The sequence below is a fragment of the Streptomyces sp. NPDC059009 genome (genome assembly GCF_042740175.1).
Classification (GTDB): domain Bacteria; phylum Actinomycetota; class Actinomycetes; order Streptomycetales; family Streptomycetaceae; genus Streptomyces.
On sequence record NZ_JBHYJB010000008.1, the window covers coordinates 183,579 to 237,312 of the forward strand.

Below are 53,734 nucleotides of genomic sequence, written 5' to 3' on the forward strand. Positions count from 1 at the left end.
GGCTGCCCGGGACGACGCCCCAACTGGTCGTCACCACCGCAGCGTTGCGCCGTCTGAAGGGGCGTCAGCTGGATGCGGTGCTCGCCCATGAGCAGGGCCACGCGCAGGCCCGGCACGACTGGCTGCTGCACTGCTCGGACGCCCTGGCCACCGGGTTCCCGCAGGTCCCGGTGTTCGCGGCGTTCCGCGACGAGATGCACCGCCTGGTCGAGCTGGCCGCCGACGACACCGCCTCGCGGCGCTACGGCCGCCTCACGGTCGCCCTCGCGCTCGTCGAACTCAACGAGGACCGGGGCACATTCGGCCCCTGCCCCACCCCCCACGCCCATGTCCCCCAGCGCGTGCACCGTCTCCTCACCGCCCACCCCCGGCTCACGGCGGGGCGCAGGCTGCGGCTGACCGCGGCCGCCGCCCTGGTGCCCGTCGTGCCGTTCCTGGTGACCTTCGTGCCGGGCCTGCGCGCCCTCGGATAGCCCGGGGCGGCACACATCGGCGAAGATCACCCCATGCACCCGATGTCGCCCATGTCGCCCGCCTCCCCGCACTCCCCGCCCCGCCCGGACTCCCGCGGCTCCCGTGTCTGGCTCGCCCTCCTGGTCCCCTCGGTCGTGCTGCTGCTCCTCGTCGCGTACGAGTGGGGCCCGCTGTTCTCCCTGGACGGCGACATCGCCCGCACCACGCACCGCTGGGCCGTCACGCACGACGGCCTCACGCACACCAGCCGCGTCCTCACCGACTGGGTGTGGGACCCCTGGACGATGCGCGCCCTGTGTGCGGTGGCGGTGGTGTGGCTCGCGGTGCGCCGGGACGGGTGGCTCGCCCTGTGGGTGGCGGGGACGTGCGCCGTGGGGACGGCGCTCCAGCAGGGGCTGAAGGCGGCGGTGGACCGGCCGCGCCCGGTCTGGCCGGACCCGGTGGACTCGGCGCACTACGCGGCCTTCCCCTCGGGGCACGCGATGACGGCCACGGTGGTGTGCGGCCTGCTGCTGTGGCTGCTCCGGCGCTACGGGGCCGGGCCGCTGCTCTGGCGCACGGCGGTGGCCCTCGCCGTGCTGAGCGTCGTCGGGGTCGGCCTGACCCGCGTCTGGCTCGGGGTGCACTGGATGTCGGACGTCGTCGAGGGCTGGCTGCTCGGCGCCCTGGTCGTGGCGGTGGCCGTGACCACGTACGCGTACGGGCCGGGAAGGCGGGAGAGCGGCCGCACTTGACCGTCCGGCGGACGCTCGCGGAGGATCGCGGGCATGGCGATCAAGGGCGTGCTCTTCGACTTCTCCGGGACCTTGCTGCGCGTCGAGTCCAGCGAGACCTGGCTGCGCGCGGTGCTCGACGACGCCGGACTCGCGCTCCCCGAGGGGGAGTTGGTCCGGCTGGCCGGGGAGCTGGAGCGCGCCGGGGCGCTGCCCGGCGGGGCCCACCCCGCCGAAGTGCCCGCGCCGCTGGCCGAGTTGTGGGACCGGCGCGACCGCAGCGCCGAGCAGCACCACGCCGCGTTCACGGGCCTGTCCCGGCAGGTCGTCCTGCCCGACCCCGCCCTGCACGACGCCCTCTACGCCCGCCATATGACCCCCGCCGCCTGGCGGCCCTACCCCGACACCGCCGAGGTCCTCGCCGCGCTCCACGACCGCGGCGTGCGCACCGCCGTGGTCAGCAACATCGGCTGGGACCTGCGGCCCGTCTTCCGCGCCCACGGCCTGGACCCGTATGTGGACGCGTACGTCCTCTCGTACGAGCACGGCATCCAGAAGCCGGACCCGCGCCTGTTCGCGCTCGCCTGCGAGGCGCTCGGTGTCGCTCCGGCGGATGCCCTGATGGTCGGCGACGACCGGCGTGCGGACGGCGGGGCGGCGGCGCTGGGCTGCGCGGTGCACTTCGTGGACCACCTGCCGGCGGACCGGCGTCCCGACGGACTCCGCCCGGTCCTCGACCGCGTCGGCGAGGAGTAGGCCCCCGGCCCCTGCCCTAGGAAGCGTCCTCGGCGCCGCACGGGCCCGAGCGGTCGCAGTACGGCTGGTGGGCGCTGGCCGCGCAGCCGCACAGCATGGCGCGGGTCTCCGGCACGGGTTCGCCGCAGTCGGCGGGGGTGATGAGCAGGTCGCCGCGGAGCACCAGCCTCCCCCGCCCGTCCCGGTGCACGGTCGTGGGTGACTCCGGGCGTTCCGTGGTGCCGTCGACGAGGACGTACTGGAGGGCGCCGGAGGGGCAGCGGCGGATCACCTCGGCGACCTCGTCGGCGGGGGCGGCGTCGGGGGTGATCCAGGGGCGGCGCGCGGTGTCGAAGACCTGGGGCAGGCCGTGCACGCACTCGGCGGCGTGCAGACAGCGCGCGGGGTCGAAGGTGACGGTGATGACGTTGCCCGGGTACGGCTTTCCCCGGGGCGCTCGCGGGGCGGACGCCGTGTCCGGATCCGCAGCGTTCGGGCTCGGACTCAGCTCCGGGTCCGCGTCCGTCATGACTCGTAGCTCTCGACCTCTGCGGCGGGCCGCACGCGCGCCTCGTCCGGGTTCTCGCCGTACTCGGCCTTGGCCCGGCGCTGGCGCAACAGGTCCCAGCACTGGTCGAGTTCGCGCTCCAGGACGCTGAGGCGCTCGCGCTCCGTGGCGACGTCGATGGCCCCGGCCGCGAGGGCCGCCCTGAGCTTCTTCTCGTCGTCGACCATCGCCGTGATGCGGGCCAGAATCTGCTGTTGGTCCATGCCGGTACGCCTCCTCGTACCCCCCGGCCTACTGTAAGGAGGCAGCCGGGGATGCGCGCGGAGAGAGGTGGGGATGCACGGGGACAGCGGTTCGCGGGCGTACGCCTGTGAGCAGGCAACACTCCCCCGCGGTGTTGCCTGCCCCAAGGCGCTTCCCCCAAGGACCAGCCCCCGGAAGGGCGTGGTCCGGCACGCGCTGAGTATATTGGCTGGGAGCCAGTCAACGCAGGAGTTACAGAATGTCGCCCCGTAGCCCATCGGTCAATGAAGAGTTGCGTCGGCGTTCGCGCGAGCGGCTCCTCCAGGCGACGGTGGACCTGGTCGGGGAGCGGGGGTACGAGGCCACGACGCTCGGCGACATCGCCGACCGCGCCGGTTCGGCCCGGGGCCTGGTCTCGTACTACTTCCCGGGCAAGCGCCAGCTTCTGCAGTCCGCGGTGCACCGGCTCATGCACCGCACGCTCTCGGCGGCCCTGGAGAGGGAACCGCTGCCCGCCGACGGCCGGGAGTACCTCGCGCGGGCCGTCGACGCGATCCTGGGGCTCACCCGGGACCAGCCCCTGCTGATGCGGACGCACATGGCGGGGATCCTGCAGGCCGAGGGGTTCGTACGCTGCCCGGAGCAGCAGCGTCTGCAGGAGCTGCTGAGCTGGTCGGTCGAGAAGTACGGCTCGCAGGACGTGGACCGGGACTACAAGCTGCTGCGCGCGCTGCTGATGGGCGCGGTGTTCGCGCTGCTCATCCCGGGCGCGCCGATGCCGGCCGCCACGCTGCGGGCGGAGCTCTTCCAACGCTTCGGTCTGGACTGGGAGTTCGGCCTCCCGCCGGACGGGGCGCCGCCCGGCGGGACGCGCGACGTCAGCGCCTGAAGTACTCGGGCTGCGTCTGGACGTTGAGCTCGCCGACGCGGACGTGCCGCGCCGGGTCGGTGCGCCGGTCGTCGATCTTCAGGACGTCGAGGCCCTTGGCGATGTCGTTCGAGTAGATGTAGCCGTTGTAGTAGTACGCCGACCAGGAGCCGCCGACGGTGATGGTGTCGGTGGACAGGGGGCCGCGCTCGAAGTAGCCGATCTCCTTCGGCTTGGCGGAGTCGGTGAAGTCCCAGACGGAGACGCCGCCCTGGTACCACGCCTGGACCATGAGGTCCTTGCCCTTGACGGGGATCAGCGAGCCGTTGTGGGCGACGCAGTTCTCGGTGTCGGCCTGGTGGCGGGGGATCTTGAAGTAGCTCTTGAAGACCAGCTTGCGGTGCTCGCCCTTGCCGGTGACGGCGTAGATGCCGTCGGCGCCGCGGTTCGGTCCGGTGGCCGCGTTGCAGGTGGCGCCGGAGCCGCCGCCCAGTTCATCGGTGAAGACGACCTTGTCGGCCTTCTGGCTGAAGGTCGCGGAGTGCCAGAACGCGAAGTTCACGTTGTCCTGGACCCGGTCGATGACCTTCGGGCGCTCGGGGTCCTTGATGGAGAAGAGGATCCCGTCGCCCATGCAGGCGCCCGCCGCGAGGTCCTTGGAGGGCAGCACGGTCAGGTCGTGGCAGCCGGTGGTCTTGGAGACGCCGGGGTTGGTGGGCCCGCCCGGGTTGCCGCCGCCGTCCGGGCCCTCGCCCGGGAAGAGCACGGGGAAGTCCACGACCGCGGCCTTCTGCGGGGCCTTGCGGGGCACCTTGATGACGGAGATCCCGTCGTGCGGCGGCCGGCAGTCGGGATACGTGGCGTTGGGCCCGTAGGAGGACACGTAGACGTACACGTCGCGCTTCTTCGGCACGAGGGTGTGCGTGTGCGAGCCGCAGGCGGTCTCGACGGCGGCGACGTACTTCGGGTTGGCCTTGTCGCTGATGTCGAAGACCTTCATGCCCTCCCAGGAGGACTTCTCGGTCGCGGGCTGCGTGGTGCTGTTGCAGGAGCTGTCGCTGCGCGAGGAGTCGGTGGAGAGGAAGAGCAGGTTCCCGGAGACCGAGACGTCGTTCTGCGAGCCGGGGCAGAGGACCTGGGAGACGGTGCGCGGCTTCTTCGGGTCGCGGATGTCGTAGATCCGGAAGCCGTCGTAGTTGCCCGCGAAGGCGTACCTGCCCTGGAAGGCCAGGTCCGTATTGAGGCCGGGCAGCGCGTCCTTGGGGATGTTGGCGAGGTGCTGGATGTTGTCGGAGTGGACGATCTCGTCCGGGGCCGGTATGTCGCCGCGCTTCACGGCCGCCCTGGTGTCGGCGGCGTCGCCCTTCGACACGCTCCTGGGGGCGGCGGGGTGGTCACCGGGGTCCGGGGTGGCGCCCGCGGGTCCCGCGGTGAGCAGCGCGGCGAGCAGTCCGGCCGCGGTGGCGGCAACACCCAGGCGTCTGCGCCGGGTTCGGGGGGTGTGCAACAGGGTCACTGCGGTCTCCCTTGGCAGCGTCGTCGCCGAGGACACCGTTCATGGGTGAACGGTGCATGGACCCCCGCAGTATCGTGCTCATCATGCACAGATCAACAGATGTCAACGTGCTTGTAACGAGGCTTTCCGATCACAGACGTTCACAGTCGTGCTAGGACGGTCCCCAACTGCCCCTCGCCGCACAGGAGGTCACCGTGGCCCATCGCCGTACGACCGGAGTGTCCGCCGTGGGCGCGCTCCTGGCCGCCGCCGTTCTGACCCTGGGCGGCTGCGACTCCGGCGCCTCGTCCGACGCGGGTTCCGGCCGTGGCGGCAAACCCTCTGACGGGCCCTCAGTGATCGTGCCGGGCAAGCCCGGTGAGGGGGCCCGGACGATGTCCGCCGAGGACGCGGCAGAGAAGCGGGCGGACGACGACCGGCCGAACGCGGCGGACTTCACGTACGCGCAGATGATGGTCGTCCATCACGCGCAGGCCCTGGAGATGACCCGACTCGCCCCGAAGCGGGCGGAGTCGGCGAAGGTGCGCGGGCTCGCCGAGCGCATCACGGCCGCGCAGCGGCCGGAGATCGACGCGATGAAGGCATGGCTCAAGCACCACGGCGGGCCGCGCAGGAACGCGTCCGGGCACCACCACGACACGATGCCGGGCATGGCGACGGACGCCCAGCTGGGGGAGTTGCGGGCCGCGCGCGGCAAGGAGTTCGACCAGCTCTTCCTGACGCTGATGACCACGCATCACCAGGGCGCGGTCACGATGGCGACGGACGCGCTCGCCCAGGGCAACAACGTCCAGATCGAGGAGATGGCCAACGAGGTCGTCGTGCAGCAGTCGGCGGAGATCGAGCGGATGCGGAAGATGGGGTGACTCATCTGCGGTTGTGGCGCGGGGCGAGGAAGCCCGCGTCGCGCGCTCCCGCGATCAGCCGGAGTGCCTTGCGGCGGCTGCGTCCCGTCGCGCACATCACCGCGAGCACGGGGTCGCGCCCCTCCTCCTGCGCGGCGCGGTACGCCTCCGCCACGATGCGCCGGCCCGCACTGCCGCGCGGCCAGGCGGGGCGGGCCCGGCGCGGCACGGCCTGGGGCTGCGGACAGCGGTCGTCCCGCCAGGGCCACGGCGCCCCCGCCCCGGTCTCGCCGAGTGCACCGCCGTCCCCGTACGCGGCGGCCGCGTGCTGATCGGCCACCACCCGGCAGGCGTCCTCGAGGGGACCCTCGATCCAGTCGGCGAGAGCCGCGAACTCGTCCAGGGAGAGCGGGGGTTGGGAGCGGAAGTCCTCGATGGAGATCTGCCCGTCGCTGACCACGGCGAGGACGTCGATGGCGCAGCCGTCGCCGAAGGTGAGCCGGACGTGGAACCAGGGGGGCAGGAAGGGGTCGCGCGCGTCGGTGCCCCACTCCCCCGCGGGCGCCGCCGACGGCCCGCCCGACGCGGTGCCGTGGCCCTGCAACTCCCAGGTGGGCCAGACGGAAACGGCCGCATTCAGTCGATAGTGATCAGTAACACCAAGAAATGAACTATCAAGCACAGCCAAAAGGTAGCCGTACAGTCACACTCGGTCGTCAACGGCGCGCACGGGGAGGCGTGCCGAGGCACCCTGTCAGCGCACGCGCCGCCTGCGCCTCGCCCGTACTGCACAGATGACTCCCCATCACCGCACCTGAGTGCGATGCTGAGGACATCTCCCAGGCGCCCTCTGGAGTCACCTCACGGAAGGAGCTCCACCGTGCTGCACATCGCCGTCGTCGGATCGGGTCCCAGCGGGGTGTACGCCGCGCAGTCCCTGGTGCAGCAGGACGAGGTGCCCGGCGTCCGGGTGGACGTCCTCGACCGGCTGCCCTGCCCCTACGGTCTGGTCCGCTACGGCGTCGCACCGGACCACGAGAAGATCAAGTCCCTGCAGAACAACCTCCGTACGGTCCTGGAGCACGAGCGCGTGCGGTTCCTCGGCGGCGTGGAGGTCGGGCCCGCCGGGCTGCCCGCCGCCCGGCTGCGCGAGCTGTACCACGCGGTCGTCTACTGCGTCGGCGCGGCCGCCGACCGCCGGCTCGGGGTGCCCGGCGAGGACCTCGCCGGGAGCCACTCCGCCACCGACTTCGTCTCCTGGTACAGCGCCCATCCGGACGCCGTGGAGAACGGCTTCGTCAACGGCGTGGAGTCGGCCGTCGTCATCGGCGTCGGCAACGTCGCGGTGGACGTCGCCCGGATGCTGGCGCGCGGCCAGGCCGAGCTGCGGCCCACCGACATGCCCCAGTCGGCGCTCGGTGTGCTCGCCGACAGCCGGGTGCGGGAGGTCCACATGGTGGGGCGGCGCGGGCCCTCGCAGGCCCGGTTCACCACGAAGGAGCTGCGCGAGCTCGGCTCGCTGCCGGACACCGAAGTGCTCGTCGACCCCGCCGAGTTGGCGCTCGACCCCGCCTACGCCGACCCCGCCGGGCTCCCCGGTCCCGTCCGCCGCAACATCGAGGTCATGCGCGGCTGGGCCGAGCGCCCGGAGCGGGGCCTGCCCCGGCGGATCAGGCTGCGGTTCTTCCTGCGGCCGGTGGAGGTGGCGGGCGCCGCGGGGCGGGTGTCGGGGGTGCGCTTCGAGCGGACGGTGCCGGACGGTCGGGGCGGGGTGACCGGGACCGGGCGGTACGAGGACCTGCCGGCCCAGCTGGTGCTGCGCTCGGTCGGCTACCGCGGGGTCCCGCTGGACGGGCTGCCGTTCGACCCGGACCGTGGCACGGTGCCCCATGTGGCGGGGCGGGTCATGCGCGGCGGCGTGGCCGTGCCCGGCGCGTACGTGGCGGGCTGGATCAAGCGCGGCCCGACCGGCGTGATCGGCACGAACCGGCCGTGCGCCAAGGAGACCGTGCGCTCCCTCCTCGACGACGCGCCCGCGCTCCGGCGCCGGACGGCGGCCGACGACCCGCTCGCCGCCCTGCGCCGGGCGGGGCTGCGCCCCGTCGAGTGGACGGGGTGGCAGGCGATCGAGCGGGCCGAGGCCGAGCTGGGGCGTTCGATGGGGCGCGGGCCGGTGAAGATCCCGGACTGGGAGGGGCTGCTCGGAGCTGCCCGGGGGACGGCGGGGGCGCGCTGACGCGTCAGCGCGGCCACGCCGCCCGGGGCCGCGCCACTCGGAGGTCCGCGGCTGCCGGACCGCCGTGTCGGGCGGCAGCTTCCCGTTGTCGAGCGGGCCGCTGGCCGCTGGAGAGCAATGGGCGGGCGGACGGCGGGAGTTCGGCCGGTGGGGACGCGGGGACGGCAGGGGCACGCTGATACACGGGCCCGGCCGCCCCACCGCGGGCCGCGCTACCCGGAGGTCCGCGACTGCCAGACCGCCGTGTCCGGCGGCAGCTTCCCCTCGTCGAGCGGGCCGCTGGAGAGCAATGGGCGGGCGGACGGCGGGAGTTCGACCGGTGCGGTGGTGAAGTTGACCGTGCAGGTGAAGCCGTCCGTGCGGGCGAAGGACAGGACTCCTTCGGGGGCGGGCAGCCAGGTCAGAGGGCCGTCGCCGAGGGCGGGGGTGGCGCGGCGGAGGTGGAGGGCCGTGCGGTAGAGCTCCAGGGTCGAGGCGGGGTCGCCGGTCTGTGCGGCCACGGTGTGGTCCTTCCAGGCCGGGGGCTGGGGCAGCCAGGGGGTGCCGTCCGTGTGGTCGGGGGTGGCGGAGGTGTCGGGGGTGGCGCGGGCTTCGGAGGTGCCGGGGGCTTCGGAGGCTTCGAGGGTGAAGGCGAAGGGGGGTTCGTCGCCTGACCAGGGCAGGGGCACGCGGCAGCCGTCGCGGCCCGGGTCCGTGCCGCCGGACTGGGTGGCGGTGGGGTCCTGGCGCAGCTGCGGCGGGATGTCCTCGACCTCCCACAGGCCCAGCTCCTCGCCCTGGTAGAGGTAGACGCTGCCGGGCAGGGCGAGGCTGAGCAGGGCGGCGGCGCGGGCCCTGCGGGTGCCGAGGGCGAGGTCGACGGGGAGGCCGTGCCGCCGCTCTCCGTACGAGGTGTCGGTGCGGCCGTAGCGGGTCACGGGCCGGGTGGTGTCGTGGTTGCCGAGGACCCAGGTGGCCGGGGCGCCGACGGGGGCGTGCTGGGCGAGGGTCTCGTCGATGACCGCGCGCAGCGCCGTGGCGTCCCACGGGGCTTGCAGGAAGGGGAAGTTGAAGCCGGTGTGGAGTTCGTCGGGGCGCAGATAGCGGGGCAGGGAGTCGGCGGGCACCCACAGTTCGCCGACGAAGATCCGCTCGCCGTCGTAGGCGTCGGCGATGCGGCGCCAGGACCGGTAGATCTCATGCACCTCGGGCCGGTCCGCCTCGGGCGGCGGGGCCCCCTCGGGCAGGGACGCCTTGTCGGGCAGGCCGTCCTGCTTGACGAGGAGCGAGGCGACGTCGATGCGGAAGCCGTCGACGCCGCGGTCCAGCCAGAACCGCAGGATGTCCTCGAACTCGGCGCGCACCCGCGGGTGGTCCCAGTTCCAGTCGGGCTGCTGCGGGGCGAACATGTGCAGGTACCACTCGCCGTCGCCGAGCCGGTGCCAGGCGGGGCCGCCGAAGAAGGACTGCCAGTCGTTGGGCGGCAGTTCACCGTGCTCGCCCTTGCCGGGCCGGAAGTGGAACAGGTCCCGCGGTGCCGCGCCCGGCGCCGCGGCGAGCGCCTCCTGGAACCACGGGTGGCGTTCGGAGCAGTGGTTGGGCACCAGGTCGACGATGAGGCGGAGCCCGAGGCCGTGCGCCTCGCCGATCAGGGCCTCGGCCTCCGCCAGGGTGCCGAACAGCGGGTCGACGGCGCGGTAGTCGGCCACGTCGTACCCGGCGTCCGCCATCGGGGACACGTACCACGGGGAGATCCACACGGCGTCGGCGCCGAGGTCGCGGATGTGGGCGAGGCGGGCGCGAATGCCGGCGATGTCGCCGATGCCGTCGCCGTTCCCGTCGGCGTAACTGCGCGGATAGATCTGGTAGATGGCGGCGCCGCGCCACCAGGGAGCCGCAGCCGGGTCAGCCATGGAGACCCTCTCTCGTCGTCGTGTCGCGGAGGGCCGATTCTGCGCCCTGAAGTGCCACCAGCACTACCGAGGAGGGGAGTTGGGGGACCACTTCCCGATCTCAGGCGCGGCCCAGGCGCTCCTCCTGCCGGTCCGCCGCCGTCAGGACGCTGTCGAGCAGTCCGGGGAAGAGCGCCTCCAGGTCGTCGCGGCGCAGGCCGTTGCGCTTGGCGGTGCCGCGGTAGATCTGCTGGATGACGCCGCTCTCGCGCAGCACGCGGTAGTGGTGCGTGCAGGTCGACTTGGTCACGGGCAGCTCGATGTCGGAACAGGAGAGCTCGCCCTGGCGGGCCAGTTCGCGCACGACGCGCAGCCGCATCGGGTCCGACAGCGCGTGCAGGACGCCTTCGAGGCGGATGTCCGCGCGCTCCGGGTGGGCGAGGGTCCTGCCGCCGCCCGGCGCGGGGGCCGCGGGCGTGGGCGGCGGTGCGGCTGTCGGGGTCATGGCGGCTCCACTTCGTTCCGGTCCCGGTCCGTCGTCGCCCTCATTGTACGAGAGCTCTCGTAGTTTGACAGTCGCCGTACTACGATGCCTATCGTACGTGGAGCACATCCCGTCCCAGACGAATGGAGCCCGCCGTGAGCGCGCTGTTCGAGCCGTACACCCTGCGATCGCTGACCATCCCCAACCGCATATGGATGGCCCCGATGTGTCAGTACTCGGCCGAGACCAGCGGGCCCGGCACCGGCGTCGCGGGCGACTGGCACCTGGCCCACTACGGCGCGCGCGCCACGGGCGGCACCGGACTGATCCTGCTGGAGGCCACGGCCGTCTCCCCCGAGGGCCGCATCTCCCCCGCCGACCTCGGCATCTGGAACGACCGGCAGGTCGAGGGGCTGCGCCGCATCACCGGCTTCCTCAAGGCGCAGGGCACCGTCCCCGGCATCCAGCTGGCGCACGCCGGGCGCAAGGCGTCGACCGACGTCCCGTGGCGGCGCGGCACCCCGCTGGCGCCCGGCAGCGAACTGGGCTGGCAGCCCCTCGGGCCGAGCCCGGTCGCCTTCGACGAGCGGCACACCGTGCCCACGGAGCTGACCGTCGATCAGATCCAGGAGATCGTGGGCCAGTTCGCGGACGCGGCGCGGCGCGCCCTGGACGCCGGGTTCGAGGTCGCCGAAGTGCACGGCGCGCACGGGTACTTGATCGGCGAGTTCCTCTCCGCGCACTCCAACCGGCGTACGGACGCGTACGGCGGCTCGTTCGAGAACCGCGCCCGCTTCGCCCTCGAAGTCGTCGACGCCATCCGGGCGGTGTGGCCCGACGGCCTGCCGCTCCTCTTCCGGATCTCCGCGACGGACTGGCTGGACGAGGGCGTGCCCGGCTGGACGGCGGACGACACGGTGCGCCTCGCGCCGCTGCTCCAGGAGCACGGCGTGGACCTCCTCGACGTCTCCACCGGCGGCAACGCGGCCGGGGTGCGCATCCCGGTCGAACCCGGCTACCAGGTGCCCTTCGCCGCCCGCGTGAAGGCCGAGACGAGTCTTCCCGTCGCGGCGGTCGGCCTCATCACCGACGCCGCCCAGGCGCAGAAGGTCCTCGACAACGGCGAGGCGGACGCGGTGCTGTTCGGCCGCGAGCTGCTGCGCAATCCGTCGTTCGCGCGCCTCGCGGCGCGGGAGTCGGGCGCCGAGGTGCGCGTGCCGGACCAGTACCTGCGCTCCGTCTGACGCGCGCACGCGACGCTCGCGCCTCACCCGCGCGCCCAGCGCGCGCACCGGGCCCGGGTCCCGCCGAAGAGCGGGGCCCGGGCCCGTCGCACGCCCCCGGGCGGGCATTTCGACAGTCACGGCACGCGTGTCACCGGCGTGAACCGGCCACTTCCGCACAGGCGTCCGGGCCGCAGATTCGTGCGCGCGCCCCGGCATTCGCCGGAAACACCGAGTTCAGTCACACACAGTCACTGAATGAGGGCTCCATTCATCTGCGATCCCCCTGCACGACGCTTCAGACAGTGGCCGACAAACAGGGGTAGCAAACCCTGCTGAGCGGGCAGAATGTACCTGTCACCCTCGATGCCGCCCTGGACCCGGCGGTGCGCAGCCCCGGCTTCTCTCCTGCCGCGGCGCCCATTTTCAGTAACTCTCTGTTACCGAGGAGAAGAGGTCGGATAGACCATGGGCACGTCTGACACCTCTTTCGAAGTGCTCCCCCGCACCGTCGGCGGAGCACTCGTCCTCGCGTTCAGCGGTGAGCTGGACGCCTGGGCCGCGCTCCGACTCTCGCCGCGGATTGCGGAGTTGATCGCGCGCCCACGGCCCGACGTCATCATGGACCTGCGCCGCGTGACCTTCCTCGACGCCGGGGGGCTGCGGCTGCTGCTGACCGTCAGGGACCGGGTGGCAGTGCGGCAGGGCGTGCTCAGAGTGCTCCCCGCCGCGCCGCGCGTGTGGCGGGTGGTGCACATCACCGGCCTGGAAGGGGAGTTCCCCGTGGCCGAGGGGATACCCGACGACTCCAGACGTCCTGATCCGCCGATGACCGCGACCTCGCCCGGGTGATGACTCACCCGGGCCCGAGTTGCGTCCGGCGCCGCAGCCGGAAGGGTGGACGGTGACGCGCCTGGCGACCCGACCGGGGGCCGCCGGGGCTCACAGCAGAACCGGGAGCGGACATGGAGGACTCAGCCATGGAGGACGTGGCCGCCGATCTCACGGCCATCGCCGAGGACCACCTGGCCAAGGCGCGCGGCGCGGCGCACGGCCGCAGCGCCCAACTCATCGTGCACGACGGCCCGTTGCGCCAGAGCGTGATCGCTCTCGCCTCGGGTGCGGCGCTCGACGAGCACAACACCCCGCCCGCCGCGAGCGTGGCCGTCCTGCGCGGCCGGGTCCGGCTGACCATGCCGGACGGGGGCGGCACGGAGCTGGCGGCGGGGCAGCTCGGGCAGATCCCGAAGGTCCGGCACGGACTGGTCGCCCTGGAGGACGCGGCGGTCCTGCTCACGGCGGTCACGGCGGTCGCGGAGGCACCCTGACCCACGGCGTCCGCCCCGACGCCGTCGAGGGCCTGGCCGGTCTGCGCCGGCCGGGCCCTCGATCCCTGCGCACCTCACGCCTCGATGCGCTCCACCTTGTCCACCAGGAACAGGAAGGACAGCGCGCCGCCCACCGTGATGCCCGCGATCAGGAGCAGCGGGAGGGTGAAGGAGCCGCCCGCGCCGCCGACCATGTAGCCGATGACGACCGGGACCACGATGCCCGCGAGGTTGCCGAAGACGTTGAAGCAGCCGCCGGCCACGCCCAGCATCCGCTCGGGGGCGATCTCGGTGACCAGGACCCAGGAGAAGGACGCCAGGCCGTTGGCGAAGAAGGCCACGCACATGATGGCGATCATGGCGGCGTTCGAGGTGACGTAGTTGGCCGCGACGATCACGCCCGCGAGGCCGAGGCCCACGACGATCGGGGTCTTGCGGGCGAAGGACGCCGACACCCCCCGCTTGACCATCCAGTCCGACCAGCTGCCGCCGCAGAGCACGCCGACGAGGGCCGCGACGAACGGCAGCGCGCCGGTGAGGCCGCCCTTGTCGAGGGAGAGCCCGCGCTCATTGGTGAGGTAGGTGGGGAACCAGGTCAGGAAGAAGTAGAGCGTCGAGGCGATCGCGAACTGGCCGAGAAAGACGCCCCAGATGCGGCGCCGGCGCAGCAGGAACTTCATGTCCCGCAGGAAGGCGCCCTTGTCGTCGGCGGCGGCCGTGCTGACCTGCTGGGCGCCCTCGGTCTCGTCGCGGACGATGTGGTCGAGCTCGGCGTCGCCGACCTTCGGGTGCTCGGCCGGACGGTTGCGGATGACCTTGACCCAGACCAGCGCCCAGGCGATGCCCACGCCGCCGAGCACCCAGAAGACATGGCGCCAGCCGAGGGCGGCGGCCAGCCACGCGATCAGTGGGAAGGCGACGCCGAGCCCGATGAACTGGCCCGAGGTGTAGACGGCGACGGCACGGCCGCGCTCGGTGCGCGGGAACCAGGAGGCGGCGACCCGGCCGTTGCAGGGGAAGGCGGGGGCCTCGAAGAGACCGAGGCCGAGGCGGGTGCCGAAGAGGAAGCCGAAGCCCTTGGCGAGCGATCCCATGGCGGTCATGACGGACCAGGCGACCAGGGCGACGGCGTAGACGACGCGCGGCCCGAAGCGGTCGACGAGGCGGCCGCCGGGGATCTGCGCGAGCGCGTAGGTCCAGGCGAAGCCGGAGAAGAGCCAGCCCATCGTCTCGGGCGAGATGTTCAGGTCCCTGCTGATGTCCGGGGCGACGATCGACAGGACGCTGCGGTCCAGGTAGTTGATGGCCGTGGAGACGAAGAGGACGGCGAGGATCGCGAAGCGGAAGCGGCCCACGCGGCTCCGCCCGCCCGGGGCGGGCGCGGGAACGTCGGGGGCGTGGACCGGTGACGGGGAAGTGACCGGGCGCTGGCTGAGGGACATGGGTGTCCTCCGGGGGAGGGCGAACCAAAAGGCGACGGGAGAGGGCCCGTCGGCGACACGACGCAATAATTGCTAATTAACGAGGACTTATGCAAGTCTGAGATGCACGCAGACCCCACCGAAGGAGCCCGCGCGATGTCACCGAAGACGAAGACCGGCACCCCGCCCGCCAAGGCGGCCGCCCCCGACGCCTCGTACGTGGGGCGCGGAGTGCACAAGGTCGCGGTGGAGGCGCTCGCGCTCAGGATCTTCGACGGCACCTACGACGAGGGCGACACCCTCGACCTGCCGCAGCTGATGGCGGACCTCGACGTCAGCCAGACCGTGCTGCGCGAGGCCATCAAGGTCCTCACCGCCAAGGGACTGGTCGACGCCCGGCAGAAGCGCGGCACGTTCGTGCGCCCGCGCGACGACTGGAACGTCCTCGACTCCGACGTGCTGCGCTGGCAGCTGCGGGCCGGGGCGCCCACCGACTTCTTCGCCGACCTCCTGGAGCTGCGCCGCTCCATCGAGCCCGCCGCCGCGGCCCTCGCCGCCGACCGGCGCACCGACGACGACCTGGCCGCCCTGGACGCGGCGCTCGCCGCGATGGCCGCCTGCGACGACGACCCGGTGCTCGCCGTGCGGGCCGACGCGTCGTTCCACACCGCGCTGCTCACCGCCTCCGGCAACCAGTTCTTCGCGCAGATGCGCCGCATCATCATCCCCGCGCTGGTCGAGCGGGACCGCCGGGTGCACTCCCACCCGTACGAGGACCCGCTGCCGGTGCACGCGGCCGTCGCCGAGCGCGTGCGCGCGGGGGACGCCGAGGGCGCGTACCACGCCATGCTCGAACTCCTCGACATGGCCATGCGCGACCACCCCTGACCCCGCTCCCCGGGAAACCCGCACCACCTCCTGCCGCCGCCACACCACACCGCCGGAAAGGAAGACCCCATGAGGATCAGCCGCATCGAGACGTTCCTCGCGCCGCCGCGCTGGATGTTCGTCCGCGTGGAGACCGACGACGGAGTGGTCGGCTGGGGCGAGCCCGTCGTCGAGGGGCGGGCCGAGCCGGTGCGCGCCGCCGTCGAGGTGCTCTCGGAGTATCTGGTCGGGCAGGACCCGATGCGGATCGAGGACCACTGGCAGGTCATGACGAAGGGCGGCTTCTACCGGGGCGGCCCGGTGCTCTCCTCCGCGGTCGCCGGGCTCGACCAGGCGCTGTGGGACATCAAGGGCAAGGCGTACGGGCAGCCCGTGCACCAGCTGCTCGGCGGCCCGGTGCGCGCCAAGATCCGCGCGTACGCCTGGGTGGGCGGCGACGAGCCGCACGAGATACGGGACGCGCTCACCGCCCAGATGGAGGCGGGCTTCACGGCGGTGAAGATGAACGGCAGCGGCCGCATGACGCCGCTGGCCACCCGTGAGGAGGTCCGCGCGTGCCTGCGCCGCGCCGAGACCGCCCGTGAAGTCCTCGGCGACGAGCGGGACTTCGGCCTCGACTTCCACGGCCGGGTCTCCCCCGCCAACGCCCGCCGCATCCTGCCGCTGCTCGCCGAGTACGACCCGCTGTTCGTCGAGGAGCCGGTGCTCTCCGAGTACATGCACGCCGTGCCCGACCTGGTGAACGCCTCCAACATCCCGATCGCGCTCGGCGAACGCCTCTTCACCCGGCGGGAGTTCCTCGCCCCGCTCCAGGCGGGCGTGGCGATCCTGCAGCCCGACATCTCGCACGCGGGCGGCATCTCGGAGCTGCGCCGCATCGCCTCCCTCGCCGAGGTGTACGGGGCGCAGATCGCGCCGCACTGCCCGCTCGGCCCGGTCGCGCTCGCCGCGAGCCTCCAAGTCGCCTTCACCACGCCGAACTTCCTCATCCAGGAACAGTCCATCGGCATCCACTACAACCAGGGCGCCGAGCTCCTCGACTACGTCGCCGACCCGGAGCCGTTCCGCTTCCACCACGGCTGTCTGATCCGCACCGAGCGGCCCGGGCTCGGCGTGGACGTCGACGAGGCCGCGGTGCGCGCCGCAGACAAGTCCGGGCACGCCTGGCGCAACCCGGTGTGGCGGTACGAGGACGGCTCGTTCGCCGAGTGGTGACCCGCCGCGGGTGACTCGCGGCGGTACCCCCCTCCTCCCCCCTCGCCGTGAACTCCCCCTCCGCCCCCCACGATTCAGCAACCCCAGAAAGAGCAGCAGCCATGGACTTCAGCACCGCCCTGCGCGCGGAGCGGCTCGTCGCCATCATCCGCGGCACGGATCCCGAGGCGTCCTTCCGCACCGTCATCGCCCTCGTCGAGGCGGGCATACCCCTGGTCGAGGTGTCCCTCAGCGGCGCCGACGCCCTGGGGGTCATCGAGCGGGCGCGCGCCGAACTCCGCGACGCCGCCTGGCTCGGCGCGGGCACCGTCGTCACCGAGGTCGACGCCCGCCGGGCCGCCGAGGCGGGCGCCAACCTCATCGTCACGCCCGGGCTCGGCCCCGGCTTCCGCGCCGCAGCGCGCCAGGGCCTGCCCACGCTCGCCGGGGTGCTCACCCCCAGCGAGGTCTGCGCGGCCCTCGACGCACGGGCCACCGCCCTGAAGATCTTCCCGGCGTCGGCGCTCGGCGGCCCCTCCTACCTCAAGGCGCTGCGGGCGCCCTTCCCGGACGTGCCGTTCGTGCCGGTCGGCGGCGTCGGCGTCACCGAGGCGGCCGAGTATCTGCGGCTCGGGGCGCTCGCGGTGGGCGTCGGCTCGCCGCTGGTCGGGGACGCGGCGGACGGCGGCGACCTGGCCGGGCTCCGCTCGCGCGCGGCGGCCTTCCTCGCGGTCACGGGCAAGGAGGCGCGCGCATGAGCGGCGAACGCACGGACACGGGTGCGGTGTTCACCTTCGGCGAGACCATGGTCGCGCTGCGCGGCAGCGGGCCGCTGAAGCTCGGCGGCTCCATGGAGGTATCTGTCGCGGGCGCCGAGTCGAACGTCGCGATCGGCCTGGCCCGGCTCGGGCACCCGGTGCGCTGGGCCGGTGCCGTGGGCGACGACGAGGCGGGCGAGCTGGTCCTGCGCACGCTGCGCGCCGAGGGCGTCGACGTGTCGGGCGCCACCCGCGACGCGGAGGCGCCCACCGGGCTGATCCTGTTCGAGCCGCGCCTTCCCGAGGTCACGCGGGTGCACTACTACCGGGCGGGCTCGGCCGGTTCTCGGATCAAGGCGTGCGCGGTCGAGGAGGCGTTCACGGCCGAACCGCCGCGGGTGCTGCACCTGACGGGCATCACCCCGGCGCTCGGCCCGTCCGCCCTGTGCGCGGCCCGGCGCGCGCTGCGCCTGGCCCGCGAGCACTCGACGCTCGTCTGCCTCGACGTCAACTTCCGCTCCCGGCTGTGGAGTCACGAGGACGCCTCGGCGGCCCTGCGGGAGTGGCTGCCCTACGTCGACGTGCTCATCGCCTCGGACGACGAGCTGCCCCTGTGCCTGCCGTACGACGCTCCGCGCGAGGCACCCGAACAGGCCAAGTTGCTCCTGGACCTCGGCGTGGGCGAGGTCGTCGTCAAGCTGGGCGCGGACGGCGCCACCGTGCACACCGCCGACGGCGAGCTGCACCGCCCGGCCCGGCCCGTGCGGGCGGTGGACGCGGTGGGTGCCGGTGATGCCTTTGTGGCGGGCTATCTGTCGGCACTGCTGGACGGCGCGGACGCCGCCGGACGCCTGGACCGGGCGGTGACGACGGGCGCGTTCGCGGTCGCGTCCCGGGGCGACTGGGAAGGGGCGCCGACACGGGCCGAGTTGAGCCTCCTCGGGGTGAACGAGGGCACGGTCGTGCGGTAAGAACCTGGTCGGCGTCCACGCATCCCCCTCCGCCCGGCGGGACAGGATCGGGGCAGCCGAACGGCCCGCGCGGACGACCAGGACAGGGGCACAGCGACCATGAGCGCACAGCGGCAGGGACTCGCCATGAGCGGCACCGGTGTGGAGGGGGCCCGCCACTTCGAGCGGGCCCTGGACGCCCTGCTCTTCTTCCGCGGCGAGGTGGCCGACGAGGCCCAGGCCGTCGTCGCCGCCTCACCCGATTCGGTGATGGGCCGCGTCCTCTGCGCCTACCTCGGGCTGCTCGGCACGGAGGAGAAGGAGGCGGCGTCGGCGGCGGACGCCTTCGGCGTGTTCCGCAAGGGGCTCGACCTCGCCGGGATCAGCTCGCGGGAGCGGCTGCACGTCGCGGCCGCCGAGGCGTGGCTCGCCGGTGATCTGCACGGCGCCGGGCGGCGGTTGGGCGAGCTCAGCACCGCCTTCCCGCACGACGTGCTGGCGCTCGCCGTCGGCCACCAGATCGACTTCTTCACCGGCGACGCACAGCGGCTGCGCGACCGGATCGGGGGCGCGCTCGGCTCCTGGGACGACCTCGACGACCCGTGGCGCGGTCCGCTGCTCGGCATGTACGCCTTCGGGCTCGAGGAGTCCGGGCACTACGAGCACGCCGAGGAGGTCGGCCGCCAGGCCGTCGAACAGCACCCCCAGGACGTGTGGGGGATCCACGCGGTGGTGCACACCTTCGAGATGCGGGGCCGGTTCGCGGACGGCATCCGCTTCCTCGACGCCCGCGCCGACGACTGGGCCTCCGGCAACTATCTGAACGTGCACAACTGGTGGCACTACGCCCTGTACGCCCTGGAGGCGGGCGACCTCGACCGGGTCCTCGGCGTCTACGACAGCGCCCTGCACCACGACGGCTCCGAGGGCCTGGCCATGGAACTCCTCGACGCCTCCGCCCTGTTGTGGCGGCTCCTGCTCGCGGGCCACGACACCGGGGACCGCTGGGCGGCGCTCGCCGGGGCCTGGGCCGGGCGGGCGGACGGCAGCTACTACGCCTTCAACGACGCGCACGCCGTGATGGCGTACGCCGGTGCCGGGCGGCTCGCCGACGCGGAGCGGCTCGTCGCCGACCGGGAGCGCCGGCTCGCGGTCGGCCACCGGCCCGGCGTCACCAATCACGCGATGACCCGGGACATCGGCCTGCCGGTGTGCCGGGCGCTGATCGCCTTCCGCCAGGAGCGGTACGCGCGCGTGGTCGAGCTCCTGGCCCCGATCCGCCACCGCCTGGGCGAGTTCGGCGGCAGCCACGCACAGCGCGACGCCGTGCAGCGCACCCTGGTCGAGGCCGCTCTGCGGGCGGGCCGCCACGACCTCGCCCGCACCCTCCTGAGCGAGCGCGTCCACCTCCGCCCGGTGTGCCCGTACAACTGGCTGGCCTGGGCCCGCCTGGCCGACCGGGTCGGGGACGCGGCACAGGCCGCGACGGCGCGGGCGCGGGCGGGGAAGCAGGCGGCCGAGGGGGCCGCGGCGCTGCGGTCGGCCTGAGCCCGCCACGGGTGAACGGGCCCCGCATCGAACGGGACCCGTACCGAACGGGATCCATACCGAACCCGGTCCATACCGAACCCGGTCCATACCGAACGGCGTCCGTACCGAGACCGGGCCTCTGTCGAAGCTGCCCCAGGCCACGGAGCCGGTGCCGCACTCGCCCCACAGGCCGAACCGGTCGGCGACCGCGGAGAGGTACGCGGCGGCGAGCGCCCGCCCTGGTCACCCGCGACGCCGGACAGGCACCCGAAACAGCGCCCGCACAGCCGGAGTTGAGCGCCACGGAGCCCGTACGGCGGGACCTCCGGCCCGGCGTCCCCGACGTCTCCCTCTTCCCTGGACCGTCCTGGGCGACCACCGCCCGGGACGCCACCCGGCACGGCCCGGACGCGTACGCCTACGGTGATCCGCGCGGCCGCCTCGAACTCCGGTCCGCCCTCACCGACTGTCCGAACCGGACCCGTGGCGTGGCCGGGGCGCCGGGGCAGACCCTGGTGACCGGCTGGTTCGGCACGAGCCGGACCCTCACCCCGGTCCGCACCCGGGCCCGAGTCCCCGCCCGCGTCGCCCGCAGGGCGTGATCGTGGGCCACGGCCGCCCACCGGCCCGAACCGCCACCGAAGCACGGGGCCGACTCATCGCAGTGACGGCGCGCGCGGGCCTGCCCGACGCACGCCCCTGGATGTGACGACCCGGGCCGCCCATGGATCACCGCGAGGGCGGGCACGCAGCCTGGGATCCAGCCGCCTCGGTGCGCTGCACCAGGCCGCCCAGGATGAGGGCGAGGCCCGCCTCGAACGCCGATTCGTGATCGATCTCCGGCACATCGGCCGGCCGCTCCGTGACGGCACCGTGGCCTGTGTCGGCCTGCTCTTCCAGCACGCTGCCGACGGTGTAGCGGCCGGCGGCCAGCATGGCCATCTGCGCGTCTCGCTCGGGCACGCCGGAGGTGACGAGGAAGGTCATCTTGCGCCGGATCCGGTCGAGGTCGCCCGTCGGGACACTGCCGGCGTGGAGGCGTGCGCCATCGCGGCGCAGGAGCAGCGTGCGCCGGAAGCTGCGCGTGTTCTCCAGGAACCACTCCCGCCAGTCGTCCTCGGGCGCGGGAAGGGGCGCTCCGGCATGGGGCGCCATGGCCGCCTCCGCCATGGCCGCGAGCAGATCCTTCTTGGTGCGGAAGTGGTAGTAGAGCGAGGGCTGCTCGACGCCGAGCCGCTGCGCCAGCCGCCTCGTGCTGACGTTCTCCAGGCCCACCTCGTCGAGCAGGCTCAGCGCTTCAGTGACGACGGTCGCACGGTTCATCTTGGTCACGTTGACATTCTATCGGTGATAGAAGACTCTGGAAAGGAATCAATCACCGATAGAATTTGAAGTGGTCGGCATGCCGAACAAGATCACGAAGCATTCTCTGAGGATTCTCGTCGCCGGTGGCGGCGTCGCCGGGCAGGCGCTGGCCTTCTGGCTCACCCGCGGTGGCCACCAGGTGACGGTCGTCGAACGCTTTCCGGCGCTGCGCGCCTCCGGGGCGCAGGTCGACCTGCGCGGGCAGGGCATCGCAGCGGTCGAACGGATGGGCCTGCTCGACACCGTCCGCAGCCGGCTCGTGGACGAGGCAGGCGTCGCCTTCGTCAACTCCCGAGGGAAGCCGAAGGCGACGATCATGGCCAACACCTCCGGCAGGGGCCGCCAGACCCTCACCTCGGAGTACGAGATCATGCGCGGCGACCTCGTCCGCATCCTCCACGACGCGACCGAGGACGGCACCGAGTACGTCTTCGGCAAGAGCGTCGACGGCTTCGACCAGGACGACCATCAGGTCACCGCCCACTTCTGCGACGGCACGTCCGGCGAGTACGACGTGCTGATCGGCGCCGACGGCCAGGGCTCACGCATCCGCCGGGCGCTGCTGCCGGAGGGCTTCGATCCGTACTGGCGCGTCGGCATCCACATGGCCTACTGGTTCGTCCCGCGCATCGCCTCCGACAGCAGCATCCGCGACACCTGCATGGTCCCGGGAGGCCGCCAGATCATGCGGCGCAGCCACAACCCGACCGAGACCCAGGTCTACTTCGTGATGCGCGAGGAGTCGGCGGAAGCCTCCGCGATCCACCGCGCACCCGTCGAGCAGCAGCAGGAATTCTGGGCCGGCCGTTTTCGCGACGCGGGCTGGCAGACCGAGCGGTTCATCGCCGGCATGAGGACGAGCCCGTTCTTCCACTCCCAGGAGATCGCCCAGGTCCGCACCGACACCTGGTCCCAGGGCCGGGTGGTCCTGGCCGGTGACGCCGCACACTGCGCCTCCCCCTACAGCGGCATGGGCATCTCCGGCGGCCTGGTCGGCGCCTACGTCCTGGCCGGTGAGATCAACCGGCACGCCGACGACCTGCCGACCGCCCTGGCGAACTACGACAGGGTGCTACGGCCCTTCATCAACGGGATCCAGGCCGAAGTGAACCCCCGCGTGCTGCGCCTCGGCATGCCCATGAGCAAGCACGCGATCAGCACCTTCCAGGCCGCCACGGCCCTCGCCTGCCTCCTGCGCATTCCCGACCTCACCGCGCGCTTCGCGAAGGCGGACCGCGGCGGCGACTGGCAGCTCCCCGACTACGACGGCCTGCCGCCACGCACGTGACGGCGCGCGCGGGCAGAACCGGCACGTGCAGGTTCACCCCCCTCCACGCCCCGCGCACCCGCGTCACCCCCGTGAGCGATGACGGCGATCGCCACCGCCTGCTTGGCTCGGGATCATGACCAAGCAGCTCAGGCTTCTCACACACCTCGCCCTGGCCCTCTCCGCCGTCGCCGTGGTGGTGGCGGGCCCGCTCGCCACCGCCGCAACCGCCGCACCTGTCCCTCAACTCCCGGGAGCCGGCGCCTCCTTCCGCGCCGAGAGCCCCGCCGTGACCCAGGTCGACGCCTTCTTCGGCGCCTACCGGCGCGCCTCGCTCGGTGGTGTCGAGGAGACCCCCGAGGAGGTGCGCCGCATGTATCTGGACCCTGAGCTCGACGGCCGGCTCACCGACTGGGCCGCCGAGCACGACGCGGACCCCGTCTTCCGCGCACAGAACATCCCGGACTCCTGGTCCGTGGCCACGCTCACGAGCGACGAGGACACCGAGACGGTGGTCCTCACCGAGCACTGGGGAGACGGCTCGACCACCACTGTCTGGTACACCGTCCGGCTCGCGGACCTCGTCATCGTCGGGCTCACGGACCCGCCCCTCCGACACCTGCCCGAATCGGCCCCCGCCGCTTCCGTGTCATGATCGCGAGATGTCGCACCCGTCCGCCGCCCTCGCACGCAGCGTCGTCGCCGCCGCTCTCCCCCAGGAGCCCGGCCCCGACGTGCGCCCCGTCGACGAGGGCGGCGAGCACTCCACCTGGTGGGTGGGCGAACGGCACGTGCTGCGGCTCGCGTTGGACGCCGGCGGGTCGGTGCGGCAGCGGCGCGAGGTCGCGCTGCGGGACGCCGTCCGGGGCCGCGTCGGAGAGGTCGGTGTGCCCGCGAGCGTCGCGTCCGGGGTCTGGGCGCCCGGACTGACGTACACCCTCGACACCCGGATCCCGGGGGCCTCCGCCGAGGTGCGGGGCGTCTCCGGTGCGGGCGAGCGGGATCTGGCCGCGCTGCTCTCGGGCCTCGCCTCCTTCCCGGGAGCGGAGGCCGAGGCCCTCGGGGTGCCCGTCGAGCGGCCGCGAGCCCTGGACGACGTACGGAAGCAAGCCATGGACGCGGCGCGGCAGTTGGCCGACGGCGGGGAGGCGGAGCGTGAGCTGCCCGGGCGGCTGGCCGGGCAGCTGACCGGACGAGCGACGGAGCCCGTGGCGGCGACTGCTCCGGCCCTCGTCCTCACCCACTGCGACCTCAAGGGCGAGCACCTGCTGGTCACTTCGGCGGGCCGGGTCGCGGGCGTGCTCGACTGGACCGACGCGGCCGTCGCCGACCCGGCCGAGGACGTCGCGGGGCTCGCCCTCTCCGTCGGAGCACCCGCCGCCGTCCGGGTGGCCGCGCTCGCCGGGCACTCCCCCGCGACCGCCGCGCGCGGTGTCGCGCTCGCCCGCTGCGACACGCTGATCCGCCTCGCCGACCGGCTGTACGGGACGGACGACAGCCCGCTCCCACTGCTGCGCGTGCAGCGGGAACGGGCCTGGGCGGCGCTGCCCGCGTAGGGCACCTCGAGAGGAATCCTCAGCGGAATGTCAGAGGCGTCCCGGAGGAATCCTCAACAGGACGTCCCGTTTGCGGAGTTGGTCCCCCTGCACCCTGGGGACATCCCTGGGTGGCGCACCGAAGCGGAGCCGGGGGGCGGCTCCTAGTCTGGATTCCGTCGCCAAGTGTCACGGCTCATGGGCCTGAGCCTGACTCCGGGAGGGCGCTGTGCGCTATGTGATCGAGGTGTACCGCTCGCCCGGCGGGGTGTACGGGAGTGTCGTGACGGAGAGCGGTGAGGAGACGGCCGGTGCCCGGCCGTTTCACGGCTGGCTCGAACTGCTCGCGCTCCTGGAGCCGCCGCCGGAGCCGCAGGGAGCGGGGCTTGCCGTGTCTCCGCCGGCGGAGGATCTGCCCTGAGACACCCGAAGGACATTCCTCGGCAATCCCGCTTGTGCGCGGGGTGGTCGCGCCCCCATCGTGGACCTTTAGGGACAGGCATCCCATGCAGGGGTCCGGGGGCGGTATGGCCGACGACGTGTTCTCCGGTCGCGCACAGGAACTCACCGCGCTGCACGAGGAGTTCCGGCGTGCGAGCGCGGGCGACCCGCGCCTCGTCCTGGTGGAGGGGCCGGGCGGCATCGGCAAGACCGCCCTGGTGCGCCGCTTCCTCGACACCGCGCCGGGCCGCCCCTGTCTGCTGCACGCCAGCGGCGAGGAGAACGAGAGCGCGCTGCCCTGCGGAGTGCTCGCCCAGTTCGTGGGCCAGAGCCCGCTGCCGCCGCCCGACGCACTGGCCGCCCTGGCCTCCGTACCGAAGTCGCTGCCGCCGAACCTGGCGCCGATGGCGGCGGGTTTCGGACTGCTCGACCTGCTCGGCGAGGTACAGGCCAAGGGGCCCGTGGTGCTGGTGCTCGACGATGCCCACTGGGCGGATGCGCCGTCCATGAACGCCCTGACGTTCGCACTGCGACGGCTCCGCGGTGAGCGGGTTCTGGCCATCGTGACCCTGCGCGACCTGAACAACCCGGCGCTGCCCGACGGGATCCGCCGGCTCCTCACGGACGTGCGCACCCGGCAGCTGCCGCTGGAGGGGCTCACCCCCTTCGAACTCACCTCGCTGGGCGCCGAGTTGGCCGCGCTGCGACTGCCGCACTCGGCGTCCGTGCGGCTGCACGCGCACACCCGCGGCAACCCGCTGCACGCCCGCGCGCTCCTGGACCAGGTGCCCGCCCCCGTGCTCATGGACGTCGGCACGCCGCTGCCCGCGCCGCGCTCCTACGCGATGCTCGTCCTCGCCAACCTCGCCGACTGCGGCTCCCAGGCCCGCCGTCTGGTGCAGGCGGTGAGCGTCCTCGGCCTCAACTGCCGGCTGCACAGGGCCGCTTCGCTCGCCCGGCTGCCGCAGCCGCTGCCCGCCCTGGAGCGGGCCATCACCGCGGGCCTGCTGCACTCCTCGCCGGCCGGCTCCGCGCCCGAGGTGTCCTTCCCGCACCCGCTGGTGCACGCGGCCGTGTACCAGGACATCGGGCCCGCCCAGCGCGCCGCCCTGCACACCCGCGCCGCCACCCTGGTCGAGGACGAGTACGCGAGCCTGCGCCATCGGGTGCTCGCCGCGACCGGGCCCGACGAGCACCTGGCCGCCGCGCTCGCCGCCTGTGCGCGCCGGGAGGCGGCCACCGGTCAGTGGGCGGTCGCGGGCACGCATCTGCGGCACGCCTCGCGCGTCGCCACGACCGCCGTGGAGCGGGACCGGCTCGCGGTGGAGGCCGTCGAGGCGCTGCTCCTGGACGGGCGGGTGCACGAGTCGGCGGAGCTCGCGGCCGCGCTCCCGGACAGCACCGCCCCGGCGCTGCGCGGCTATGTGCGCGGCTATGTGGCGCGGGTGGAGGGGCGCACCGAACAGGCGCAGACGCTGCTCCTCGACTCCTGGGAGCAGTGCGACCAGGACGCCGAGCCGTCGCTCGCGGCGCGCACCGCCGAGCAGTTGAGCTATGCCGCGGTGATGCGCGGGCGGGCCGCCGACGCGGCGCGCTGGGCGGAGCGGGCGCAGCGGCTCTCGACGCTGCAGGGGCCGAGCCGCATGCTGCGCTTCAACCATCTGATCGCGCTCGGGCTGAGCGGCGCCGCGAAGCAGGGCATCGCGCTCGCCGCCGATCTGCCCGATCCGCTGCTCGTGCCGCTGGGGAGCATCGATCTGCTGCTCGCGCGGGGGCAGTTGAGGCTGTGGTCGGACGACCTCGACGGGGCCCGGCAGGATCTGCTCAGCGCCGTCGCCAACTGCCGCAACACCACGGTTCCGCTGCGGCTGCTGTCCTCGTCGGCGCTCGCGCAGGCCCTGCACCGGCTCGGCGACTGGGACGAGGCCCTGATCCACGCGGAGACGTCCGCGTCGATCGCGGACGACACCGACCAGTCGTGGCTGAAGCCGGTGACGCACGGCGTGGCCGCGCAGATCCTCGCGGCGCGCGGCGCCTGGGACCGGGCGGAGGGGCATCTGCGGCTCGCCCTGGACGCGCCGGGCAGCGCGGAGACGGCGGTCGCCTTCGCGTACGCGGCCTCCGCGCACGGCCACTTCGCGGACGCCCGCGCGGAGCCGGAGCGCGTCGTGGACGCGCTGCGCCCGCTGCTGCGCTACGCCGACCACGACGGCGTCAACGAGCCGGGCGTGGTCGACTGGCACGAGCTCCTCGTCGAGGCGCTGATCCAGCTCGGCGCCCTGGACGAGGCCGAGGCGGTGCTCGCGCCCTTCGAGTCGCGGGCGGCGGACCGGTGCCGGCACTCGGCGATGGCGGGGGCGGCCCGGGTGCGGGCGGCGCTGCTCGCGGCGCGGCGCGACAAGTCCGGCGCCGAGGCCGCGTTCCGGCGCGCCCACGACCACGCGGCCCAGGTGCCCATGCCGTTCGTCCGGGCCCGGGTCGACCTGGACCACGGCGCCTTCCTGCGGCGGGTGGGGCGCAGGGCCGCGGCGGTGGCACGCCTGCAGTCGGCGTACGACACGATGTCGGCGCTCGGCGCGCTGCCCTACCGGTCCCGCTGCGCCCGCGAACTCGACGCCTGCGGCCGGGCGGCGCCCCCGCGCACGGACAGCGATCCGGCCCAGAACGGGTCGGCGGGCGACGGCGCGGACGGCGCGCTCACCCCGCAGGAGCTGGCCGTCGCCCGGCTCGCCTCCCAGGGCCTGACGAACCGGCAGATCGCCACGGCCCTGGCGCTGAGCGTCAAGACGATCGAGTACCACCTGGGGCACACCTACGCGAAGCTCGGCATCACCTCCAGGATCGGCCTGGTCGCCCGGCTCGCGCCGCACCCGCACCCCTCCTAGTGGCCGCCCCCAGGGGGACACCGGGGTAATCCCTGGTTCACTCCCCGAGGCGACCCGGTACGGCCCGCCCCTACCGTCGGGGCCGTACACGGGAAGCACTGGAGGTGTTCGGATGGCTTCCTCGACATCCCTGACCGCGTGCGGCGACACACCGGCCGTGCTGCGTCTGGGTCTGCTGGGGGGTTTCCGCCTGAGCCACGGCGGCGACGGCGGCAACGAGATCGACGTCACGGCGAGCGGTCAGCAGCTGCTCGCCCTGCTCGGCCTGCGCGGGCCCGCCACCCGCTCGGTCCTCGCGGGCACACTCTGGCCGGAGGTGCCCGAGCACCGGGCCCGGGCCAGTCTGCGCACCGCCATGTGGCGGCTGAACGGGGCGGGTTCGGCGATCGCCGACGTGCGCACCGGCGTCCTGTCGCTCAGCCCGCTGGTCCGCATGGACATCGACGACCTGACGGCCACCGCCCACGAGGCGCTGTCGGCGGCCGACGGGTCCCGGGTCCGTGGCGAGTCGGCCGCCCTGCTCGGCCGGGGCGAGCTGCTGCCGGGCTGGGACCAGGAGTGGGTGGTCTTCGAACGCGAACGGCTGCACCAGCTGCGGCTGCACGCCCTGGAGGCCCTGTCCGCGCGCCTGGTCGCCCAGGGCGCGTACGCGACCGCTCTGGAGGCCGCGCTGGAGAGCACCCGCATCGATCCGCTGCGCGAGAGCGCCCACCGCGCGGTCGTCTCGGTGCACCTCGCCGAGCACAACGTCGCCGAGGCGGTGCGGCACTACGAGGGCTTCCGGGCCCTGCTGCTGCGGGAGTTGGGGGTCGAGCCCTCGCGGCAGTTCTCGGTGATGGTGCGGCGCGTGCTGGTGTGAGGGCGCGCCCGGCGCGTACGCGGGTGTGACGGGGCGGTGACGCGAGCCCCGCCACGATGGACGCGCCTCGTCCGGGAGACGGGGGAGACGGGCCGGACTATGGGGGGCCGCCCGTCCGGAGCGACGCCCCGGCGGCTGTCCGCGCAGCCGCCGGGACGGGACCGCTCGGCCCTGGGCGAGGCGCTCACCGGCCGGGGGACGCGCGCCCGAACAGCAACGCAGCACGCCCGAACGGCACCGGGGACACGACAGACAACCGAGACCGCCGTACGTGTGGATCACGGGGCCATGCGTACGGGGAGATGCGCGGACGCACGGACGGGGGTGCGTGTGGACGCGGGAGGGGCGGGACGCCGTGAGCTCGCGGCGCCCCGCCCCCTTTCTCTTCCCCCTGGAGCTCCCCCGGGCCCCCTTCTCAGTGGCTCGTCCCGCGATCGCTGCCGTCCTGATCGCCGTCGTCCTGCTCGTCCTGCGTGCCCGGCCGTTCCGCGTGCAGTCCCGCCACCGCCCGCTCGACGGCCTTGTGGGGCAGGCCCGTTCGGCGGCAGAGCTCCTTGGCCGGCAGTTCGTGCAGGACCGTGTCGACGTCCTTGCCCTCGACGGCGGCGATCTGCTGGACGTAGCCGCGTACGCGGTCGACCGGGTCGGCCGCGTCCGGGCGCGGCCCCGCGGGTGCCGGCGGGGGCGCCCCGGGCAGGCCGCCCCTGGCCTCGTCGGTGCGGCGCGGCTCCTGCTCCAGCCAGGTCGTCCACACGCCTCGGCCCACCAGGTGCGCGGCGGCGGACTCGGCGACGGAGCCGTCCTCGATGACGCCCGGGTCGGCGGCGTCGGCGGCGACCAGGAGGCGGCAGGAGGAGACGAGTTGGGGCGGCGCCGTGACGGACGGCAGCTCCAGGTCCGCGCGCTGGTCCGCGGGCAGCAGGGTGGCGAGCGCCAGGGCGTCCGGGTGGCCGGGGACGCTCGCGAGCAGCCGGTGGATCATGTCGCGCTGCCACTCCCGGTCGAGGGCGGCCCCCTTGCCCAGGAGCATCGCGTGGGCGCCGACGATGCCGAGGAACGGCGCCATCTTCTTCGAGTGCAGCATGAGCGAGATCTGCTCGTCCGAGACCAGTTCGAGGCCCTGCCGGAGCCCGGAGAGGGCCGCCTCCAGGGCGAGCGAGCGGGCCGGGTCGGCGTCGCTCCAGCCGTCGCCCTGGCGCGCCATGTGCACCGAGGCGTACTGGGGTTCCGGGCCCTGGCTGCCGTTGGGCACGAAGACCATCGTGGTCCAGCCCTCCTGCACCCACAGCGCCTGCGCCAGCGGGTAGCCGCCGCCGTTCGGGACGCGGGTGCGCAGCCGGTAGCCGCCGGGCGCGAGCGGGGCGCTGAACGCCGACCACTCCTGGTCGCCCGAACTCTGCCAGCCGTCCTCGCCGCCGTCCACGGGCGTGCCGTCCTCGGCGGCGACCTCCAGGGCGTAGGGCGCGAGCCGGCGGCCGCGGCGCAGGTTGCGGATCAGGACCATCAGGCTGGGCGCGCCCGTGCCGTGGGTGGAGGCGCGGCTGAAGCGCACGGCCGCCTCCTGGTGGTCCTCGCGGGTGGAGGACGTGCCCACCAGGGGCGCGGGCGTGGGGATGCGGGGCAGCGGCAGCCGTTCGACGAAGGGTTCGCCGCGGACCTCGACGAGCTTGCTGTCGACCGCGCCGCCGAAGCGCTGCTCGATGCGGTAGATGCCCGGGGTGAGCGTCGTCTCGACGGTGCCCATCCGATGGATGACCTCTTCGAAGGCCGCGTCCGTGACGGTGACCATCACGGAGGGCGTGTCGGGGATGACCACGAACGGCACGGCCTTCTCGGGCTGTTCGCGGAACCGGTCAGAACTGGACACCGTTGCCACCGCCTGTCACTACCTCGAAGAAGCCGTCGTTACGGAAGTCAGGAGCCATGTCGCTGTCCGGGATCATCCGGTAGAGCCCGGGGACGAGGGACTCGACGCTCTCGTCCTTCTCGACGAAGACCCGGCGCGGCTCGTCGAGGCGGCCGCGGAGTTCGACCCAGCCGCGGAATCCGGCCGGGAAGCGCAGTGTCACCGGGTAGGCGCCGTTCCCCTGGAGCCGGGCGAGGACGAGCGGTTCACTGAGCTGGGTGCGGAACGTCGCCCGCTGGGAGACCACTCCCCTGGCGCGCTCCAGCACGTGCTGCTGCACGTAGTTGCTCAGCTTGTCCGAGGTGACCGCGCCGTCGGCGACGGTGGCGCCGCCCGCGCCGCGCAGCCCCTCCAGGAGCGCGGTGGTGAAGTAGCCGCGCGCCTCGTCGGGGTCGGCCGGCAGGGACTCGTAGGCGGGGTCGCCGAGCGAAGCGGCGTACCCGATCAGCCAGTTGACCTTGTCCGGCGTCTCGGTGGTCTCCGTGAACGGCGGGGCGAAGGGGGCCACAGTGCCGAACCTGGTGCGGCAGCAGTCGGCGAAGAAGACGACCTCATGGAAGGGCGAGGCGGACTCGTACCACTCCACGTACTTGCCCACGGCGATGTGGTTGCCGAGCATGTGCATCGCCGCGTCCGCCATGAGCAGCGCCGCGTCGCCCCCGAACGGCGCGATGCCGTGGCCCGCGAGGAACACGTACAGGCGGCTCTCGGCCCAGGACTCGGGCCGCTCCGTGAGGGCCTGGCGGACGGCGTCGTGGGCCCGGATCAGGGCCCGGACGACGTTGGCCGTCGTGGGCTTGGCGCACGTGTAGTCGGTGACCTGTTCGTCCTCCTCCGTGGCCGCGACGAGCGTGACGTTCGCCGCGGGTACATCGCCTCCGGCCGGGTCGACGAGCCACTCCGTGAAGCGCTGCGCGTCTCCTCGCGGCCCGCGCAGATCGCTGATCGCCGGGTAGCGGTTGATGCCGACCACCACCGCGTAGTGCAGGCTGTTCATCGGGCTTCCCCCTGCGTTCGCTCTCTCACTCGGCGAGCATGGCGGCCACGCTCGCCAGGACCTCCGGGTCGTCGTCGAACCCGGAGTGGCTGTGGGCGCCGGAGCTCAGGCCCGGGCCGCCGTCGTGCGGCGACCAGACGGTGCGGGTCGCGTCGGCGTCCAGGAAGTCCCGAACGGCGGCGATGTCCTGGCCCGCGCCGCCCGCCCCGTCGCTGTAGGCGCGCTGCATCCCGGCCAGCGGGAGGACGGCGGAGCGCCCGTCCGGGTCGCGCTCCAGGACGCCGGAGACGAAGTACAGGAGCGACCTGGGGTACAGGTGCGGCACCAGGTGGTCGGCGCGCTCCGCGGTGTCGGTCATGGTGAACATGCGGAAGCGGTCGAAGAGTTCGGCCCTGCGGCGCACGACGGGTGCGAGGTGCGCGACGGTGCAGGCGGGGGCGAGCAGGACGACGTCGCGGACGCGGAAGTCGGCCGGGACGGGCTCCTCGGCGGCGGTGCGGCGGCGGTCGAGGTCGGTGAGGAGGTTGTCGATGAAGACGGCGCCCGCGCTGTGTCCGACGACGGAGAGCCGGGGCCGGGGCCCGGCGCCGAGGAGTTCGCCGAACCGGTCCATGAAGTAGCGTCCGGCGCGCACCTCGCCGGGCAGCGCGGGCGCGGCGAAGGTGGCGGCGGTCTGCTGCTTCATGGCGTCCCAGATGGCGGCGCCGACGTTGGCGACGTAGAACTCGCGCAGGATCTCCTCGACGACGGTCGGGTACAGGCCGTGGTCGCTGTGCGCGCGGAAGCGGCCCACGACGGCGCCGACCACGCGGACGGCCTTGCGCACCAGGAGCGCCGAGGTGACGACGGCCCGCTCGACGTCGGCGGCGACCGTGGCGACGGTGAGTTCCTCGACGGTCGCGGGCGACATCAGGGTGGCGGCGGCCGCGCGTCCCCCCGTGACGCCGCGCGCCGCCGCCTGCTCGGGCGGTCCTTCGGGTGCCGTCGATGCGGGGTCCTGGTAGGCCGAGTTGACGATCTCGCGGTTGCGCAGGGCGAGTTCGGTGTCCGCGTCGAGCTCGGCGGTGATGCGGGCGCGTTCGGCCTCGCTCAGCTGCTCCACCTCGTGCGGGGCGACGAGCTGTCCGTACGGCTCCTGGCCGCGCTCGGCCAGGGACAGTTCGGCGGCGACGGCGCGGGCCGGCGGGGTGGGCACGGTGCCGAGTGAGCGGCGGCCCGGCTGGGCGAAGACGAGCCCGGCCGCGTAGCGCGTGACGCGGTTGAGCAGGGTGCGGAAGACGCTCTCGGAGAGGATCTTCGGGAGGTTGCCGCGGACCGTCTCCAGGAGGCCGCTGCTCCACACGAAGAAGACCGGCGTGACCCCGGCGGCCTCGTAGACCGGGGTGAGGCGGGCGGCGGTGGCGAAGCCGAGGGCGTCGTCGACGAGCCCGCCGTGGAAGTGCAGGACGACCCGCGGCCGGTCCTTGAGCCCGGCGACGAGCGCGTCGATGTCGGCGGTCGTGGTCGAGGCCAGCCGGCCGTTCTCCCGGGTGTGGATGCAGTTGCTGCGGCGTGTGTCCATCTCCGAAACCTCCCGGCCTGCGGACCGGGTGACTGCTCCCGGCGCAGGGCAGCGTAGGACCGGGCCGTCCGCGCACACCTCGGGGACCGGCTCGGGGATGTCCCTGGTGAGCGGGGCCGGGGTACGGTGCCCCCGGCGGACCCCTGGTCGGCGGGTCGGGCGAAGGGGCCCATATCCCCACTCCAGCAAGCCACTTGCAAGGCTTGCGCTAGCCTTGCGTTCATGACGCGACGACTTGCTCAAGTGGCCAAGAAGGTCGGGGTCAGCGAGGCCACGGTCAGCCGGGTGCTCAACGGCAAGCCGGGGGTTTCGGAGGCGACCCGGCAGTCCGTGCTCAGCGCGCTCGACGTGCTCGGATACGAGCGGCCGACACAGCTGCGCGGCGAGCGGGCCCGCCTGGTCGGCCTGGTCCTGCCCGAGCTGCAGAACCCGATCTTCCCCGCGTTCGCCGAGGTGATCGGGGGCGCCCTCGCCGGGCAGGGGCTGACACCCGTGCTGTGCACCCAGACCAAGGGCGGCGTCTCGGAGGCCGACTATGTGGAGCTGCTGCTGCAGCAGCAGGTCTCGGGGGTCGTCTTCGCGGGCGGCCTGTTCGCGCAGGCGGACGCCCCGCACGAGCACTACCGCCTGCTCGCGGACCGGAAGATTCCGGTGGTCCTCATCAACGCGGCCGTCGAGGACCTGGGCTTCCCCGCGGTCTCCTGCGACGACGCGGTCGCGGTGGAGCAGGGGTGGCGCCACCTGCGCTCGCTCGGCCACGAGCGGATCGGGCTGCTGCTCGGCCCGCCCGACCACATGCCCTCGCAGCGCAAGCTGGCCGCGGCCCGGGCGGCCGCGCGGGCGGGCGGCGGCGAGCTGCCCGACGGACGGGTGGCGCGCACCATGTTCTCCCTGGAGGGCGGGCAGGCGGCGGCCACGCGCCTGATGGACGAGGGCGTGACCGCGTTCATCTGCGCGAGCGACCCCATAGCACTCGGTGCCGTGCGGGCCGCGCGCCGCCGCGGACTGAGCGTGCCGGGCGACATCTCCGTGGTGGGCTACGACGACTCGGCGTTCATGAACTGCACCGAGCCGCCCCTGACGACGGTGCGCCAGCCCATCGAGTCCATGGGCCGGGCCGCGGTCGACCTGCTCGCCGCGCAGATCGAGGGCGGCAACGCACCGACCGAGGAACTGCTCTTCGAGCCCGAGCTGGTGGTGCGCGGCTCCACGGGCCCGGCACCCTCTTCCTCCTCCTCCGCCTCGTAACTGCCGCTACCTGTCAAGGAATTACGAAAACTGCGCGACATCTTGCGAACCGCTGTGGGCGGTGGTTGAGTGTGGGCCGCCACACAGCGCGCCGCTGTGGGCGTTCCCACGCTTCTGCCCAAGAGGGGTTCGCTGATGAGCAGTTCAGGGTTCCAGCGCACACGCACCACCGGGTTCCGCCGCACCCGCACCGCCTTCCTCACCACGGCACTCGTCCTCACTCCGCTGACCGCCTGCGGGGGCGGCGGGAGTGACTCCGCGGACGGCAAGACGCACATCTCGGTCAACTGCTGGCCGCAGCCCAGCGCGAAGATCGACCACAAGCGCTTCGCCGAGGACCTCAAGACGTTCGAGGAGAACAACCCCGGCATCGACGTCGAGGCCCACGACGCCTTCCCCTGCCAGGACCCGAAGACGTTCGACGCCAAGCTGGCGGGCGGGCAGATGGAGGACGTGTTCTACACGTACTTCACGGACACCCAGCACGTGGTCAACATCAACCAGGCCGCCGACATCACCGAGTACGTCAAGGATCTGAAGGGCTATCAGGCGATCTCGAAGCCGCTGCGCGACGCCTACACCGTGGACGGCAAGGTGTACGGGGTGCCGCGCACCAACTACTCGATGGGGCTGCTCTACAGCAAGAAGCTGTTCAAGAAGGCCGGGCTCGACCCGGACAAGCCGCCCGCCACCTGGCCCGAGGTCCGTGCGGCCGCCAAGAGGATAGCCGGGCTCGGCGGCGGCACCGTGGGCTACGCCGACTACAGCGCGCAGAACCAGGGCGGCTGGCACTTCACCGCCGAGCTGTACTCACAGGGCGGCAGCGTCGTGAGCGAGGACGGCAAGAAGGCGACCGTCGATACGTCAGAGGGGCGCGCCGTTCTGCAAAACCTGCATGACATGCGCTGGACCGACAACTCCATGGGCTCCAAGCAGCTGTTGATCATCAATGACGCGCTCCAGATGATGGGCGGCGGCAAGCTCGGCATGTACCTGGCCGCCCCGGACAACGTGCCGCGCATCGTCAAGGAGGCGGGCGGCGACTACAAGGACCTCGCGTTCGCCCCGATGCCCGGCGGAAAGGGCACGCTCATCGGCGGCGACGGCTACATGTTCAACAAGAAGGCGAGCCCCGCGCAGATCAAGGCGGGCCTCAAGTGGCTGGAGTGGACCTTCCTCACGCCCGGCAACGGCTTCCAGAACAACTACCAGCGCCTGGCCAAGGACGGCTCGCCCGTCGGCCTGCCCGAGCCCCGGCTGTTCACCGGCGCCACCGACGCCAAGGACCAGGAGCTCAAGAAGAAGTCCGCCAACGTCCCCGTCGAGAACTATCGGTCGTTCATCGACGGCAACCGCAAGCTCGACCTGAAGCTGGAGCCGCCGAAGGGCCAGCAGATCTACGCGGTTCTCGACGGCGCGGTCTCGGCGGTCCTCACCAAGAAGGACGCGGACATCGACCAGCTCCTGGAGGACGCCCAGAGCAAGATCGACGGCATCCTGGCGCGGGGCTGAGCCGGCGGTGAAGACAGCAGCACCCCCGGACCGCCCGGCGCGCGCCTTCCCGGCCGCGCGCCACCGCCCCGCACCGCGCCGCCCGAGCCCGCTGCGCCGCAGGCTCACCGACCAGGCCCGGGCCTACGGCTTCCTGATCGGCGGCCTGCTCTGCTTCGCGCTGTTCTCCTGGTACCCGGCGATCCGCTCCGTCGTGATCGCCTTCCAGAAGTACACGCCGGGAGCGGAGCCGGAGTGGGTGGGCACCGCGAACTTCACCCGGGTCTTCGAGGACCCCGAGTTCGGCGCCGCCTGGCGCAACACACTCACCTTCACGCTGCTCGCCCTCGCGATCGGCTTCGCGGTGCCCTTCCTGATGGCGCTCGTCCTCAATGAACTCCGGCACGCCAAAGCCTTCTTCAGGGTTGTCGTCTATCTGCCGGTGATGATCCCGCCGGTGGTCAGCGCCCTGCTGTGGAAGTGGTTCTACGACCCCGGCGCGGGCCTCGCCAACGAGGTCCTGCGCTTCGTGCACCTGCCCACCTCGAACTGGTCCAACGGCTCGGACACCGCGCTCCTCTCCCTGGTCATCGTGGCGACCTGGGCGAACATGGGCGGCACCGTCCTGATCTACCTGGCCGCGCTCCAGTCGATCCCGGGAGAGCTGTACGAGGCGGCCGAGCTGGACGGCGCGAACCTGTGGCAGCGGATCCGGCACGTCACGATCCCGCAGACCCGCTTCATCATCCTGATGCTGATGCTGCTTCAGATCATCGCGACGATGCAGGTGTTCACGGAGCCGTTCGTCATCACCGGCGGCGGACCGGAGAGTTCGACCGTCACCGTCCTCTACCTCATCTACAAGTACGCCTTCCTCTACAACGACTTCGGCGGCGCCTGTGCGCTCAGCGTGCTGCTGCTCATCGCCCTCAGCGCCTTCTCCGCGCTCTATCTGCGCCTGACGCGCGCCGACGACTGAGAGGAGCCCCGCCATGGCACCGAACGTGCGCACCCTCGTCTCGCCGCTCACCCTGTCCAGGCCGCGCGGCAAGGCCCTCTACTGGACCGTCTTCACCGGCGTCGTCCTGCTCTTCGCCCTCGCCTTCCTGTTCCCCGTGTACTGGATGGTCACGGGCGCCATGAAGTCCCCGGACGAGGTGACCCGCACCCCGCCGACCGTCATCCCGGAGAAGTGGCACACCAGCGGCTACACCGACGCCTGGGACCTGATGGACCTGCCGACGCACCTGTGGAACACGGTGGTGCAGGCGGCCGGGGCCTGGCTGCTGCAGATCGTGTTCTGCACGGCCGCCGCGTACGCCCTGTCCAAGCTGAGGCCCGCGTTCGGCAACATCATCCTCGGCGGCATCCTGGCGACGCTGATGGTGCCCGCGCAGGCCCTCGTCGTACCGAAGTACCTCACGGTCGCCGACCTGCCGTTCACGCACACCAACCTGCTCAACGACCCGCTGGCGATCTGGCTGCCCGCCGTCGCCAACGCCTTCAACCTCTATCTGCTCAAGCGGTTCTTCGACCAGATCCCGCGCGACGTCCTGGAGGCCGCCGAGATCGACGGGGCAGGCCGCATCCGCACCCTCGTCTCCATCGTGCTGCCCCTGTCGCGCCCCGTCCTCGGCGTCGTCTCGATCTTCGCGCTCGTCGCCGTCTGGCAGGACTTCCTCTGGCCCCTGATGGTCTTCTCCGACACCGGCAAGCAGCCCATCAGCGTGGCGCTCGTGCAGCTCTCGCAGAACATCCCGCTGACGGTCCTGATCGCCGCGATGGTGATCTCCAGCATCCCGATGGTCGCGATGTTCCTGGTGTTCCAGCGCCACATCATCGCCGGGATCAGCGCGGGCAGCACGAAGGGCTGACGCCCCCCTCCCCGCCGCAGCACCCCTCATACCTTCCTCATCCCCCGTGAAAGGCACTCACCGTGGGACAGCCCTCCCCTGCCTGGTGGCGCTCCGCCGTCATCTACCAGGTGTACGTCCGCAGCTTCGCCGACGGCGACGGCGACGGCACCGGAGACCTCGCGGGCGTCCGCGCCCGCCTCCCCCAGCTCGCCGAACTCGGCGTCGACGCCCTGTGGTTCACGCCCTGGTACGTCTCGCCGCTGGTCGACGGCGGCTACGACGTGGCCGACTACCGCGCGATCGACCCCGCCTTCGGCACCGTGGAGGAGGCCGAGAAGCTCATCTCCGAGGCGCGCGAACTCGGTCTGCGCACCATCGTCGACATCGTCCCCAACCACGTCTCCGACCAGCACCGCTGGTTCCAGGAGGCCCTCGCGGCGGGCCCCGGCAGCCCCGAGCGGGAGCGCTTCCACTTCCGGCCGGGCCGCGGTGCCCACGGCGAACTCCCGCCCAACAACTGGCCCTCCCAGTTCGCCGGCTCCACCTGGACCCGCCTGCCCGACGGCGACTGGTACCTCCACCTCTTCACGCCCGAGCAGCCCGACCTCAACTGGGCCCATCCCGAGGTGCGCGCCGAGCACGAGTCCGTGCTGCGCTTCTGGTTCGACCGGGGCGTCGCCGGGGTGCGCGTCGACTCCGCGGCCCTGCTGGCCAAGGACCCGCTCCTGCCCGACCACGACGAGGGCTCCGGCGCCCCCAACCCGTACATCGACCGCAACGAGCTGCACGACATCTACCGGTCCTGGCGGGCCGTCGCCGACGCCTACGAGGGCGTCCTGATCGGCGAGCTGTGGCTGCCCGAGCCGGAGCGCTTCGCCCGCTATCTGCGCCCCGACGAGCTGCACACCGCCTTCAACTTCGACTTCCTGGCCCGCCGTTGGGACCCGGCCGAGCTGCGCGCTTCCATCGAGGAGACGCTCGCCCACCACGCCCCGGTCCAAGCGCCCGCCACCTGGGTCCTGTGCAACCACGACGTGACGCGCACGGTGACCCGCTACGGCCGCGCCGACACCGGCTTCGCCTTCGCCACCAAGCGCCACGGCACCCCGACGGACCTCGCCCTCGGCACCCGGCGCGCCCGCGCCGCCGCCCTGCTCACGCTCGCCCTGCCCGGGTCCGTCTACCTCTACCAGGGCGAGGAGCTGGGGCTTCCGGAGGCGGAGATCCCCGAGGGCCGGGTCCAGGACCCGATGCACTTCCGCTCGGGCGGCACGGATCCCGGCCGGGACGGCTGCCGGGTACCGCTGCCCTGGGAGGCCGACGCCCCGCACGCCGGGTTCGGCACCTGGCCGTACGAGGAGCCCTGGCTGCCTCAGCCCGCCGACTGGCCCTCGTACGCCGTGGACCGGCAGGCCGCCGACCCGGACTCGATGCTCGGCCTCTACCGCGCGGCCCTCCGGCTGCGGCGCACGGAGCCCGAGTTCGGCGACGGCCCCCTCGCCTGGCTGGAGACCGCGCCGGAGGTCCTCGCGTTCGTACGGGACGGCGGCCTGCTCTGCGTGGTCAACGTCGGCCGGAAACCAGCCGAACTCCCGCCCCACACCGCAGTGTTGCTCACCAGCGGCCCGCTGGACGAGCGGGGGCGGCTGCCCGGCGACACGGCGGCGTGGCTGCGCGCCTGAGCGAGCCGGCGGAGGGGGTCAGCTCATCCACTCCGCCTCGTACGCCTTGTACGTGCCGTCGTGCGTGGCCAGGTGCACGAACTGGTCGACGTACTCCTTGAACGGCTCGTCGCCCCGCGGCAGCGCGTACGCCTTCTCGGAGAAGGTGAACGGCTTGTCGGGGTGGAGCGAGCACAGCTCCGGGTGGAGCTTCGCCTGGTAGCGGGTCTCACTGGCATCGGTCATCATCACGTCGGCCCGCTTGTCGATGATCTCCTGGAAGATCGTGGTGTTCTCCGGGTGGACCTTGATGGTGGCCTGCTTGATGTGCTCGCGCGCGAACTGCTCGTTGGTGCCGCCGGGGTTGACGATCACGGTGGTGCCGGGCCTGTCGATGTCCTTGATCGCCCCGGCGCCGTACTTCTCCTTGTCGGCGCAGCGCACGATGGGCGTCTTGCCGTCGGTGCGGGTCGGTTCGCTGAAGTACACGGAGCGGGCGCGCGGCAGCGTGATGGAGACGCCGCCCATCGCGATGTCGCAGCGCCCCGCCTTCAGGTCGTTCACCAGGTCCGCCCACGTGGTGGCGACGAACTTCGGCTTCGCGTCGAGGCTCTTGGCGAGGTCGCCCGCCATCTTGATGTCGATGCCGCTGTGGCCGCCGTCGGCGTCGAGCCGGGTGAAGGGGGCGTAGTCGCCGGTCGTGCAGACGCGCAGGACGCCCTTCTTGGGGACCGAGTCCAACAGGCTGGTCGTGCCGGGCCGTTGGTGGTGTCCGCCGCCTTGGGGTGCGGCGGGGGCTGCGGCCGTGACGGCGAGGACGCAGACCAGGGCGGACAGGGTGGCGGCGCGCTTCATGCGGGGGCTCCTCAACGGGTCAGCGGGGGAAGCTGGACAGGGGTCAGATCGGGCGCCGCATTCTCGTACGCGTCTTCGTCGAAGGGATACAGGGGGCGCACCACGCGGTGGTGGCCGAGGCGCACCAGGTCCTGGTCGACGCCGCCGGGGGTGAGGGCGAGCAGCCAGTCGGCGGCCATGGCGTGGAGCTCCGGCTCCAGGTACCCGATCTTGACCACGACCAGGTCGTAGGTGCGCGGGTCGATGCCGAGGCCGCCCTCGGCCGGGCCCATGAAGTCGGCGAGGGTATGGAAGGGCTTGCGGCGCCCGACCAGGATCACGGTCAGTCCGCCCACCTGGACGGCTGCCATGTCGACGCCCCGGTCGTAGGCGCCGCCCTCGGCCCGGTCCTTCTGGTCGGTGGCGCGCTGCAACGCCCGTACCGTGCCGGTGAGTTCGCAGGGCCCGCCGTGGCCGGTGTCGACCTTGCCGCCGACGGAGAGGGTGACCTCGGCGCCCACGCCCGCCGCGAAGCAGTGGGCGACGGCGGCCGGGTCGGTGATGCCCGGGTGCACGGCGGTCACGTCCCCGGAGCGGATCGCCTCGTGGGCGAGGAGCCTGCGCAGCATGTACGCGAGGTCGCCGGCACCGCCCGCGGTCGGGTTGTCGCCCGAGTCGCTGATGAGGAAGGGCCGCTTCGGTGAGGCGACGGCCTGGGCGATGCACTCCTCCGCGCTGCCCGTGGGCCCGACGAAGACGAAGTCGCGGCGGGCGTCCCAGTAGCGGCGGGCGAGCTTCTCGGCCTCGGCGGCGGCGCGTTCGCCGTCCTGACCGGTGACGACGATCGCGGCCTGGCAGCGCGGTTCGTCCGCCCAGGCGTAGCCGACCCACAGCGCGGCGTCGAGGATGCCGGGCAGCTGCTCGATGTCGGCGAGGGAGGCGTACAGGGACGTGGCGGGCTCCAGTCGGGTGCTGGTCTTCTCGCCGGGGAGCAGGACGGGCACCTGGACCCAGGCGCGGTGCGGGCGGGTGCCGTCCAGGAGGCAGCGCACCAGGTTGCGGGCGGCACGCTCGCGGGTGTCCCAGGCGTCCTCGTGCGGGGCGAGGCGGTGGGCGGTGAGGAGGTCGAGGGGCGCGGCGAAGCGGTGGGAGACGTTGCCGTGCAGGTCCATCGCGGTGGAGACCATGGGGCGTCCGGTGCCGTCCGGGGTGCCGACGTGGTCGAGGGCGGCGCGCACGGCCTCGGTCAGGTCGGCCTCGGCGTCGGTGAGGCCGACGACGCTCATGGCGCCGTGGATGTCGTAGACGAGGCCGTCGAGCGGACCGGACTCCCGGATGCGGGTGACCAGTTCGTCCTTGAGCGTCAGATACGACTCCGCTTCCACGGGCCCGCCGGGCAGCGACGTCGCGTGCAGCAGGGGCACCCACTCGACGGTGGCCGCGAGGTCGGAGTCCGCCCGGGTCCACGTATAGCGGTCGAGGAGGTCCTGCCCGCGGGTCCGGCGGAAGTCGTCCGTGGTGGAGCGGTGCGGGCAGAAGGTGGACGACTCGATGCCGATGCCGCCGATGCCGATCCGCAGGCGGCGGCCCGAGGCGGCGGGAGCGGGGGTGGTGCGGGTCATGCGTGGACGCTCTCTTCCTGGGGGGACGGGGCGGTGGTCGGAAGGTTCTCGCGCAGGGCGGTGAGCCCCGCGCCGAGCAGGCCCGCGTCGCGGCCGGTCACCGTGGTGGTGATCTCCAGGTCGGCGGTGGCGAGCGGCAGGCAGCGCTCGTAGAGGACCCCGCGGACGGCGGCCACGAGCGGCTCGGCGGTCGCGAGGGCGCCGCCGAGCGCGACGGCCTGCGGGTTGAAGAAGTTCACGACGACGGACAGGACGGTGCCGATGTGGCGTCCGGCGGCGCGGACGAGGGTGGTGGCCTGCGGGTCGCCGTCCGCGACCAGGCGCAGCAGCTCGTTGGTGTCGGCCACCACGACGCCCTGGACGGCGAGTTCGCGGATCAGGGCGGCGCCGCTGGCGACGGTCTCCAGGCAGCCGATGTTGCCGCAGCTGCACGGCCGCTCCCCCGCCGCCTCCACCCGGACATGGCTGATGTCGCCCGCGCAGCCCGCCGCGCCGTCGTGCGGACGGCCGGCCGCGACGACGCCGCTGCCGATGCCGCGCCCGGCCTTCACCACGACGAGGTGGTCGAGCTCGGGGCGGGCCGCGCGGTGCTCGCCGACGGCCATCATCGTGGCGTCGTTGGCGACGGTGACGGGCATGCCGAGGCGCTCGGCGAGGACGTCGCGCAGCGGGTAGCGGTGCCAGCCGGGCATCCGCGACGGGCTGAGGACGCGGCCCTCGGCGGGCTGGACGGGGCCGGGGAAGGCGACGCCGAGGGCGCGCACGGTGTGCCCGGACTCCCGCTGTGCGGCGGCGAGTTCGGCGACCCGCTCGCAGAGCCAGTCGACGGCGGACTCGGGGCCCGCCGTGATGTCGTGCGCCAGGTCGACGGCGTCACTGACCCCGCCGCCGACGTCGACGGCGCCGAGCCGGGCGTGGTGGCTGCCGAGGTCGGCGGCGAGGGCGACGCCGCCCTGCGCCCGGACCCGCAGCAGGCGTGGTCTGCGGCCCCCGCGTGAAGCGCCCTCACCGGACTCGGTGAGCAGCCCGGCCGCGACGAGCTCCTGGACGCGCGCCGACACCGTCGACGGGGCGAGCCCCAGCTCCCGTACGAGCTCGGTCCTGGAGGACGCGGCGCCCGAGGAGACCAGATGCAGGATGTGCTGCGCCAGCCCTTGCGCCGATCCTTGTTCGCCGACTGTCGTTCCGGCCACGCCGCCGCCCCCAATTGCCGTACTGCGATCCGCACTTGGTCCGTGCGCTTTCCGTGCTTGTTTCGACACCGACGCCAACACTAGGTCGAGACGAACGAAGTTGACCAGAGGTGCCATCGAACTCGAACGAAGCTATTGACTTGCTTTTCTCCCTCGTCCTAGCGTTCGGGCGCCCCTCCGACGAACCCAGGGAGACCCCTTGACCCTGCGCTCCCTCAGAACAGCAGCCGCCACGGCGATCGCCCTCGCGATCCTCGCTCTCACGGGGTGCACCCGCGAGGGCGGCCGCATCGACATGGGGCCCACCGGCGGCACCCCGGTGCGCGGCGGCACCGCGACGATGGCGCTGCCCCCGGCCGCGAGCCCCAACTGGATCTTCCCGATCGGCCCGCCGGGCTATGGCGCCTCGTACAACTACGGCATCCAGACGCTGCTGTTCCTGCCGGTGTACGACGCCGTGCAGGACCGGGCGAAGGGCGAGTTGACGACGCACGGGCCGAGCACCCTGGGCCTGAAGCCCCGGTACTCGGACGGCAACAAGACCGTGACCGTGCCGCTGCGCAAGGGCGTGCAGTGGTCGGACGGGACGCCGGTGACCGCCCGTGACCTGGAGTTCTGGTTCAACCTGCTCAAGGCGAACAAGGCGGACTGGGGCAACTATTCGGTCGGCACGATGCCCGACAACGTCAAGCGCTTCGAGACCGTCGACGACCACACCGTGCGGCTGCATCTGAGCCGCGCGTACAACCCGGACTGGTTCAGCGCCAACCAGCTCACGCTGATGCGGGCGCTGCCCCAGCACGCCTGGGACGCGAAGACCGACGGCGGCACACTGGGCGACTGGGACCGCACCCCGACGGGCGCGAAGGCGGTGTTCGCGCGGCTCACCCAGCACGCCAAGCGCCTCGGCTCCTACGCCTCCGACCCGCTGTGGAAGACGGTCAACGGCCCCTGGAAGCTGGCCGGATGGCGCGACAGCGGCCAGGTCACCATCGTCCCGAACGAGAAGTTCACCGGCCCGAAGTCCGAGCGGCCGCGCCTGGACAAGGTGGTCTTCAAGCCCTTCACGACCGCCGACTCCGAGTACAACGTGCTGCGTTCGGGAGGCGTCGACTACGGCTACATCCCGCCCTCGGTGATGGCGCAGAAGGAGAAGTTCGAGGACAAGGGGTACCGCGTCGACCCGTGGGAGGGCTGGGCGGTCACCTACATCGTCTACAACTTCAACTCCACCCACGCCGGGCCGATGATGTCCCAGCTCTACATCCGCCGGGCCATGCAGCACCTCGTCGACCAGAAGGCGATGAGCGACGTGATCTGGCAGGGCAGCGCCACCCCGACGCTCGGCCCGGTGCCGGTCACACCGAAGAGCCAGTACCTGTCGAAGGACATGGAGCACAACCCGTATCCCTTCTCCGTGCGCACGGCGAAGGAGCTGCTGTCCGCGCACGGCTGGAAGACGGTCGACGGCACGGCGCGGTGCATGCGTCCGGGGACCGGCGCCGACCAGTGCGGCAAGGGCATCGGCCGCGGCGACCCGCTGGAGCTGACCCTCCTGTCGCAGTCCGGCTCGACGGAGACGACGAACACGATGCAGGAGCTGAAGTCGTCGCTGTCCAAGGCCGGGATCGACCTGACCGTGCGGCAGCAGCCGCTCAACTCGGTGCTCGGCAACTCCGTTCCGTGCAAGGCGAAGGACCCGGGCTGCGACTGGGACATGTCGTTCTTCGGGACGGCCGGCAGCTGGTACTACCCGCTCAACCCCAGCGGCGAGCAGCTCTTCTCCACCGGCGCCTCGGCCAACTTCGGCAACTACAGCGACAAGAAGGCCGACCGGATCATCCGGGCCGTGCAGTACTCCCCCGACATGAAGGCCGTGCACGCCTACGGCTCCTACCTCTCCGAGCAGCTGCCGGTGATGTGGATGCCCAACCCCGCGTACCAGGTCTCCGTGATCCGCAACGACCTGCGCGGCATCGAGCAGAACCCGACCGTCACGTTCGCCCCGCAGCACTGGTACTACGTCAAGAAGAAGGGAGCCGCGAAGTGACCGGCTTCACCGGCTTTCTGATCAAACGCCTGCTCCAGGCCCTCGTGGTGCTCTTCCTCGTCTCGGTCATCGTCTTCGTGCTGCTGCACCTGCTGCCCGGCGGACCGGCCCGCGCGATCCTCGGCCCCAAGGGCACCCCGCAGCAGATCGAGCACTTCAACCACCAGCAGGGCTTCGACCGTTCGCTGCCCGAGCAGTACGTGCTGTACCTCAAGCGCCTGGTCACCGGCGACCTCGGCGAGTCCTTCAAGCTCAACTCGCCCGTCTTCGACCTGCTGAAGCAGCGGCTGCCCAAGACGCTGCTCCTGACGGTCCTGTCCACGGCCCTCGCCGTCGTGATCGCCGTGCCGCTCGGCCTGCTCCAGGCGGTGCGGCGCGGCCGGCTCGCGGACTACGCGCTGACGGGGCTCGCCTTCCTGATGTACGCGACGCCGGTCTTCTTCCTCGGCCTCATCATGATCATCCTGTTCGCGCAGGTGCTGCCGGTCTTCCCGGCGGAGGCGCCGCAGGGCGAGACGGTCGGTGAACTCCTGGGTGACCTCACGGGGTTGGTGCTGCCCGTCGTCACCATGGCGTTCGGCATCATCGCGATGTTCAGCCGCTACATGCGCTCGGCGGTGCTCGACAACCTCTCCGAGGAGTACGTCCGCACGGCGATGGCCAAGGGCCAGTCGAGCCGCCGCATCATGGTCAGGCACGTCCTGCGCAACGCCCTGATCCCCCTCGCGACGCTGCTCGGCCTCTACCTCCCGACCCTCTTCAGCGGCGCCCTCGTCGTCGAGTCGATGTTCAACTACCCGGGCATGGGGCTGCTGTTCTGGAACGCCGCGCAGGGCTCCGACTTCCCGGTGCTGCTCGGCGTGACCCTCGTCGTCGGCGTCGCCACCGTCCTCGGCTCGCTGCTCACCGACATCCTCTACGCCGTCCTCGACCCCCGCATCCGGAGCGTGGCATGACGTCCCCCGCTGTCCCCCGCACCGCACCGGGCCACGAGGAGGCCGCCCTCGCCACGCCCTCGCTGGCCCGCCGCACCCTGCGCGTCTTCACCGGCAACAAGCTGGCCCTGACGGGCGTGGTCGTCCTGGTGCTGCTGCTCGCCTTCAGCTACCTCGGGCCGCTGGTGTACGACACCGAGCAGGTCCACACCGACCTGGCGCAGGCCAACCTGTCCCCGGGCAGCTCCGGGCACCTCCTCGGCACCACCGACCTCGGCTACGACATGGTGGGGCGGCTCATGGTGGCCGGGCAGACCTCGCTCGAGATCGGCCTGGCGGCAGGGCTGTTGGCGACGCTCTTCGGCACCGTGTACGGCGCGATATCGGGGTACTTCGGCGGCTGGCTGGACGCCGTGATGATGCGCGTCACGGACGCGGCGCTCGCCATCCCGGCGATGTTCCTGCTGGTGGTCGTCGCCGCGATCATCACCCCGAGCAAGGGCGTCCTCGTCCTCATCATCGCCGCCGTGGCCTGGCTCTCCCCGGCGCGCCTGGTGCGCGGCGAGGCCCTGTCGCTGCGCGACCGCGAGTATGTGCAGGCCATGCGGATGATGGGCGGCGGCGGGGCGCGGGCCGTCGCCAAGCACATCGTGCCGAACGCGATCGGCACGGTCATCGTCAACTGCACGTTCCAGATAGCCGACGCCATCCTGTACGTCAGCTACCTCGCCTTCCTGGGGCTCAGCATCCCGCCGCCCGCCGCGGACTGGGGCTCCATGCTGTCGGCCGGGATCACCTACACGCAGAACGGCTACTGGTGGCTGATCTTCCCGCCGGGCATCGCGATCGTGCTGGTCGTCGCCGCGTTCAACTTCATCGGCGACGGGCTGCGGGACGCCTTCGACGTACGGCTGCGGAAGTAAGAGGGAGCGCCACGACATGACCGAACCCCTGCTCACCATCGACGAGTTGAGCGTCGACATCGTCGCCCGCGACCGCACCGTGCACGCCCTCGACAGCGTTTCCCTGTCCCTCGCGCCCGGCGAGGCCCTCGGCATCGTCGGCGAATCCGGCTCCGGCAAGACGATGACCGCGCTCGGCGTCCTCGGCCTGCTGCCGCCCGGCGGCAGGGTCACCGGCGGCCGGGTCCTCTTCGACGGCACGGACCTGGCGGCCGCGCCCGCGCCCGTCCTCCAGGACGTCCGCGGCAACACCGTCGGCATGGTCTTCCAGGACCCGCTGACCTCCCTCAACCCGACCATGACGATCGGGGCGCAGGTCGCCGAGCCGCTGCTCCTGCACCGCCCCGGCATCGGCCGCCGGGCCGCGTGGGCGCGCGCCGAGGAGATGCTGGGCCTCGTCGGGATGCCCCGGCCCGCCGAGCGCATGAAGGCATATCCGCACCAGCTGTCCGGCGGCATGCGCCAGCGCGTGGCGATCGCCATGGCGCTGGTCTGCGAGCCGAAGCTGCTGATCGCGGACGAGCCGACGACCGCCCTCGACGTGACGACGCAGCACCAGATCCTGGAACTCGTCGACGAGCTGCGCGACCGCCTCGGCATGGCGCTGATCCTCGTCACGCACGACCTCGGCGTCATCGCGCACCGCGTCGACCGCGTCGCCGTGATGTACGCGGGCCGGATCGCCGAACAGGCGGGCGTGCACGGCCTGTTCGCGCGCCCGCGCCACCGCTATACGGAGGCCCTGTTCGCGGCGCTGCCGGAGCGGGCCGCCGAGCGCGGCACCGCACTGCACACCATCCCGGGCCTGCCGCCCGCGCTCACGGTGCGGCCCACGGGCTGCCGGTTCGCGCCGCGCTGCGGGTTCGCGACGCAGGAGTGCCGGACGGCGGAGCCTGCGCTGGGCGTGGGTGACGGGGACGACGGGAGCGACGGGAGCGACGAGGGCGACGAGGGACATGCGTTCGCGTGCTTCCACCCGGTGCCGGTCGAGCCCGCTTCGGAGGCCGAGGTCGTGCTGCCGGAGGCGGTCCCCGCGGGCGACGCATCCGGCGCCCGCGACGTGCTCCTCGAACTCGACGCCCTGGTCAAGGAGTTCCCCCTCAAGGGCGGCCCCTTCTCGCGCGGCCGGGGCACGGTCAGCGCGGTCGGCGGGGTGTCCCTGGAGATCCGCAGGGGCGAGACGTTCGGGATGGTCGGCGAGTCGGGCTGCGGCAAGACGACACTGGGGCGGATCGTCGCGGGTTTGGAGCGGCCGACCGGGGGCGCCGTCCGCTTCGAGGGCCGGGACCCGGCGGAGCTCTCGCGCACCGAGCGGCGGGCGCACCGGCGCCGGGTGCAGCTGATGTTCCAGGACTCGTCCGCCGCGATGGACCCCCGGATGCGGGTCGGCGAGATCCTCCGCGAACCCCTCGTCATCCAGGGCGTCGGCTCCCGCGGCGAACAGGACCGGCTCGTCGGCGAGCTGCTCGACGCGGTGGGGCTGCCGCGCGGCGCCGTGCAGCGCTATCCGCACGAGTTCTCCGGCGGCCAGCGCCAACGCCTCGGCCTGGCCCGCGCGTTGACGCTCTCCCCCGACCTGGTGGTCGCCGACGAACCGGTCTCGGCGCTCGACGTCTCCGTGCAGGCACAGATCCTCAACCTGATGCGGGAGCTGCAGCGCGAGCGCGGTCTGACCTACCTGTTCATCTCGCACGACCTGGCCGTGGTGCGGCACCTCGCGGACACGGTCGGCGTGATGTACCTGGGCAAGCTCGTCGAGACGGGGCCCGCGGAGCGGGTGTACGCGCGCCCGCTGCACCCGTACACGCGGGGGCTGCTCGACACGGTCAATGTGCCGGACCCACAGGCGGCTCTCGCGCATGCGGCGGACCGGGCGCCGCTGCGCGGGGAGGCCCCGTCGGCGGCCGCACCGCCCACGGGCTGCCGCTTCCGCACCCGCTGCCCCGTCGCCCAGGAGGTCTGTGCGACCACGGAGCCACCGGTGAGCACGCCGGACGGGGCGGGGCACCGGGTGGCGTGCCACTTCCCGCTGACGGAGCGGGTGGGGGCGGCCACCGGGTGAGGTCCCCGCCGGGAAGGGCTGAGGAGCTAGCGTCGACGCCGTGAACGACTCTCACGTGACCGGCTCGCCCGCCATCAGCTCGCACGCGACCGGCAGCTCTCTCTGGGACACCCTGACGCGGCGGCCCGTCGTCCTGGACGGCGGCCTCTCCAACCAGCTGGAGGCCGCCGGGCACGACCTGTCCGACGCCCTGTGGTCGGCGCGGCTGCTCGCCGACGAGCCCGAGGCGATCACGGCGGCCCACCGCGCGTACTACGCGGCGGGCGCCGAGGTCGCCATCACGGCCAGCTACCAGGCGACGTGCGAGGGCTTCGCCCGGCACGGCATCGACGCCGCCCGCACCGGGCAACTCCTGCGCCGCAGCGTGGAGTTGGCGCGGGAGGCGGCGGACGCGGCGGGCGGACGCACCGTGTGGGTGGCCGCGTCGGCGGGCCCGTACGGGGCAATGCTGGCTGACGGGTCCGAGTACCGGGGCCGGTACGGGCTGAGCGTCGCCGAGCTGGAGCGCTTCCACCGGCCGCGCCTGGAGGTCCTCGCGGACGCGGGCCCCGACGCGCTGGCCCTGGAGACCGTGCCCGACACCGACGAGGCGCGGGCGCTGCTGCGTGCGGTGCGCGGCCTCGGGGTCCCGGCGTGGCTGTCGTACAGCGTCGCCGGGGACCGGACGCGGGCCGGGCAGCCGCTGACCGAGGCGTTCGCGCTGGCGGCGGACGCCGACGAGGTGCGGGCGGTGGGCGTGAACTGCTGCGATCCGCGCGACGCGGCGGCCGCGGCGGCTCTCGCCGCGCGCATCACGGGCAAGCCGGTGGTGGTCTACCCCAACAGCGGGGAGACCTGGGACGCCGCCGCCCGGGCCTGGCGCGGCCCTTCCCGCTTCACGGCCGGGCAGGTCGAGGGGTGGGTGGCGGCGGGCGCGCGGCTCGTCGGTGGCTGCTGCCGGGTGGGGCCGGAGGCGATCGCCGGGGTGGCGGGGAGCCTTGCGGGGCCTGCGCCGGACGGACCGGACGGACCGGACGGATCAGTGGGACCGGGCGGGCGGGGTGCGTGAGCACGGTGGGCGAGGTGCGTGAGCGCTGCGGGCGAGGCACGTGAGCACGGTGGAGCCGCCGGGCTGATTCCTCGAACAAGGCTCTGGCCTGCGAAAGGAGCGGGTCCGGGGGAGATTGTCAGTGGTCGGGTCCAGACTGGCGGCAGTACCTCTGAACCTCAGACAACGACGTCCTGGAGGTGGTCGGCGATGGCCGACGTACTTCTCACCGTGGGAACCCGCAAGGGCCTGTTCATCGGCCGCCGCACCGGCGGCACCTGGACCTTCGACGACAGCCCGTACTTCAACGCCCAGGCCGTGTACTCGGTCGCGATCGACACCCGCACCTCCGCGCCCCGCCTCCTCGTCGGCGGCGACAGCGCGCACTGGGGCCCGTCCGTCTTCCACTCCGACGACCTGGGCCGGACGTGGACGGAGCCCGCCAAACCCGCCGTGAAGTTCCCCAAGGACACGGAGGCGTCCCTGGAGCGGGTGTGGCAGCTGCACCCGGCCGCCGCCGAGCCGGACGTGGTGTACGCGGGCACGGAGCCGGCCGCGCTCTACCGCTCCGAGGACCGCGGCGAGACCTTCGACCTGGTGCGCCCGCTCTGGGAGCACCCGACGCGCTCGAAGTGGGTGCCCGGGGGCGGCGGCGAGGGGCTGCACACGATCCTCACGGACGAGCGGGACCCGCGCGCCGTGACCGTCGCGGTGTCCACGGCCGGGGTGTTCCGCACGACGGACGGCGGGGCGAGCTGGGCGCCGTCCAACTCGGGTGTCGCGGCGGTGTTCCTGCCCGACCCGAACCCGGAGTTCGGGCAGTGCGTCCACAAGGTCGCCCGGGACGCCGCCGACCCGGACCGGCTGTATCTGCAGAACCACTGGGGGGTGTACCGGAGCGACGACGCGGGCGCCCACTGGACCGACATCGGCGAGGGCCTCCCCTCGGACTTCGGCTTCGCCGCGGTAGCCCACCCGCACCGCGCCGAGACGGCGTACGTGTTCCCGATCACCGCGGACGCGGACCGGGTCCCGGCCGACCACCGCTGCCGCGTCTACCGCACTCCGGACGCGGGCAAGAGCTGGCAGCCGCTCTCCGCCGGCCTCCCCGAGGAGGACCACTACGGCACGGTGCTGCGCGACGCCATGTGCACGGACGGCACGGACCCGGCAGGCGTCTACTTCGGCAATCGGAACGGGGAGGTGTACGCCTCGGCGGACGACGGCGACAGCTGGCAGCAGCTCGCCGCGCACCTGCCGGACGTGCTGTGCGTACGGGCGGCGGCCATCGGGTGACGCGGGCGAGGTGCCGCGTGGACGGGGGGCGCGGCCGTCGGTTGATGGCGCCCCCCGTTACGGCAGTAGAGTGACGCCCCGTGGCACCACGACCCTTGCATGAAATCGTCGAACCGGGCTGGGCGAAGGCCCTGGAGCCGGTCGCCCAACAGATCGCTTCCATGGGCGACTTCCTGCGATCGGAGATCGCCGCGGGACGCACCTACCTCCCGGCGGGGGCGAACGTTCTGCGCGCCTTCCAACAGCCCTTCGACGACGTCCGCGTCCTGATCGTCGGCCAGGACCCCTACCCGACACCGGGGCACGCGGTGGGCCTCTCGTTCTCGGTCGCGCCCGAGGTGCGGCCGCTGCCGGGCAGCCTCATCAACATCTTCCGCGAGCTGAACACCGATCTCGGCCTGCCCCAGCCCGCCAACGGCGACCTCACGCCATGGACCCGCCAGGGCGTCCTGCTGCTCAACAGGGCGCTCACCACGGCCCCGCGCAAGCCTGCCGCGCACCGGGGCAAGGGCTGGGAGGAAGTGACCGAGCAGGCGATCCGGGCGCTCGCCGGGCGCGGCCGGCCGATGGTGTCGATCCTGTGGGGACGGGACGCGCGCAATCTGCGGCCGCTCCTCGGCCAGTTGCCGTCGGTGGAGTCCTCGCACCCCTCCCCGATGTCGGCGGACCGCGGCTTCTTCGGGTCGCGCCCGTTCAGCCGCGCCAATGAACTCCTCGAACGCCAGGGGGCGCAGCCGGTCGACTGGCGCCTTCCGTGACGTCCGTAACGTCCGTGACCTCCGACGCCTCCGTGACCGTCTTGGGCGTCGACTCCGGCGGCTCGGGGCTGCGGGTCGGCCTGGGGCTGCCCGAAGGGGCGGCCCCCGTCGCGCCGTTGACCTCGGCGGAGCCGGTGCGGACCGGGGCACGCGGCATCGACGCGGAGCACCTCCTATCGCAACTCCTGCCCATGGCGCGGGAGTTGCTGCAGCGGTCCGGTGCGGGACAGCTGGCCGCCGTGGCGATCGGCGCCGCCGGGATGGCGACGCTCGGCGACGACCTGCGCGCCGAACTGCCCGCCGCCCTGGCGCGGGAGCTCGGTGTGCGCCGTCTCGTCCTCGCCGCGGACGCCGTCACCGCGTACGCGGGCGCGCTCGGCACCCGGCCGGGCGCGCTGGTCGCGGCGGGCACCGGCCTGATCGCTCTCGGCACCGACCTCGCCGGGTGGCGCCGCACCGACGGCTGGGGCCATCTGCTGGGCGACTGCGGCGGCGGGGCGTGGATCGGGAGGGCGGGCCTCGAGGCGGCGATGCGCGCGCACGACGGCAGGGACGGCGGTTCGGCGATGCTGCGCACCAGCGCCGAGAAACGCTTCGGGCCGCTGTCGGACCTGCCCGGGCAGCTCTACCCGCGCACCGACCGCCCGGCGTTCCTCGCCTCCTTCGCGCCCGAGGTGGGCGCGTGCGCGGCGGACGACCCGGTCGCGGCCGGGATCCTGCGCACCGCGGCCCGGCACATCGCGGAGTCCGCTGCCGCCGCCTGCCCGGCGACGGACCCAGGCACTCCTCCGTGTGAAATTGCCCTCACCGGCGGCCTGTTCAGGCTGGGCGAACCGCTCCTCGGGCCGCTGACGGAGGAGTTGGCGCGGCGCCTTCCGCACGCACGGCGGGTCCCGGCCGCGGGCGACCCGCTGGACGGGGCGGTGCGCATCGCCACGGACCTCGCCGGGGGCCGCCTGGCGCTCCCCCGGGACGCCCGGCTGCTGACGGTCCATGCGGCAGGCGCCGGTGACGCCCGCACGGAAAGCGGCAGTTGACCAACTACGCAATGCTTTGCACCTGAACCGACAAAACCGGACGTATACCGCCCACCTGCACCCTCCCTAAACGGGAGGACCCGACAAGCCAGTAGCATGCGGCGCCATGAGCTCCCCCACTGGGCCCGCTTCCGGCCTGCCCGTACGAATGCCGCGACCCCGCCAGCCCGGTCGGCACCGCCGCCCGGAGCCCGTGGCGGCTCCTGAGGGAGCACCCGCGCTCGTCCTCGCCGTGCCGGGTGCCCCCAGCAGCACGACCCGTTCCATCGCCGAGGAAGTCGTGAGCATCGCCCGCTCCGAGCTGCCCGGCCTCGACGCCCGCATCGGTTACCTGGACGGGGAGGAGGACGCCACCACCACCTCGTTCCCCGAGTTCCCCTCGCTGCACTCCGTGCTCGCGCACGCCGCCGCCCAGCGCACCGCCCGCATCGAGCAGGCCCGTGCCGCGGGCGCCGAGGTGGCGGAGCCGGAAGGGCCCGTCGCCGTCGTGGTGCCGCTGCTCGCGGGCCCCGACAACGCGCTGATGCGCCGCGTCCGCCAGTCCGTCATGGAGAGCCGCACCGCCGCCGAGCTGACCGATGTGCTCGGCCCGCACCCGCTGCTCGCGGAGGCCCTGCATGTGCGCCTCTCCGAGGCCGGTCTGGCCCGCGCCGACCGCGCCCGCCTGTTCACCGTGGCGACCGCGGCGGACGGCATCGTCCTGGCCACGGTCGGCGGCGAGGAGGCCGTGCAGGCGGCCGGGATCACCGGCATGCTGCTCGCGGCGCGCCTCGCGGTGCCCGTGATGGCGGCGGCCCTGGACCAGGAGGGCGCGATCGCGGCCACCGCCGAGCAGCTGCGCGGCTCCGGCTCCGGCCAGCTGGCGCTCGCCCCGTATCTGATCGGCCCGGAGGTCGACGCGGGTCTGCTCGACGCGGCCGCGAAGGAGGCGGGCTGCTCCGTGGCCGAGTCGCTGGGCGCCTACCCGGCGATCGGCAAGCTGGCCCTGTCGAAGTACACGACGGCCCTCGGCATCACACCGCAGCAGCCCTCGGGCACGCCGGTGCGCTGAGGCGCTCCAGGCATACATACGGCGATGGGCCCGCCCCCTGCTTCGGGGGG

The 53,734-nt window shown here is 73.0% G+C and carries 49 protein-coding genes (1 of these 49 running past the window's edge); 35 read left to right on the forward strand and 14 right to left on the reverse strand.

What is annotated here, in order from left to right; translation table 11 throughout:
• The 3 genes in view from ACFWYM_RS10585 to ACFWYM_RS10595 are tightly spaced (at most 51 nt apart) and all read left to right on the forward strand, a layout consistent with a single transcriptional unit that may run on beyond the window.
• On the forward strand, positions 1-473 hold the 3' portion of the coding sequence (locus ACFWYM_RS10585; protein WP_384833209.1) for a M56 family metallopeptidase. It extends 463 nt beyond the left edge of the window; 473 of the gene's 936 nt are visible here — the last part of the coding sequence; its start codon lies beyond the left edge, outside the window; it ends in the stop codon at positions 471-473.
• A gap of 51 nt (positions 474-524) precedes the next feature.
• On the forward strand, positions 525-1,208 hold the full coding sequence (locus tag ACFWYM_RS10590; RefSeq protein WP_384833355.1) for a phosphatase PAP2 family protein: 684 nt from the start codon (positions 525-527) through the stop codon (positions 1,206-1,208).
• Positions 1,209-1,241: 33 nt separating this feature from the next.
• Positions 1,242-1,943 (forward strand): HAD family hydrolase, encoded by a 702-nt coding sequence (locus ACFWYM_RS10595; RefSeq protein WP_384833212.1) that lies wholly within the window; start codon positions 1,242-1,244, stop codon positions 1,941-1,943.
• Between the two features lie 16 nt (positions 1,944-1,959).
• Here the strand turns inward: ACFWYM_RS10595 and ACFWYM_RS10600 are convergent, their stop codons facing one another.
• Together ACFWYM_RS10600 and ACFWYM_RS10605 are read right to left on the reverse strand one after the other, a co-directional pair.
• On the reverse strand, positions 1,960-2,451 hold the full coding sequence (locus ACFWYM_RS10600; protein WP_384833215.1) for a (4Fe-4S)-binding protein: 492 nt from the start codon (positions 2,449-2,451) through the stop codon (positions 1,960-1,962).
• On the reverse strand, positions 2,448-2,693 hold the full coding sequence (locus ACFWYM_RS10605; RefSeq protein WP_384833218.1) for a DUF2630 family protein: 246 nt from the start codon (positions 2,691-2,693) through the stop codon (positions 2,448-2,450). The genes ACFWYM_RS10600 and ACFWYM_RS10605 overlap by 4 nt, the downstream gene beginning before the upstream one ends.
• A gap of 239 nt (positions 2,694-2,932) precedes the next feature.
• Between ACFWYM_RS10605 and ACFWYM_RS10610 the strand changes: the two genes are divergently transcribed.
• Positions 2,933-3,562, forward strand: coding sequence for a TetR/AcrR family transcriptional regulator (locus ACFWYM_RS10610; protein WP_384833221.1), 630 nt, complete (start codon positions 2,933-2,935; stop codon positions 3,560-3,562).
• On the opposite strand, the gene ACFWYM_RS10615 is transcribed toward ACFWYM_RS10610, so the two are convergent.
• Positions 3,552-5,057, reverse strand: coding sequence for an LVIVD repeat-containing protein (locus tag ACFWYM_RS10615; protein WP_384833223.1), 1,506 nt, complete (start codon positions 5,055-5,057; stop codon positions 3,552-3,554). The two genes, ACFWYM_RS10610 and ACFWYM_RS10615, sit on opposite strands and share 11 nt — an antisense overlap.
• Before the next feature lie 194 nt (positions 5,058-5,251).
• Here ACFWYM_RS10615 and ACFWYM_RS10620 point away from each other — a divergent pair, with 194 nt between their 5' ends.
• On the forward strand, positions 5,252-5,923 hold the full coding sequence (locus ACFWYM_RS10620; protein WP_384833226.1) for a DUF305 domain-containing protein: 672 nt from the start codon (positions 5,252-5,254) through the stop codon (positions 5,921-5,923).
• Position 5,924: 1 nt separating this feature from the next.
• Here ACFWYM_RS10620 and ACFWYM_RS10625 read toward each other — a convergent pair whose 3' ends face one another.
• A complete protein-coding gene (locus ACFWYM_RS10625) occupies positions 5,925-6,506 on the reverse strand; it encodes a DUF6214 family protein (protein WP_384833229.1) in 582 nt (193 codons plus the stop codon).
• Between the two features lie 276 nt (positions 6,507-6,782).
• Between ACFWYM_RS10625 and ACFWYM_RS10630 the strand changes: the two genes are divergently transcribed.
• Positions 6,783-8,138, forward strand: coding sequence for an FAD-dependent oxidoreductase (locus tag ACFWYM_RS10630; RefSeq protein WP_384833232.1), 1,356 nt, complete (start codon positions 6,783-6,785; stop codon positions 8,136-8,138).
• Between the two features lie 212 nt (positions 8,139-8,350).
• On the opposite strand, the gene ACFWYM_RS10635 is transcribed toward ACFWYM_RS10630, so the two are convergent.
• Positions 8,351-10,030, reverse strand: a complete 1,680-nt coding sequence (locus tag ACFWYM_RS10635) for a glycoside hydrolase family 13 protein (protein ID WP_384833235.1) — start codon at positions 10,028-10,030, stop codon at positions 8,351-8,353.
• A gap of 100 nt (positions 10,031-10,130) precedes the next feature.
• The gene (locus tag ACFWYM_RS10640; RefSeq protein WP_384833238.1) at positions 10,131-10,514 is read right to left on the reverse strand and encodes an ArsR/SmtB family transcription factor; all 384 of its coding nucleotides are present in this window, start codon (positions 10,512-10,514) and stop codon (positions 10,131-10,133) included.
• Between the two features lie 134 nt (positions 10,515-10,648).
• Here ACFWYM_RS10640 and ACFWYM_RS10645 point away from each other — a divergent pair, with 134 nt between their 5' ends.
• From ACFWYM_RS10645 to ACFWYM_RS10655, 3 genes are all read left to right on the forward strand, one after another.
• Positions 10,649-11,737, forward strand: coding sequence for an NADH:flavin oxidoreductase/NADH oxidase (locus ACFWYM_RS10645; RefSeq protein WP_384833241.1), 1,089 nt, complete (start codon positions 10,649-10,651; stop codon positions 11,735-11,737).
• A gap of 447 nt (positions 11,738-12,184) precedes the next feature.
• Complete coding sequence (locus ACFWYM_RS10650) at positions 12,185-12,568, forward strand: STAS domain-containing protein (protein ID WP_384833244.1); 384 nt, start codon at positions 12,185-12,187, stop codon at positions 12,566-12,568.
• 113 nt (positions 12,569-12,681) lie between these two features.
• Positions 12,682-13,044, forward strand: coding sequence for a cupin (locus tag ACFWYM_RS10655; protein WP_384833246.1), 363 nt, complete (start codon positions 12,682-12,684; stop codon positions 13,042-13,044).
• 74 nt (positions 13,045-13,118) lie between these two features.
• Here the strand turns inward: ACFWYM_RS10655 and ACFWYM_RS10660 are convergent, their stop codons facing one another.
• The gene (locus ACFWYM_RS10660; RefSeq protein ID WP_384833249.1) at positions 13,119-14,486 is read right to left on the reverse strand and encodes an MFS transporter; all 1,368 of its coding nucleotides are present in this window, start codon (positions 14,484-14,486) and stop codon (positions 13,119-13,121) included.
• Between the two features lie 135 nt (positions 14,487-14,621).
• Between ACFWYM_RS10660 and ACFWYM_RS10665 the strand changes: the two genes are divergently transcribed.
• From ACFWYM_RS10665 to ACFWYM_RS10690, 6 genes are all read left to right on the forward strand, one after another.
• Entirely contained in the window at positions 14,622-15,353 is a 732-nt protein-coding gene (locus ACFWYM_RS10665) for a FadR/GntR family transcriptional regulator (RefSeq protein ID WP_384833252.1), read from the forward strand.
• A gap of 69 nt (positions 15,354-15,422) precedes the next feature.
• Positions 15,423-16,568: a galactonate dehydratase gene (gene dgoD, locus ACFWYM_RS10670; RefSeq protein WP_384833255.1), complete on the forward strand. Its 1,146-nt coding sequence runs from the start codon at positions 15,423-15,425 to the stop codon at positions 16,566-16,568.
• 101 nt (positions 16,569-16,669) lie between these two features.
• Positions 16,670-17,305, forward strand: coding sequence for a bifunctional 4-hydroxy-2-oxoglutarate aldolase/2-dehydro-3-deoxy-phosphogluconate aldolase (locus ACFWYM_RS10675; protein ID WP_384833258.1), 636 nt, complete (start codon positions 16,670-16,672; stop codon positions 17,303-17,305).
• Positions 17,302-18,276 carry a sugar kinase gene (locus tag ACFWYM_RS10680; RefSeq protein ID WP_384833261.1) on the forward strand — a complete coding sequence of 325 codons (975 nt, stop codon included), beginning with the start codon at positions 17,302-17,304 and terminating at the stop codon, positions 18,274-18,276. Before ACFWYM_RS10675 ends, ACFWYM_RS10680 begins: the two co-directional genes overlap by 4 nt.
• Positions 18,277-18,375: 99 nt before the next feature.
• On the forward strand, positions 18,376-19,803 hold the full coding sequence (locus tag ACFWYM_RS10685) for a tetratricopeptide repeat protein (protein ID WP_384833264.1): 1,428 nt from the start codon (positions 18,376-18,378) through the stop codon (positions 19,801-19,803).
• Positions 19,804-20,078: 275 nt separating this feature from the next.
• Complete coding sequence (locus tag ACFWYM_RS10690) at positions 20,079-20,387, forward strand: hypothetical protein (protein ID WP_384833267.1); 309 nt, start codon at positions 20,079-20,081, stop codon at positions 20,385-20,387.
• 127 nt (positions 20,388-20,514) lie between these two features.
• Here the strand turns inward: ACFWYM_RS10690 and ACFWYM_RS10695 are convergent, their stop codons facing one another.
• On the reverse strand, positions 20,515-21,108 hold the full coding sequence (locus ACFWYM_RS10695; RefSeq protein WP_384833358.1) for a TetR/AcrR family transcriptional regulator C-terminal domain-containing protein: 594 nt from the start codon (positions 21,106-21,108) through the stop codon (positions 20,515-20,517).
• Between the two features lie 79 nt (positions 21,109-21,187).
• Here ACFWYM_RS10695 and ACFWYM_RS10700 point away from each other — a divergent pair, with 79 nt between their 5' ends.
• The 6 genes from ACFWYM_RS10700 to ACFWYM_RS10725 all read left to right on the forward strand — a co-directional run bounded on the left by ACFWYM_RS10700 (position 21,188) and on the right by ACFWYM_RS10725 (position 28,137).
• Entirely contained in the window at positions 21,188-22,438 is a 1,251-nt protein-coding gene (locus ACFWYM_RS10700; RefSeq protein ID WP_384833270.1) for an FAD-dependent monooxygenase, read from the forward strand.
• 115 nt (positions 22,439-22,553) lie between these two features.
• On the forward strand, positions 22,554-23,072 hold the full coding sequence (locus tag ACFWYM_RS10705; RefSeq protein WP_384833273.1) for a hypothetical protein: 519 nt from the start codon (positions 22,554-22,556) through the stop codon (positions 23,070-23,072).
• A gap of 7 nt (positions 23,073-23,079) precedes the next feature.
• Complete coding sequence (locus ACFWYM_RS10710) at positions 23,080-23,973, forward strand: aminoglycoside phosphotransferase family protein (RefSeq protein WP_384833276.1); 894 nt, start codon at positions 23,080-23,082, stop codon at positions 23,971-23,973.
• A 208-nt stretch (positions 23,974-24,181) separates the two neighbouring features.
• Positions 24,182-24,373, forward strand: a complete 192-nt coding sequence (locus ACFWYM_RS10715; RefSeq protein WP_384833279.1) for a hypothetical protein — start codon at positions 24,182-24,184, stop codon at positions 24,371-24,373.
• Positions 24,374-24,479: 106 nt separating this feature from the next.
• A complete protein-coding gene (locus ACFWYM_RS10720; protein WP_384833282.1) occupies positions 24,480-27,278 on the forward strand; it encodes an ATP-binding protein in 2,799 nt (932 codons plus the stop codon).
• A 112-nt stretch (positions 27,279-27,390) separates the two neighbouring features.
• A complete protein-coding gene (locus tag ACFWYM_RS10725; protein ID WP_384833285.1) occupies positions 27,391-28,137 on the forward strand; it encodes a BTAD domain-containing putative transcriptional regulator in 747 nt (248 codons plus the stop codon).
• A 415-nt stretch (positions 28,138-28,552) separates the two neighbouring features.
• Here the strand turns inward: ACFWYM_RS10725 and ACFWYM_RS10730 are convergent, their stop codons facing one another.
• The 3 genes from ACFWYM_RS10730 to ACFWYM_RS10740 are packed head-to-tail and all read right to left on the reverse strand — an operon-like array spanning position 28,553 to position 32,601.
• Positions 28,553-30,004, reverse strand: coding sequence for a hypothetical protein (locus ACFWYM_RS10730; RefSeq protein ID WP_384833288.1), 1,452 nt, complete (start codon positions 30,002-30,004; stop codon positions 28,553-28,555).
• Positions 29,991-31,040 carry a caspase family protein gene (locus ACFWYM_RS10735; RefSeq protein WP_384833291.1) on the reverse strand — a complete coding sequence of 350 codons (1,050 nt, stop codon included), beginning with the start codon at positions 31,038-31,040 and terminating at the stop codon, positions 29,991-29,993. Before ACFWYM_RS10735 ends, ACFWYM_RS10730 begins: the two co-directional genes overlap by 14 nt.
• A gap of 25 nt (positions 31,041-31,065) precedes the next feature.
• Positions 31,066-32,601 (reverse strand): hypothetical protein, encoded by a 1,536-nt coding sequence (locus ACFWYM_RS10740; RefSeq protein ID WP_384833293.1) that lies wholly within the window; start codon positions 32,599-32,601, stop codon positions 31,066-31,068.
• Positions 32,602-32,823: 222 nt separating this feature from the next.
• Between ACFWYM_RS10740 and ACFWYM_RS10745 the strand changes: the two genes are divergently transcribed.
• From ACFWYM_RS10745 to ACFWYM_RS10765, 5 genes are all read left to right on the forward strand, one after another.
• Positions 32,824-33,849 carry a LacI family DNA-binding transcriptional regulator gene (locus ACFWYM_RS10745; RefSeq protein ID WP_384833296.1) on the forward strand — a complete coding sequence of 342 codons (1,026 nt, stop codon included), beginning with the start codon at positions 32,824-32,826 and terminating at the stop codon, positions 33,847-33,849.
• A gap of 135 nt (positions 33,850-33,984) precedes the next feature.
• Positions 33,985-35,361 (forward strand): ABC transporter substrate-binding protein, encoded by a 1,377-nt coding sequence (locus tag ACFWYM_RS10750; RefSeq protein ID WP_384833300.1) that lies wholly within the window; start codon positions 33,985-33,987, stop codon positions 35,359-35,361.
• A gap of 7 nt (positions 35,362-35,368) precedes the next feature.
• Positions 35,369-36,319 carry a carbohydrate ABC transporter permease gene (locus tag ACFWYM_RS10755; protein ID WP_384833303.1) on the forward strand — a complete coding sequence of 317 codons (951 nt, stop codon included), beginning with the start codon at positions 35,369-35,371 and terminating at the stop codon, positions 36,317-36,319.
• Between the two features lie 13 nt (positions 36,320-36,332).
• On the forward strand, positions 36,333-37,214 hold the full coding sequence (locus ACFWYM_RS10760) for a carbohydrate ABC transporter permease (protein WP_384833306.1): 882 nt from the start codon (positions 36,333-36,335) through the stop codon (positions 37,212-37,214).
• Between the two features lie 62 nt (positions 37,215-37,276).
• Positions 37,277-38,878, forward strand: coding sequence for a glycoside hydrolase family 13 protein (locus tag ACFWYM_RS10765; protein WP_384833309.1), 1,602 nt, complete (start codon positions 37,277-37,279; stop codon positions 38,876-38,878).
• An 18-nt stretch (positions 38,879-38,896) separates the two neighbouring features.
• On the opposite strand, the gene ACFWYM_RS10770 is transcribed toward ACFWYM_RS10765, so the two are convergent.
• The 3 genes from ACFWYM_RS10770 to ACFWYM_RS10780 are packed head-to-tail and all read right to left on the reverse strand — an operon-like array spanning position 38,897 to position 42,506.
• Complete coding sequence (locus ACFWYM_RS10770) at positions 38,897-39,712, reverse strand: transporter substrate-binding domain-containing protein (RefSeq protein WP_384833312.1); 816 nt, start codon at positions 39,710-39,712, stop codon at positions 38,897-38,899.
• Between the two features lie 11 nt (positions 39,713-39,723).
• Entirely contained in the window at positions 39,724-41,313 is a 1,590-nt protein-coding gene (locus ACFWYM_RS10775) for a M81 family metallopeptidase (RefSeq protein ID WP_384833315.1), read from the reverse strand.
• Complete coding sequence (locus ACFWYM_RS10780) at positions 41,310-42,506, reverse strand: ROK family protein (RefSeq protein ID WP_384833318.1); 1,197 nt, start codon at positions 42,504-42,506, stop codon at positions 41,310-41,312. The genes ACFWYM_RS10775 and ACFWYM_RS10780 overlap by 4 nt, the downstream gene beginning before the upstream one ends.
• 199 nt (positions 42,507-42,705) lie before the next feature.
• Here ACFWYM_RS10780 and ACFWYM_RS10785 point away from each other — a divergent pair, with 199 nt between their 5' ends.
• The 9 genes from ACFWYM_RS10785 (at position 42,706) to ACFWYM_RS10825 (ending at position 53,684) form a co-directional block, all read left to right on the forward strand.
• The gene (locus ACFWYM_RS10785) at positions 42,706-44,556 is read left to right on the forward strand and encodes a peptide ABC transporter substrate-binding protein (RefSeq protein WP_384833321.1); all 1,851 of its coding nucleotides are present in this window, start codon (positions 42,706-42,708) and stop codon (positions 44,554-44,556) included.
• Positions 44,553-45,512, forward strand: a complete 960-nt coding sequence (locus tag ACFWYM_RS10790) for an ABC transporter permease (protein WP_384833324.1) — start codon at positions 44,553-44,555, stop codon at positions 45,510-45,512. The genes ACFWYM_RS10785 and ACFWYM_RS10790 overlap by 4 nt, the downstream gene beginning before the upstream one ends.
• The gene (locus ACFWYM_RS10795) at positions 45,509-46,414 is read left to right on the forward strand and encodes an ABC transporter permease (RefSeq protein ID WP_384833327.1); all 906 of its coding nucleotides are present in this window, start codon (positions 45,509-45,511) and stop codon (positions 46,412-46,414) included. The genes ACFWYM_RS10790 and ACFWYM_RS10795 overlap by 4 nt, the downstream gene beginning before the upstream one ends.
• Positions 46,415-46,430: 16 nt before the next feature.
• Positions 46,431-48,515: a dipeptide ABC transporter ATP-binding protein gene (locus ACFWYM_RS10800; RefSeq protein WP_384833330.1), complete on the forward strand. Its 2,085-nt coding sequence runs from the start codon at positions 46,431-46,433 to the stop codon at positions 48,513-48,515.
• A 73-nt stretch (positions 48,516-48,588) separates the two neighbouring features.
• On the forward strand, positions 48,589-49,563 hold the full coding sequence (gene mmuM, locus ACFWYM_RS10805; RefSeq protein WP_384833361.1) for a homocysteine S-methyltransferase: 975 nt from the start codon (positions 48,589-48,591) through the stop codon (positions 49,561-49,563).
• 189 nt (positions 49,564-49,752) lie between these two features.
• Positions 49,753-50,838 (forward strand): WD40/YVTN/BNR-like repeat-containing protein, encoded by a 1,086-nt coding sequence (locus ACFWYM_RS10810; protein WP_384833332.1) that lies wholly within the window; start codon positions 49,753-49,755, stop codon positions 50,836-50,838.
• An 80-nt stretch (positions 50,839-50,918) separates the two neighbouring features.
• On the forward strand, positions 50,919-51,596 hold the full coding sequence (locus ACFWYM_RS10815; RefSeq protein ID WP_384833335.1) for a uracil-DNA glycosylase: 678 nt from the start codon (positions 50,919-50,921) through the stop codon (positions 51,594-51,596).
• A gap of 14 nt (positions 51,597-51,610) precedes the next feature.
• A complete protein-coding gene (locus tag ACFWYM_RS10820; RefSeq protein WP_384833338.1) occupies positions 51,611-52,633 on the forward strand; it encodes an N-acetylglucosamine kinase in 1,023 nt (340 codons plus the stop codon).
• Between the two features lie 106 nt (positions 52,634-52,739).
• Complete coding sequence (locus tag ACFWYM_RS10825) at positions 52,740-53,684, forward strand: sirohydrochlorin chelatase (RefSeq protein ID WP_384833341.1); 945 nt, start codon at positions 52,740-52,742, stop codon at positions 53,682-53,684.
• Positions 53,685-53,734 lie beyond the last annotated feature (50 nt).

Excerpts from the sequence above, each read along its gene's own strand:
- ACFWYM_RS10590 (WP_384833355.1), top strand. The coding sequence starts at position 525 with ATGTCGCCCGCCTCCCCGCACTCCCCGCCCCGCCCGGACTCCCGCGGC.
- ACFWYM_RS10595 (WP_384833212.1), top strand. The coding sequence starts at position 1,242 with ATGGCGATCAAGGGCGTGCTCTTCGACTTCTCCGGGACCTTGCTGCGC.
- ACFWYM_RS10600 (WP_384833215.1), bottom strand. The coding sequence starts at position 2,451 with ATGACGGACGCGGACCCGGAGCTGAGTCCGAGCCCGAACGCTGCGGAT.
- ACFWYM_RS10605 (WP_384833218.1), bottom strand. The coding sequence starts at position 2,693 with ATGGACCAACAGCAGATTCTGGCCCGCATCACGGCGATGGTCGACGAC.
- ACFWYM_RS10610 (WP_384833221.1), top strand. The coding sequence starts at position 2,933 with ATGTCGCCCCGTAGCCCATCGGTCAATGAAGAGTTGCGTCGGCGTTCG.
- ACFWYM_RS10635 (WP_384833235.1), bottom strand. The coding sequence starts at position 10,030 with ATGGCTGACCCGGCTGCGGCTCCCTGGTGGCGCGGCGCCGCCATCTAC.
- ACFWYM_RS10640 (WP_384833238.1), bottom strand. The coding sequence starts at position 10,514 with ATGACCCCGACAGCCGCACCGCCGCCCACGCCCGCGGCCCCCGCGCCG.
- ACFWYM_RS10650 (WP_384833244.1), top strand. The coding sequence starts at position 12,185 with ATGGGCACGTCTGACACCTCTTTCGAAGTGCTCCCCCGCACCGTCGGC.
- ACFWYM_RS10655 (WP_384833246.1), top strand. The coding sequence starts at position 12,682 with ATGGAGGACTCAGCCATGGAGGACGTGGCCGCCGATCTCACGGCCATC.
- ACFWYM_RS10660 (WP_384833249.1), bottom strand. The coding sequence starts at position 14,486 with ATGTCCCTCAGCCAGCGCCCGGTCACTTCCCCGTCACCGGTCCACGCC.
- ACFWYM_RS10665 (WP_384833252.1), top strand. The coding sequence starts at position 14,622 with ATGTCACCGAAGACGAAGACCGGCACCCCGCCCGCCAAGGCGGCCGCC.
- dgoD (WP_384833255.1), top strand. The coding sequence starts at position 15,423 with ATGAGGATCAGCCGCATCGAGACGTTCCTCGCGCCGCCGCGCTGGATG.
- ACFWYM_RS10675 (WP_384833258.1), top strand. The coding sequence starts at position 16,670 with ATGGACTTCAGCACCGCCCTGCGCGCGGAGCGGCTCGTCGCCATCATC.
- ACFWYM_RS10680 (WP_384833261.1), top strand. The coding sequence starts at position 17,302 with ATGAGCGGCGAACGCACGGACACGGGTGCGGTGTTCACCTTCGGCGAG.
- ACFWYM_RS10685 (WP_384833264.1), top strand. The coding sequence starts at position 18,376 with ATGAGCGCACAGCGGCAGGGACTCGCCATGAGCGGCACCGGTGTGGAG.
- ACFWYM_RS10695 (WP_384833358.1), bottom strand. The coding sequence starts at position 21,108 with ATGAACCGTGCGACCGTCGTCACTGAAGCGCTGAGCCTGCTCGACGAG.
- ACFWYM_RS10700 (WP_384833270.1), top strand. The coding sequence starts at position 21,188 with ATGCCGAACAAGATCACGAAGCATTCTCTGAGGATTCTCGTCGCCGGT.
- ACFWYM_RS10705 (WP_384833273.1), top strand. The coding sequence starts at position 22,554 with ATGACCAAGCAGCTCAGGCTTCTCACACACCTCGCCCTGGCCCTCTCC.
- ACFWYM_RS10710 (WP_384833276.1), top strand. The coding sequence starts at position 23,080 with ATGTCGCACCCGTCCGCCGCCCTCGCACGCAGCGTCGTCGCCGCCGCT.
- ACFWYM_RS10720 (WP_384833282.1), top strand. The coding sequence starts at position 24,480 with ATGGCCGACGACGTGTTCTCCGGTCGCGCACAGGAACTCACCGCGCTG.
- ACFWYM_RS10725 (WP_384833285.1), top strand. The coding sequence starts at position 27,391 with ATGGCTTCCTCGACATCCCTGACCGCGTGCGGCGACACACCGGCCGTG.
- ACFWYM_RS10735 (WP_384833291.1), bottom strand. The coding sequence starts at position 31,040 with ATGAACAGCCTGCACTACGCGGTGGTGGTCGGCATCAACCGCTACCCG.
- ACFWYM_RS10740 (WP_384833293.1), bottom strand. The coding sequence starts at position 32,601 with ATGGACACACGCCGCAGCAACTGCATCCACACCCGGGAGAACGGCCGG.
- ACFWYM_RS10745 (WP_384833296.1), top strand. The coding sequence starts at position 32,824 with ATGACGCGACGACTTGCTCAAGTGGCCAAGAAGGTCGGGGTCAGCGAG.
- ACFWYM_RS10750 (WP_384833300.1), top strand. The coding sequence starts at position 33,985 with ATGAGCAGTTCAGGGTTCCAGCGCACACGCACCACCGGGTTCCGCCGC.
- ACFWYM_RS10760 (WP_384833306.1), top strand. The coding sequence starts at position 36,333 with ATGGCACCGAACGTGCGCACCCTCGTCTCGCCGCTCACCCTGTCCAGG.
- ACFWYM_RS10770 (WP_384833312.1), bottom strand. The coding sequence starts at position 39,712 with ATGAAGCGCGCCGCCACCCTGTCCGCCCTGGTCTGCGTCCTCGCCGTC.
- ACFWYM_RS10775 (WP_384833315.1), bottom strand. The coding sequence starts at position 41,313 with ATGACCCGCACCACCCCCGCTCCCGCCGCCTCGGGCCGCCGCCTGCGG.
- ACFWYM_RS10795 (WP_384833327.1), top strand. The coding sequence starts at position 45,509 with ATGACGTCCCCCGCTGTCCCCCGCACCGCACCGGGCCACGAGGAGGCC.
- ACFWYM_RS10800 (WP_384833330.1), top strand. The coding sequence starts at position 46,431 with ATGACCGAACCCCTGCTCACCATCGACGAGTTGAGCGTCGACATCGTC.
- ACFWYM_RS10810 (WP_384833332.1), top strand. The coding sequence starts at position 49,753 with ATGGCCGACGTACTTCTCACCGTGGGAACCCGCAAGGGCCTGTTCATC.
- ACFWYM_RS10825 (WP_384833341.1), top strand. The coding sequence starts at position 52,740 with ATGAGCTCCCCCACTGGGCCCGCTTCCGGCCTGCCCGTACGAATGCCG.